Source organism: Pseudomonas sp. OF001, assembly GCF_904426495.1.
In the GTDB taxonomy this organism is placed as follows: Bacteria; Pseudomonadota; Gammaproteobacteria; order Pseudomonadales; family Pseudomonadaceae; genus Geopseudomonas.
The window spans coordinates 166,793-218,341 of sequence record NZ_CAJGBM010000012.1 but is presented as its reverse complement, the minus strand read 5'-3'; the positions used below and the strand labels follow the sequence as shown (position 1 = coordinate 218,341).

The 51,549-nt window shown below is 68.0% G+C and carries 69 protein-coding genes and 2 riboswitches (2 of these 71 only partly in view); of the genes, 52 read left to right on the top strand and 17 right to left on the bottom strand.

Annotated features, from left to right (window positions below; translation table 11 throughout):
• The 42 genes from RA210_RS09310 to RA210_RS09105 all read left to right on the top strand — a co-directional run.
• Positions 1-1,151, top strand: the 3' portion of a protein-coding gene (locus RA210_RS09310) for a hypothetical protein (RefSeq protein WP_201486221.1). Its footprint begins 82 nt before the window's first position; only the last 1,151 of its 1,233 coding nucleotides appear in the window; the start codon falls outside the window, past its left edge; its stop codon occupies positions 1,149-1,151.
• The gene (locus tag RA210_RS09305; RefSeq protein WP_201486220.1) at positions 1,148-1,573 is read left to right on the top strand and encodes a hypothetical protein; all 426 of its coding nucleotides are present in this window, start codon (positions 1,148-1,150) and stop codon (positions 1,571-1,573) included. Before RA210_RS09310 ends, RA210_RS09305 begins: the two co-directional genes overlap by 4 nt.
• A 128-nt stretch (positions 1,574-1,701) precedes the next feature.
• Complete coding sequence (locus RA210_RS09300) at positions 1,702-1,914, top strand: hypothetical protein (RefSeq protein WP_201486219.1); 213 nt, start codon at positions 1,702-1,704, stop codon at positions 1,912-1,914.
• Positions 1,914-2,423, top strand: a complete 510-nt coding sequence (locus tag RA210_RS09295; protein WP_201486218.1) for a hypothetical protein — start codon at positions 1,914-1,916, stop codon at positions 2,421-2,423. The genes RA210_RS09300 and RA210_RS09295 overlap by 1 nt, the downstream gene beginning before the upstream one ends.
• A 1-nt stretch (position 2,424) precedes the next feature.
• The gene (locus tag RA210_RS09290) at positions 2,425-2,913 is read left to right on the top strand and encodes a zinc-finger-containing protein (RefSeq protein ID WP_201486217.1); all 489 of its coding nucleotides are present in this window, start codon (positions 2,425-2,427) and stop codon (positions 2,911-2,913) included.
• 239 nt (positions 2,914-3,152) lie between these two features.
• Positions 3,153-3,827: a hypothetical protein gene (locus tag RA210_RS09285; protein WP_201486216.1), complete on the top strand. Its 675-nt coding sequence runs from the start codon at positions 3,153-3,155 to the stop codon at positions 3,825-3,827.
• A 3-nt stretch (positions 3,828-3,830) separates the two neighbouring features.
• Entirely contained in the window at positions 3,831-4,166 is a 336-nt protein-coding gene (locus RA210_RS09280; protein WP_201486215.1) for a hypothetical protein, read from the top strand.
• A gap of 3 nt (positions 4,167-4,169) precedes the next feature.
• A complete protein-coding gene (locus RA210_RS09275) occupies positions 4,170-4,583 on the top strand; it encodes a hypothetical protein (RefSeq protein ID WP_201486214.1) in 414 nt (137 codons plus the stop codon).
• Between the two features lie 11 nt (positions 4,584-4,594).
• Positions 4,595-5,113, top strand: a complete 519-nt coding sequence (locus RA210_RS09270) for a hypothetical protein (RefSeq protein ID WP_201486213.1) — start codon at positions 4,595-4,597, stop codon at positions 5,111-5,113.
• A 55-nt stretch (positions 5,114-5,168) separates the two neighbouring features.
• The gene (locus tag RA210_RS09265) at positions 5,169-5,357 is read left to right on the top strand and encodes a carbon storage regulator (RefSeq protein ID WP_201486212.1); all 189 of its coding nucleotides are present in this window, start codon (positions 5,169-5,171) and stop codon (positions 5,355-5,357) included.
• Entirely contained in the window at positions 5,357-5,650 is a 294-nt protein-coding gene (locus tag RA210_RS09260) for a hypothetical protein (RefSeq protein ID WP_201486211.1), read from the top strand. Before RA210_RS09265 ends, RA210_RS09260 begins: the two co-directional genes overlap by 1 nt.
• Positions 5,643-5,966: a DUF3768 domain-containing protein gene (locus RA210_RS09255; RefSeq protein ID WP_201486210.1), complete on the top strand. Its 324-nt coding sequence runs from the start codon at positions 5,643-5,645 to the stop codon at positions 5,964-5,966. The genes RA210_RS09260 and RA210_RS09255 overlap by 8 nt, the downstream gene beginning before the upstream one ends.
• The gene (locus RA210_RS09250; RefSeq protein WP_201486209.1) at positions 5,966-6,127 is read left to right on the top strand and encodes a hypothetical protein; all 162 of its coding nucleotides are present in this window, start codon (positions 5,966-5,968) and stop codon (positions 6,125-6,127) included. Before RA210_RS09255 ends, RA210_RS09250 begins: the two co-directional genes overlap by 1 nt.
• Positions 6,124-6,387 carry a hypothetical protein gene (locus RA210_RS09245; protein WP_201486208.1) on the top strand — a complete coding sequence of 88 codons (264 nt, stop codon included), beginning with the start codon at positions 6,124-6,126 and terminating at the stop codon, positions 6,385-6,387. The genes RA210_RS09250 and RA210_RS09245 overlap by 4 nt, the downstream gene beginning before the upstream one ends.
• A 2-nt stretch (positions 6,388-6,389) precedes the next feature.
• The gene (locus RA210_RS09240) at positions 6,390-6,686 is read left to right on the top strand and encodes a DUF7736 domain-containing protein (RefSeq protein WP_201486207.1); all 297 of its coding nucleotides are present in this window, start codon (positions 6,390-6,392) and stop codon (positions 6,684-6,686) included.
• Positions 6,674-7,093 carry a phage protein NinX family protein gene (locus RA210_RS09235; protein WP_201486206.1) on the top strand — a complete coding sequence of 140 codons (420 nt, stop codon included), beginning with the start codon at positions 6,674-6,676 and terminating at the stop codon, positions 7,091-7,093. Before RA210_RS09240 ends, RA210_RS09235 begins: the two co-directional genes overlap by 13 nt.
• 25 nt (positions 7,094-7,118) lie before the next feature.
• On the top strand, positions 7,119-7,316 hold the full coding sequence (locus tag RA210_RS09230) for a hypothetical protein (RefSeq protein WP_201486205.1): 198 nt from the start codon (positions 7,119-7,121) through the stop codon (positions 7,314-7,316).
• The gene (locus RA210_RS09225) at positions 7,313-7,945 is read left to right on the top strand and encodes a hypothetical protein (protein ID WP_201486204.1); all 633 of its coding nucleotides are present in this window, start codon (positions 7,313-7,315) and stop codon (positions 7,943-7,945) included. The genes RA210_RS09230 and RA210_RS09225 overlap by 4 nt, the downstream gene beginning before the upstream one ends.
• A 14-nt stretch (positions 7,946-7,959) precedes the next feature.
• Positions 7,960-8,265, top strand: a complete 306-nt coding sequence (locus tag RA210_RS09220) for a hypothetical protein (protein WP_201486203.1) — start codon at positions 7,960-7,962, stop codon at positions 8,263-8,265.
• Between the two features lie 10 nt (positions 8,266-8,275).
• Positions 8,276-8,920 carry an antirestriction protein ArdA gene (locus RA210_RS09215; protein WP_201486202.1) on the top strand — a complete coding sequence of 215 codons (645 nt, stop codon included), beginning with the start codon at positions 8,276-8,278 and terminating at the stop codon, positions 8,918-8,920.
• A gap of 25 nt (positions 8,921-8,945) precedes the next feature.
• Positions 8,946-9,344: a hypothetical protein gene (locus RA210_RS09210; protein ID WP_201486201.1), complete on the top strand. Its 399-nt coding sequence runs from the start codon at positions 8,946-8,948 to the stop codon at positions 9,342-9,344.
• Positions 9,341-9,622, top strand: coding sequence for a DUF5983 family protein (locus tag RA210_RS09205; protein ID WP_201486200.1), 282 nt, complete (start codon positions 9,341-9,343; stop codon positions 9,620-9,622). Before RA210_RS09210 ends, RA210_RS09205 begins: the two co-directional genes overlap by 4 nt.
• 5 nt (positions 9,623-9,627) lie before the next feature.
• The gene (locus RA210_RS09200; RefSeq protein WP_201486199.1) at positions 9,628-9,936 is read left to right on the top strand and encodes a hypothetical protein; all 309 of its coding nucleotides are present in this window, start codon (positions 9,628-9,630) and stop codon (positions 9,934-9,936) included.
• Positions 9,937-10,099: 163 nt separating this feature from the next.
• A complete protein-coding gene (locus tag RA210_RS09195; RefSeq protein ID WP_201486198.1) occupies positions 10,100-10,414 on the top strand; it encodes a hypothetical protein in 315 nt (104 codons plus the stop codon).
• Between the two features lie 23 nt (positions 10,415-10,437).
• The gene (locus RA210_RS09190) at positions 10,438-11,043 is read left to right on the top strand and encodes a hypothetical protein (protein WP_201486197.1); all 606 of its coding nucleotides are present in this window, start codon (positions 10,438-10,440) and stop codon (positions 11,041-11,043) included.
• A gap of 71 nt (positions 11,044-11,114) precedes the next feature.
• Entirely contained in the window at positions 11,115-12,155 is a 1,041-nt protein-coding gene (locus tag RA210_RS09185; protein WP_201486196.1) for a hypothetical protein, read from the top strand.
• Entirely contained in the window at positions 12,152-12,424 is a 273-nt protein-coding gene (locus RA210_RS09180; protein WP_201486195.1) for a hypothetical protein, read from the top strand. Before RA210_RS09185 ends, RA210_RS09180 begins: the two co-directional genes overlap by 4 nt.
• Position 12,425: 1 nt before the next feature.
• Positions 12,426-12,869: a hypothetical protein gene (locus RA210_RS09175; protein ID WP_201486194.1), complete on the top strand. Its 444-nt coding sequence runs from the start codon at positions 12,426-12,428 to the stop codon at positions 12,867-12,869.
• Positions 12,866-13,291, top strand: coding sequence for a hypothetical protein (locus tag RA210_RS09170; RefSeq protein ID WP_201486193.1), 426 nt, complete (start codon positions 12,866-12,868; stop codon positions 13,289-13,291). The genes RA210_RS09175 and RA210_RS09170 overlap by 4 nt, the downstream gene beginning before the upstream one ends.
• Positions 13,288-13,506 (top strand): hypothetical protein, encoded by a 219-nt coding sequence (locus RA210_RS09165; protein WP_201486192.1) that lies wholly within the window; start codon positions 13,288-13,290, stop codon positions 13,504-13,506. Before RA210_RS09170 ends, RA210_RS09165 begins: the two co-directional genes overlap by 4 nt.
• Positions 13,503-13,778 (top strand): hypothetical protein, encoded by a 276-nt coding sequence (locus tag RA210_RS09160; protein WP_201486191.1) that lies wholly within the window; start codon positions 13,503-13,505, stop codon positions 13,776-13,778. Before RA210_RS09165 ends, RA210_RS09160 begins: the two co-directional genes overlap by 4 nt.
• Complete coding sequence (locus RA210_RS09155; protein ID WP_201486190.1) at positions 13,775-14,083, top strand: hypothetical protein; 309 nt, start codon at positions 13,775-13,777, stop codon at positions 14,081-14,083. The genes RA210_RS09160 and RA210_RS09155 overlap by 4 nt, the downstream gene beginning before the upstream one ends.
• Positions 14,084-14,144: 61 nt before the next feature.
• Positions 14,145-15,167 (top strand): ribonucleotide-diphosphate reductase subunit beta, encoded by a 1,023-nt coding sequence (locus tag RA210_RS09150; RefSeq protein ID WP_201486189.1) that lies wholly within the window; start codon positions 14,145-14,147, stop codon positions 15,165-15,167.
• The gene (locus RA210_RS09145) at positions 15,157-16,905 is read left to right on the top strand and encodes a ribonucleotide reductase N-terminal alpha domain-containing protein (RefSeq protein WP_201486188.1); all 1,749 of its coding nucleotides are present in this window, start codon (positions 15,157-15,159) and stop codon (positions 16,903-16,905) included. The genes RA210_RS09150 and RA210_RS09145 overlap by 11 nt, the downstream gene beginning before the upstream one ends.
• 66 nt (positions 16,906-16,971) lie before the next feature.
• Positions 16,972-17,352 (top strand): dihydrofolate reductase, encoded by a 381-nt coding sequence (locus RA210_RS09140; RefSeq protein ID WP_201486187.1) that lies wholly within the window; start codon positions 16,972-16,974, stop codon positions 17,350-17,352.
• Positions 17,349-17,864, top strand: a complete 516-nt coding sequence (locus tag RA210_RS09135; RefSeq protein ID WP_201486186.1) for a hypothetical protein — start codon at positions 17,349-17,351, stop codon at positions 17,862-17,864. Before RA210_RS09140 ends, RA210_RS09135 begins: the two co-directional genes overlap by 4 nt.
• 206 nt (positions 17,865-18,070) lie before the next feature.
• On the top strand, positions 18,071-18,397 hold the full coding sequence (locus tag RA210_RS09130) for a hypothetical protein (protein ID WP_201486185.1): 327 nt from the start codon (positions 18,071-18,073) through the stop codon (positions 18,395-18,397).
• A gap of 1 nt (position 18,398) precedes the next feature.
• On the top strand, positions 18,399-19,091 hold the full coding sequence (locus RA210_RS09125) for a hypothetical protein (RefSeq protein ID WP_201486184.1): 693 nt from the start codon (positions 18,399-18,401) through the stop codon (positions 19,089-19,091).
• A gap of 145 nt (positions 19,092-19,236) precedes the next feature.
• Positions 19,237-19,512, top strand: coding sequence for a hypothetical protein (locus tag RA210_RS09120; RefSeq protein ID WP_201486183.1), 276 nt, complete (start codon positions 19,237-19,239; stop codon positions 19,510-19,512).
• On the top strand, positions 19,509-19,703 hold the full coding sequence (locus tag RA210_RS09115) for a hypothetical protein (RefSeq protein ID WP_201486182.1): 195 nt from the start codon (positions 19,509-19,511) through the stop codon (positions 19,701-19,703). Before RA210_RS09120 ends, RA210_RS09115 begins: the two co-directional genes overlap by 4 nt.
• Positions 19,700-19,948, top strand: a complete 249-nt coding sequence (locus RA210_RS09110; RefSeq protein ID WP_201486181.1) for a hypothetical protein — start codon at positions 19,700-19,702, stop codon at positions 19,946-19,948. Before RA210_RS09115 ends, RA210_RS09110 begins: the two co-directional genes overlap by 4 nt.
• A gap of 66 nt (positions 19,949-20,014) precedes the next feature.
• Complete coding sequence (locus RA210_RS09105) at positions 20,015-20,236, top strand: helix-turn-helix transcriptional regulator (RefSeq protein WP_201486180.1); 222 nt, start codon at positions 20,015-20,017, stop codon at positions 20,234-20,236.
• On the opposite strand, the gene RA210_RS09100 is transcribed toward RA210_RS09105, so the two are convergent.
• The 4 genes from RA210_RS09100 to recC form a co-directional block, all read right to left on the bottom strand.
• Entirely contained in the window at positions 20,214-21,434 is a 1,221-nt protein-coding gene (locus RA210_RS09100) for a tyrosine-type recombinase/integrase (protein ID WP_201486179.1), read from the bottom strand. The genes RA210_RS09105 and RA210_RS09100 overlap by 23 nt on opposite strands.
• Before the next feature lie 432 nt (positions 21,435-21,866).
• Positions 21,867-23,948 carry an exodeoxyribonuclease V subunit alpha gene (gene recD / locus RA210_RS09095; RefSeq protein WP_201486178.1) on the bottom strand — a complete coding sequence of 694 codons (2,082 nt, stop codon included), beginning with the start codon at positions 23,946-23,948 and terminating at the stop codon, positions 21,867-21,869.
• Complete coding sequence (gene recB, locus RA210_RS09090) at positions 23,945-27,646, bottom strand: exodeoxyribonuclease V subunit beta (RefSeq protein WP_201486177.1); 3,702 nt, start codon at positions 27,644-27,646, stop codon at positions 23,945-23,947. Before recB ends, recD begins: the two co-directional genes overlap by 4 nt.
• The gene (gene recC / locus RA210_RS09085) at positions 27,643-31,095 is read right to left on the bottom strand and encodes an exodeoxyribonuclease V subunit gamma (protein WP_201486176.1); all 3,453 of its coding nucleotides are present in this window, start codon (positions 31,093-31,095) and stop codon (positions 27,643-27,645) included. Before recC ends, recB begins: the two co-directional genes overlap by 4 nt.
• Positions 31,096-31,187: 92 nt before the next feature.
• On the opposite strand from recC, the gene RA210_RS09080 reads away from it, so the two are divergent.
• Positions 31,188-31,391: a DUF3565 domain-containing protein gene (locus tag RA210_RS09080; protein WP_201486175.1), complete on the top strand. Its 204-nt coding sequence runs from the start codon at positions 31,188-31,190 to the stop codon at positions 31,389-31,391.
• A gap of 91 nt (positions 31,392-31,482) precedes the next feature.
• Here RA210_RS09080 and RA210_RS09075 read toward each other — a convergent pair whose 3' ends face one another.
• Positions 31,483-32,202, bottom strand: coding sequence for a murein L,D-transpeptidase catalytic domain family protein (locus RA210_RS09075; protein ID WP_201486174.1), 720 nt, complete (start codon positions 32,200-32,202; stop codon positions 31,483-31,485).
• A gap of 234 nt (positions 32,203-32,436) precedes the next feature.
• Between RA210_RS09075 and RA210_RS09070 the strand changes: the two genes are divergently transcribed.
• From RA210_RS09070 to RA210_RS09055, 4 genes are all read left to right on the top strand, one after another.
• Positions 32,437-34,044, top strand: coding sequence for a L,D-transpeptidase family protein (locus RA210_RS09070; protein ID WP_236574689.1), 1,608 nt, complete (start codon positions 32,437-32,439; stop codon positions 34,042-34,044).
• Positions 34,045-34,104: 60 nt separating this feature from the next.
• Entirely contained in the window at positions 34,105-35,109 is a 1,005-nt protein-coding gene (locus tag RA210_RS09065) for an adenosine deaminase (protein WP_201486172.1), read from the top strand.
• A gap of 36 nt (positions 35,110-35,145) precedes the next feature.
• The gene (locus RA210_RS09060; protein WP_201486171.1) at positions 35,146-35,709 is read left to right on the top strand and encodes a phosphoribosyltransferase family protein; all 564 of its coding nucleotides are present in this window, start codon (positions 35,146-35,148) and stop codon (positions 35,707-35,709) included.
• 82 nt (positions 35,710-35,791) lie between these two features.
• Positions 35,792-35,890, top strand: a riboswitch (glycine riboswitch).
• Positions 35,891-35,992: riboswitch (glycine riboswitch) on the top strand.
• Between the two features lie 24 nt (positions 35,993-36,016).
• Positions 36,017-36,637 carry a trimeric intracellular cation channel family protein gene (locus RA210_RS09055; protein WP_201486170.1) on the top strand — a complete coding sequence of 207 codons (621 nt, stop codon included), beginning with the start codon at positions 36,017-36,019 and terminating at the stop codon, positions 36,635-36,637.
• A 12-nt stretch (positions 36,638-36,649) separates the two neighbouring features.
• On the opposite strand, the gene RA210_RS09050 is transcribed toward RA210_RS09055, so the two are convergent.
• Positions 36,650-37,321 (bottom strand): phosphoribosyltransferase, encoded by a 672-nt coding sequence (locus tag RA210_RS09050; protein WP_201486169.1) that lies wholly within the window; start codon positions 37,319-37,321, stop codon positions 36,650-36,652.
• A gap of 259 nt (positions 37,322-37,580) precedes the next feature.
• On the opposite strand from RA210_RS09050, the gene RA210_RS09045 reads away from it, so the two are divergent.
• Positions 37,581-38,069 carry a BCAM0308 family protein gene (locus RA210_RS09045; RefSeq protein WP_136488452.1) on the top strand — a complete coding sequence of 163 codons (489 nt, stop codon included), beginning with the start codon at positions 37,581-37,583 and terminating at the stop codon, positions 38,067-38,069.
• Between the two features lie 35 nt (positions 38,070-38,104).
• Here the strand turns inward: RA210_RS09045 and RA210_RS09040 are convergent, their stop codons facing one another.
• The 4 genes from RA210_RS09040 to ttcA form a co-directional block, all read right to left on the bottom strand.
• Positions 38,105-38,623, bottom strand: coding sequence for a C40 family peptidase (locus RA210_RS09040; protein ID WP_201486168.1), 519 nt, complete (start codon positions 38,621-38,623; stop codon positions 38,105-38,107).
• 100 nt (positions 38,624-38,723) lie between these two features.
• Positions 38,724-39,302, bottom strand: coding sequence for a C40 family peptidase (locus RA210_RS09035; protein ID WP_201486167.1), 579 nt, complete (start codon positions 39,300-39,302; stop codon positions 38,724-38,726).
• 154 nt (positions 39,303-39,456) lie between these two features.
• A complete protein-coding gene (locus tag RA210_RS09030) occupies positions 39,457-40,128 on the bottom strand; it encodes a DNA-3-methyladenine glycosylase I (RefSeq protein WP_201486166.1) in 672 nt (223 codons plus the stop codon).
• 16 nt (positions 40,129-40,144) lie between these two features.
• The gene (gene ttcA, locus RA210_RS09025) at positions 40,145-40,969 is read right to left on the bottom strand and encodes a tRNA 2-thiocytidine(32) synthetase TtcA (RefSeq protein ID WP_136488456.1); all 825 of its coding nucleotides are present in this window, start codon (positions 40,967-40,969) and stop codon (positions 40,145-40,147) included.
• 191 nt (positions 40,970-41,160) lie between these two features.
• On the opposite strand from ttcA, the gene RA210_RS09020 reads away from it, so the two are divergent.
• From RA210_RS09020 to RA210_RS09010, 3 genes are all read left to right on the top strand, one after another.
• A complete protein-coding gene (locus RA210_RS09020; RefSeq protein ID WP_201486165.1) occupies positions 41,161-41,754 on the top strand; it encodes a DNA-J related domain-containing protein in 594 nt (197 codons plus the stop codon).
• 161 nt (positions 41,755-41,915) lie between these two features.
• On the top strand, positions 41,916-42,515 hold the full coding sequence (locus RA210_RS09015) for a Yip1 family protein (protein ID WP_136488458.1): 600 nt from the start codon (positions 41,916-41,918) through the stop codon (positions 42,513-42,515).
• Positions 42,516-42,668: 153 nt separating this feature from the next.
• A complete protein-coding gene (locus RA210_RS09010) occupies positions 42,669-43,163 on the top strand; it encodes a SprT family zinc-dependent metalloprotease (RefSeq protein ID WP_201486164.1) in 495 nt (164 codons plus the stop codon).
• Here the strand turns inward: RA210_RS09010 and RA210_RS09005 are convergent.
• On the bottom strand, positions 43,154-44,182 hold the full coding sequence (locus RA210_RS09005; protein WP_201486163.1) for a glycosyltransferase family 4 protein: 1,029 nt from the start codon (positions 44,180-44,182) through the stop codon (positions 43,154-43,156). The genes RA210_RS09010 and RA210_RS09005 overlap by 10 nt on opposite strands.
• Positions 44,179-44,991: a UDP-2,3-diacylglucosamine diphosphatase gene (locus RA210_RS09000; protein WP_201486162.1), complete on the bottom strand. Its 813-nt coding sequence runs from the start codon at positions 44,989-44,991 to the stop codon at positions 44,179-44,181. The genes RA210_RS09005 and RA210_RS09000 overlap by 4 nt, the downstream gene beginning before the upstream one ends.
• A gap of 172 nt (positions 44,992-45,163) precedes the next feature.
• On the opposite strand from RA210_RS09000, the gene RA210_RS08995 reads away from it, so the two are divergent.
• Entirely contained in the window at positions 45,164-46,015 is an 852-nt protein-coding gene (locus tag RA210_RS08995) for a DMT family transporter (RefSeq protein ID WP_201486161.1), read from the top strand.
• Positions 46,016-46,019: 4 nt separating this feature from the next.
• Here the strand turns inward: RA210_RS08995 and RA210_RS08990 are convergent, their stop codons facing one another.
• The 5 genes from RA210_RS08990 to recQ all read right to left on the bottom strand — a co-directional run.
• Positions 46,020-47,063, bottom strand: coding sequence for a glycosyltransferase family 4 protein (locus tag RA210_RS08990; RefSeq protein WP_201486160.1), 1,044 nt, complete (start codon positions 47,061-47,063; stop codon positions 46,020-46,022).
• Between the two features lie 232 nt (positions 47,064-47,295).
• Complete coding sequence (locus tag RA210_RS08985) at positions 47,296-47,589, bottom strand: SelT/SelW/SelH family protein (protein WP_201486159.1); 294 nt, start codon at positions 47,587-47,589, stop codon at positions 47,296-47,298.
• A 57-nt stretch (positions 47,590-47,646) separates the two neighbouring features.
• Complete coding sequence (locus RA210_RS08980) at positions 47,647-49,047, bottom strand: DHA2 family efflux MFS transporter permease subunit (protein WP_201486158.1); 1,401 nt, start codon at positions 49,045-49,047, stop codon at positions 47,647-47,649.
• Positions 49,047-49,478: a MarR family transcriptional regulator gene (locus tag RA210_RS08975; protein WP_136488466.1), complete on the bottom strand. Its 432-nt coding sequence runs from the start codon at positions 49,476-49,478 to the stop codon at positions 49,047-49,049. Before RA210_RS08975 ends, RA210_RS08980 begins: the two co-directional genes overlap by 1 nt.
• Before the next feature lie 100 nt (positions 49,479-49,578).
• A protein-coding gene (gene recQ, locus RA210_RS08970; protein WP_201486157.1) for a DNA helicase RecQ crosses the window boundary here: on the bottom strand, positions 49,579-51,549 show its 3' portion. It continues 171 nt past the right edge of the window; only the last 1,971 of its 2,142 coding nucleotides appear in the window; its start codon lies beyond the right edge, outside the window — the gene reads right to left on this strand; it ends in the stop codon at positions 49,579-49,581.

The window sequence follows — 51,549 nt, the reverse complement described above, 5'->3', positions numbered from 1 at the left end:
CGTCCCCCAAGTTCCTCGCCGCCCGCTACCCGGTCGAGGAGCGCGCCGAGGTCCGCCAGTTCATGGCGTGGTCGCTGGCCAGCGGCCTGTCCTACATCGCCAACCGCCCTATGGCGGCCGGTTTACCGGCTGCCATGTCGCAGTTCGCCAAGGGGGCTGGGCGTTGCCTGTGGAGCTGGGACGACGTGCTGGAGGACGGAGCTGTGCCGGTCGAGGTCGAGCCCTTCCTGATCCACCTCAAGGAGCAGGCCCTACGCCCCACCAGCATGTTCCCGGCGGACATGCGGTCGCTTTCCCCTCGCCTCTGCATCGACCTGCTGGGCGGCAACTACGCCCGAGCCCGTCGTGAGGTCGAGCTGGTGGCCGGCGCCGTCCTGCCAAAGTTCTACCCCCTGGACCGGATCTTCGGGCTGATGAACTACGGCGACGTGCAGGACCACGCCCTGCCCCTGTTGTCCCGGGTGCGCCGCGAGTTCCCCTGCCGCCCTGGCTTCAGCGCCCACGCCACCTACGTGGCCGAGACCATCAACGACAGCCTGTCCCCCTTCGCCGTGGGCATCCTCAAGAGCACGCTGTTCGAGGAGGACCAGGCCCAGCGCCTGCTCAACGCCCGGCCGTGGGTCGAGGAGAAATGCCGCGAGGTGTTCGCCGGCCTGGGCGCCTACCTGGAGGACGACTTCAGCGCGAACTACACCGGCGTGGTGGACCGCCTGCTCCGCGAGGAGTGGCACGTCGACGAGTTCGACCCCGAGGACCCGGAGCCGGACGCCGAACAGGTGATCGAGCGGCTGATCCTCTGGAAGTTCCACGACAACCGCACCCTGCTGCCCGGCCTGCTGCTGGGCCTGTCAGTACTGACCGGCGTCAGCCCGGCGTCGCTCACCGCCTACGCTGTGAGTGATGCCCGGCGCCGCGGCTACAGCTACATCTCGCACACCGACATGGAGGCGCTGGCCACCCTGGTGGAGAACGCCAGCATGAACCAGAACGCCGCCCGCTGTGCCAAGGAGATCCGCGGCCAGGTGGTGGAGCTGGTGGATGCCCAGGCCGGCAAGCAGGACGTGCTCGAGAAGCTGGCCCGGATCAACCGCGCCCGGTCGCTGGGTCAGGTGTTCTGGGAGTGGGAGAGCAGGCTGGGAGGTGCGGCATGAGCGGGTTGCACGAGCTCGGCGACGCTATCGCCGCACTACGCAGCGAGCGAGACGCCCTCACACAGCGGTGCCTGGAGCTGGAACATGCGCTAGGAGTGAAAGAGGAGTTCTACCAAGACGCCCTGCATTCGCATATCGCCCTAGCTTCCCAGCGAGACGCCCTGCGCGCCGAGGTCGATCGCCTGACGGCTGAGAACGAGGACCTCGCCGCCCACCTTGCAGACGCTGAGCACCGCGCCGAGAACGCCGGCCGCAACGCCTCTGCCTTCGAGGGCCGCATGGGCGACCTGCAGGTGGAGAACGGCAAGCTGCGGGACGAGATCGCCCGCCTGCACAGTGTGCTGGAAGACGACACCCGGGTCCGGTACTACAAGGAGTACCTGGACCGCAAGCGCGGCGGTGTAGAGGGCGGCGACCTCTAGCGCCCCCTCCCCCAGCCCCACCAACAGAACCCCGGCAAGTCCGGGGTTTTTCATGCCCGCAAGGCATCGACCGCAAACCCACATTTGTGGGAAACTATAAACACATAAAACTATAGAAGGATAAGCACATGGACATCCTGATCACCAACCCAGCCGGCGCCTCCGCTGTGGTGCCGCTCAACGACGACCGCATGCACCACACGCTGCTCCGAATCTACGGCTGCGCCTTTGAGTCGCAGACCCGCGCCGCCATCGAGGCCAGGCACCGGCTGGACATGGGCATGACCGTCGAGGTCAAGGGCTGGAAGTTCGAGCCGATCACCGATGCGGAGGTGGCGTGATGGCCATCCCGGACTACGCCGACGAGCGCTCCTACAAGTTCTTCAGCCGCAGCCTTGTGGGCACCAAGCACGGCGAGGGCGGCACCGGTTACTGCGTCAGCTGGAACACCTCCGCTGAAGGCCTGGAGCCCACCGCCGTGTACCCCAACTGCACCTGCATCTACTGCGGCAACAGGGCGAACCCAATCCAGGCCGGGCTTCGCCGGCCGCGCAGCACCTACATCGGCGAAGATGACCGCGACTACAACGTGACCGGCTACGCCTGCTGTTGCAAGGGCGCCATGGACGAGGGCGAGCACAAGCTCAAGGTCGCCGAGCTGAAGGAGCGCCACGCCCAAGAGCTGGAAGCGCTCGAGAAGCAAAGGCCGACCCCCGACCCGGAGGTGTTCAAGGCGTTCGCCGAAGACATGGCCCGCCAGATGGCCAGAAAGGCCCTCGACAGGTTCAAGTGGGGTAAGGACCCAGTGAAGGTGGCCCGGCGGCTGGCCGAGCAGGCGAGAGGAGACTGACATGGCCCTCGACCCTCGCCACCTCTCCCTTGAAAAGCTGGTGCCGCCGGCGCCCCTTCCCCATGTCAGCCGCAAATCGCTGGCCAGGGTGACCGACCCCCTGCCGGTGCCGACCACCTGCCACTGCTGCGGCAACCCGGTGCGTCTGATCAACAACAAGCTGATCTACGGCACCGAGTACGGCGAGTGGCCCTATGCCTACCGCTGCACCGGCTGTGCGGCCTACGTCGGCCTTCACCCCAACACCGACATCCCGCTCGGAACCTTGGCGGATGCCCCTCTCCGGGCCGCCCGTAAGCGCAGCAAGGAGGCGTTCGTGAAGGCCACCCGCCTGCTCCACATCAAGGAGCGCAAGCGGTCGTACCAGTGGCTGGCAAACGCCATGAACATCCCCAAGAGCGAGTGCCACTTCGCCTGGTTTGACCTGGACCTGTGCCGACGCGCCGAGCGGGTTTGCACCGAGGTCGTGAAGCAAAAAGGACCCCTGTGATGAACGAAATGAACCTCGGCGCCCTGGACGCCTATTTCGCCCACCTCCCGGCAGACGACCTCCGCACGGTCTCCCGGGCAGTCCTCCAGACCTTGGACAGTTTCCTGGCCGGAGGCCCCATCCCAGACCGCAAGTTCGGCCTGTGCTTCAACGTGGACACGGGCGTCGTCAACCGCCTGCCCCGGGAGTACGAGTACCGGAGGTGGGCCGGGCAGTGCGCCCGGAACCTCGTATGTCACATGGCCCAGAGTTGGCCCAAGTACAGCGGCGACTGGAGCTACCCGGTGCCTGGAGCCAACGGCGAGTCCGCGGCCGTGGCGTTCTATGGGGAGACCGACTGCTGGGCCGGCGAGTACGGACGACTGCGGAGAGAGCTGACCCAGCACGTCAGGGACCGCCTGGCCGAGCTGATCGGCATCTCGCACTGGGAGATCACCGCCTACGGCTTCGACGGCGGCACCGACGAGACCGACGACAGGATCATCTGGGTAACCGCCGAGTCTGAGGCGCAGGTGCAGGACGCCATTGCCGGCACCGATGCCGACTACACCCCGCTCACCCCCTGCCGCCGGCTGATGCCGTCGACTTTCACCTGCCGGAAGACGCCGGTGCCCTCCGCGGCCGGCTACTGCAGTTCCAACTGGAGACCTGACATGGCCAAGCACCGCGCCACCAATGAAGAACTCATCAACCACCTGATGAACTGGGCCAAGTCCGGCCCGCTGATGCAGGCCTACATCCTCGAGGCCATCCGGGCATACAGCGAAGGCGTGGCCGCCGCCCCACAGGGCTTCATGGACGGCCACATGGTAAGCGAGGACGCCTGGAGGGCCTGCGGCCGTGAGTACCTGGAGGCGCTGGCCAACCGCGACCAGCTGATGATCGAAGACTGGGACCAAGAAGGGGAGTTCTGAGCCATGAACCTGATAGCTCGCCTCGTCGTCCGTGACGAAGGCAAAGACAATGCGCCGCGCCTGATCCTCGGCACCCTCACCCAGCAGCAGGAGTTCTTCAAGAAGGGCACCGTCTACGAGGTGGTCGAGATGCTGGGCGAGATCGTAATCCGCGAGGTGGGACCAACCTGCCTAGCCGGCGAGGGGGAGACCTACCGGGACTCCCCTATCGGTCTCCACTGGATAGGGCACTCGGTGGATGAAGTGCTTTCCCGCGGCGGGAAGATGCTGTTCCTGACCCGCCCAGAAGCTCAGCAGGTCGTCGACCAGCAGCGCGCCGCCCGCGCCTTGGAGGACTGAGCCATGCCCAAGCATAAGCTCGAGGTCGAACTGACCCTCCGCTACAGCTACCACGTCGGCTGGCGGCACCTCAACGACACCCTGTACCTGTTCGACGGCCGCATGACCACGCCGCGCCGGGTCGAGGTGGACGAGGACCGCGACGGCTGGCTGGACCGCTGCGTCGTCACCCTGTCGCCGGCCGAGCTGGCCCGTGCCAAACGGGCCTACAAGGTGTACCGAGCCTGGGCCAAGGCAGACCGCGCCGAGTGGATTCCCACCTTCACCCAGGTGCTCGAGCGGGCCACCGGCGACTACTTCGACCGAGGCTGCCGCTGCGAACACGACTGCTGTGGGCACGTCAGTGCCTACGGCGTGGCCAAGCGCATCGGACCCCGCACCTTGTCGGTGCGGGTTCGCAACATCATCAACGTATAGGAGAACGAGCAGTGAACGAACTCAACATCCAATGGGCCGACGCCCCGGAAGGCTATGACATCTGGATCGTAGACGATAACGGCAGCCAGCCGTCCGCCTGGCACCGCGAAAGCGGCGACCGCTATCAAGACCAACTGGGCCTGTACTGGTCGAAAGGCGGCGACGGCTTCACCGCCTACCACCGCCCCGTCTGGAGCGGCCACGGCCTGCCGCCGGTGGGCAGCAAGGTGTTGTTCGTCCCGGATGCCTGCGACAACGCCGACGCCGAGTGGCACAGGCTTCTGTCCACGGACGGCTCCGAGGTCGTCGAGATCCTGGCCCACTACTCCCCGTGCAAGGACAGCGGCACCGTGGCCGTCTTCTGCTTCGACAGCAAGGACAACGGCCGGGAGGTCGAGCAGGCAGTAGCAGGCTGCTTCAAGCCGCTGCCGCCGGCAGTCTCCGAGGAGGAGCTGGACGAGATCGAACGGCTCTACGAGGAAGGCGGCCCGGCCGCGCTCTGGGACGCCGGCTACCGCAAGACCAACTGATCACCAAGCCCGGCGGCCAACTGGCCGCCAATCCCACAAATACAGGAATAAGCAAATGTCACTGGTACTCACTAGAAATGTCGGCCAGACCATCATCATCGGCGAAGGCGCCGACGAGGTCCGTGTCACCGTCGCCCACGTCAAAGGCGGCCAGGTCAAGCTGCTCGTCGACGCCCCGAAGCACATCGAGGTCGATCGTGAGGAAATCCGCGAGCGCAAGATCCGCAACCCGAGGGCCGCGTGATGAGCGACGTCAAGTTCAAAAACGGCGACAAAGTCGTCGTCACCGGCTTCAAGGTCGGCAACCCGACCTGGCCCGGCGACCACTTCTTCGGCACCACCCCGGTCATCGAGCACCTGGTTGATAGCAAGCAAGTGGTGACGGTCGTCGACGATGCCGCGATGGTCACCCTCCGAGGCGTAGGCCACACCTGCATACAGATTCAGACGCGAGCCGGATGGGACTACTGGTTCCTGCCGGCTGAGCTCCGCCTGGCCACCGAGGACGAGATCGCCAACGAGGTGGACCATGGCTGACCGCACCCAGCGCATCGCCGAGCTCAACGACCAGTTCCGCACCACCGGCCTGGGCGGCCAGATCGTGATGACCCAGGGCGTCAGCCGGCACCAGTTCAAGGAGCAGGTCCTCGCCGCCGTCCGGGAGTTCGGCGACTTCACCGAGGCCAACGACCCGCATGGTGAGCACGACTTCGGCGCCGTGACCGTCGACGGTGAGACCTTCTTCTGGAAGGTCGACTACTGCGACCTGTCGATGCAGTACCTCTCCGAGGACCCCAGCGACCCCGCCAAGACGTGCAGGGTGCTCACCATCATGCTGGCGGAGGAGTACTGATGCAGCGGCTCATAGACCACCTATGCGCCTTCCTGGCCGGCGTGACCGAGTTCCGCCAGTCGTTCACCAAGGCATACCCGCACGACGACGACCTGAGCGTGCGGTACGACCAAGGCCGCGAGCTGGCCCACCGACTGACCTTTCGGAGGTACGAGGCATGACCAAGCTCACCGCAGAGAACCTGCACACCCAGATGCTGGCGGCTCGCAGCCGGCACGACCTCGTGAAGATGTACCTGGGTAGCGCAGAGCCGGACGCAGAGCTCTACCTCACCTCCAAGGGCAGCGGGTTGCCGCCATTGAAGGTGAGCACTGACGTGCTCATCAACCTGCTGGAGACCGAGGCAGCAAGGGCAGGGCACGAGTACAGCGAGTTGGTCCGCAAGGTCCATGCCGTCAACCAGCTGTTGAGCGAGGAGTAACCATGGAAATCCAACGACTGCGGAACCTGACAACCGGAATCCTGCATACCCGGATGCAGGACATCTACGAGGACATTGAGCACCTGACCGGCTCGAAAGGGGTGATGACCCACCAGCTGGGAATGGCCAGCAAAGCCCTCGAACCTTACCTGAGAAACGTCGCCACAGACCCGCGCCTGTGGGACGGCCGGCATGACCCCTCGCACACCGGAGAGATCGAGGTTCCTCCGTTGCAGGGCGCTGACCTCGCGGAGTTCTGGGCGCGATACGACGATGAGGTGGAAAAATGGCTGAGCTGAAGACAGCCAACCTCGAGGGCCTGGCCCTCGACTGGGCGGTGGCCAAGTCCATTGGCTGGGTCAACTACCCAGAGGATTCCGTAGAACACGGAAAAATCTGGCACATAGAGCCGACCAAGGCGCCGTTCGGGCGGATCATGTCCGCAGAGTCATGGAAGCCATCGACAACCTGGGCACAAGGGGGACCTCTACTGGTCGAGCACGACATCATCTTCCGCAAGTACCACCGACCAGACTCCCCGGACCACGGCAAGTACTACGCCATGGTCCACAGAGACTCGGGGCAGATCGTCCACTGGAGCAGGAGGACCAGTCTCACCGGACCCACCCCACTGATCGCCGCCATGCGCTGCCTGGTGGCCTACGGCCTCGGCGACACCATCGACATCCCGGAAGAACTGCTCTAACACCCACAAATACAGGAAGTAGCATATGCAGAAACCAAACACCCGACCGACCTGCGGCTTCCAGCCGGTCTACCACGGACGCCGTAAGTTCGCCTGGGACGGCAACCCGCCCCGGGCCATCAAGAAGGGCGAGTTCTACATGTCCGGGGCGATCCCCGGCGCCTACGAGGCCCTCAGCGACAGCGAGGCCTTGCACTTCATCCTGGTGGAGGTGCCGCGATGATCACCACCGTACCCTTCGCTGGCTTCTACGGCAGCCTCCACGAGAGTGAGCTGGACAGCGCCCTGGAGCAGATGTTCACCGACCGTGACACCGGCTGCCACCTCAACGCTGGCCTCTACGACCGGGCCTACTGGTCGATCGACTGGCAGATGGTGCACACCAAGTACGCCGCGGCCTACGTCGATGCCTTCGCCCACAAGTTCGGCATCAAGATGACCTTCGAGAGCCTGAGCTCTCCACGGGAGTACAACTTCACCACCGACCGGATCTTCGCCGAGATCAGTCTCGACGAGGTGAAGCGCCTCCGCGCCGAGACCAGTGAGTGGACGCTCCGAAACAAGGTCCGAGAGCAGTTCACGTCCTGTGACGGGTTCATCAGCTCCTACCCGAACGACCTGGACGAGTGGGACAGCATCGAGACCTGGGACCACAACGAGGTGGGCACCCTCCTCTTGGCCTACGTCGAGGACGCTGACCCCGACTTCGACCAGTACGCCGAGATCTACCTGATGGGGCACGTCCGGGACAACGGCCGGTACGACGAGTGGTTCTACGACTGCGGGCCGAAAGTGCACCGCCTGCTGAACGTCCACGACTACCTGGAGGCCCGCAGTCGGCGGGCAACCTGACCAAGGAGACCGCCGTGAGTTACGCCGTCATCTGCGATGCCCGTGCCGGCGAGAGCCTGGGCATCCAGTTCCTCGCCTTGGTCGATCGCAGCAGGTCTCGCAAGCAGTGGTGGACCAGCGACGACCCGAGCATCGCCATCAACTACCGCAGCCTGTCCGCCGCCCGGTATGCGGCCCGACGCCTGCACCACAACAACGCCCGCGTGGTGCCCTTCCAGAGCGCCGTGAAGTGGCTCAGGGAGCAGGCCAAGGAAATCCTGCACAACGAAGCTCTCAGCGCCTGCGAGGCAGGCTGGGACGCCCACAAAGACTCTTTCTGAGGAGAAGCACATGAGCGACATGAAAATCTGGGTCGGCGTACTCGCCGACTACAACGCCGGCCGCCTGCATGGCCAGTGGTACGACCTCGATGACTACACCGACGCCGAGGACCTGGAGGCCGCCGTCCGTAAGGACCTGCTGGTCACCTCCCACTACCCGAACGTGGAGATCGAGTGCCCGTTCTGCGGCGGTGACGGTATCGACACCAACCAGCACGACAGCGTCTGCACCCACTGCCACGGCACCGGCGTGATGGCCGCCGCCGAGGAGGTCGGGATCTTCGACCACGAGGGGTTCCCGAACGGCACCGTCGGTGAGTACACCCAGTTCTCCACGTTGTTCGAGTTCAAGGAGCAGATGGAGGAGGCCGAGGACGAGTTCGGCAGTGACGGCCCGGAGATCGTCGAGGCCTTCCACCACTGCTTCGGGGTGGGCGCCGGCGATGTGACGATCCGCCAGATCCGCGATGCCTATCGCGGCGAGTACGGGTCCGGCGCCGACTTCGCCGAGGAGTTCTACCGGGAGACCTCGGAGCCTGGGTTCATGGACCAGCAGCTCATCAACTACGTCGACTGGAACCGGGTGTGGGAAGGCGAGTTCGAGCAGGGGGTCAGTGAGCACAACGGCCACTACTTCTGGTCCAACTGGGCGTAATACCCATAAATATAGGAGTAATGAGATGAACCTTTCCCAACGACTGATGTACATCGACACCGACGTCAAGCAGCTGCTCAAGGACGCAGAGGAGGCCGCAGGGGTCCTCAACCGAATCCATGCCGTGCTCGACGGCCAGGAATGGGACAGCGGTACACCGGCGGCTATCGCCGAGATCCTGATCGAGGCCGGCTTCGAGATCCGCGCAGTCGAGGTTGAGCAGTGCTTGACCCCCCTATCCAAGTACGGCGACCACATGACGATTCAGGAGTTTCTTGAGTCAGTGGAGTGCGGCGCGTTCATCCCTGACGACGGTGACGGCTCCTGGGCTACGGAAGCTAGCTACGAGAGTGGTTCCAGCGTCTGGACCGACCTGAACAACCCGCCGGCCTGGGCTACCCACGTCGTCTGGTTCAACAAATGAGCCGCCCCATCCCCATGCAGGTCCCGGTGATCAGCACCGGGCACCTGGACCAAGCCACCGCCGAGCGGCTCACCGAGCAAGGGGACTCCAACGACTGGTGCCCTTGCGCCCCGTGGCACTACGGCTACTTCCTGTACTTGGATGCCCCTGACGAAGGCGCCCCGCAATGCCTGCTGGACATCACCGACTGGCTGCAGAAGCACGGCTTTCACGACTGCTGGGTCCGGCTCGACTGTGATACCGACCCGGTAGAAGACCTTCCCCATTACGACTGGTGAACACAATGAGCATCCAGCAAGAAAAAGCAGCCCTGGCCCGCATCATCACTGCCCTCCTCCCGCTGGGCTGGGAGCCTTGCAAGCTCGACGACGGCGGGGACGACCTGATCGACCTGTCGCACATGGACACCGAGGACGTTGTCGAGAACTGTGCAGCAGTGGATATGTGCCACCTGCACTTTCGTGACGAGGCGTGCAGGGTGGCAACGGTCGTGATCATCTGGGGCAACAGCCCGGAGGAGCTGATCGCCGACGCCACGATGAGCCACGGCTTCGACGAGGCGCTGGAACAGGCCGGGGCGTGGCAGGAATGACCAGCCGTCTCTACGAGGTCAGCTTCTACCACCACGACGACCAGCAGATGGACTACCCGCAGCGGTTTATCTGCTGGGCCGAGGACGAAGACGACGCGGACGAGCAGTGCAGGGAGCAATACCCCCCACTGCACCACCACCCACATCGGAGAGGTTGACGACGATGAGTGAACTGAGCAAAGGCCCCTACCTCACCCCGGACGAGATCGCCGAACGCATCGAGGAGCTTCGCGCTGAGCTGGAGAATCTCGAGAGCGTGGTCAGCGTCGCCGAGAGCTGCGCCGGCTGGCAAGGCGGGCCGCTGATCCGCGAGGATGAGTTCGTTAACTACTGCCGGGAGCTGGCCTCAGAGGTCGGCCAGATCGACGCCAGCAGCCCGCTGGAGAGTTTCGTCCGCTGGGACGACTGGGCCGAAGCAGTCCGGCAGGACTACCTTGTCGTCGACATCGACGGCGAAGACTTTCTGATCCGCAAGTAACCCACAACTACAGGAATAAAGACATGAGCATCAAGCACGAAACCTTCACCGTAAACCGCAACAACGCCTACAGCATCTCGGCCATCTTCGACTCGTTCATCCGACTCGAGCGCGCCAACTCCCTCGCCGCCAAGGCCCTCTCCGTCACCTCCTTCCATGCTGAACTGGACGCAGGGCACAGCCACTGGCTGGCCGGCACCCTGTTCATCAGCGCCCAGATCGCAGCCCTGGTGGATGATCTGGTCGACTTCGACGCATGGAATGATCGGATCGGCGGGGTGTTCACCTACGAGCACCTCGAGTTCCAAGAGGGTCAGACCGCTACTGGCTGCCGCAGCCTGCCGGCGTTCCTCTGGGTCCGTCTGAGCCGGGACGCCTGGTATCAGGCGGTGTGCAACTACGTCGAGATCGACAAGGACGCCCTCGAGATTTTCTTCCGCCAGTGGGCACTGGATAACAACGTCCCGCTCAAGGACGGAGGGGTCCTTGACCCGGAGGAACTGGAGGCGAAGTACGGCCGTGAGCATCCGAGCTTCACCCGGGCCATGTGGCAGGTAGCGGTCCAGCGAGGTGCCACCGATGCCGGCTACTGGGACTGGGTCGCCGGCTCGATCGAGGAGGTTGTGTGAGCCTCCGGGCTCCTCTCACCGTTATCGCCGTCGCCCTTTCTGGGGTGACGGCAGCTTCGGTGGGAAGCGCTGTGTTCAAGCTCATCAGCGACCCGGTGCCGGCCTGGATGTTCGCCGGCGCCGCGGTGCTGCTCGACGCCTACAAGTACATGGCCTGGCCCAGGGCAGACGCCCTGATCAAGGAGCAGCGGCCCGCGCTGGCCAGCCTGATGATCGGGTTCTCCCTGCTGTTGGCCGGGGTGTCCGGCTGGGCGGTCTACGACCGCCTGGACAACGCCATGGCCAAACGCAGTGCAGAGTCCAAGGCCGTGGCAGAGCAGCGCATCCGCGACCTGGAGGCGGCAAGGGAGGTAGACCATGCCCGTCTCCGGGCACTGGCAGCCGATGCGGACCTGGTGCGCCGGCAGGCCGCCGCGCTCACCGATCTCACTCGCATCAGCAAGGCCGCTGAGCTGGCTGCCGCCGGCAAGGCCCAGGTCGACAAGGAGCGGGGCGAGATCCTGGCTCGGCTCGATGCGTCGTCGCTTGAACTGACCCGGCTGAGGTCGATGCCGGAGCCTGCGAAGCTGCCTCCGCTGGCGACCCTGCTGCTTTGCCTTGGGTTCGCCTTCTCGCTCGAGCTGGTTCCCGTCCTGATCTTCATGGACGTGCACAAGCGCCGACGAGAGTCCGCGGCAGAGGCGCAGGTTCCAGCTTCGGAACCGCCGCCGGAACCGCTCTACGACGCGGCTCCCGTGCACATCCCTGTCGAGCCTGAAGTGCCACAACTTCCGCCGAAACCCGACCCGGAACCGGCCCCGGCCGCGGATATTTCTGCGGATTTACCGGAGCCGAAGGAGCAAATACCGGAACCCACATTCCCACAAATGCGGGAACCAGTCCTGGAGCTGGAGCCGCAGCCGGAGCCTTCACCTGAAGACCGAACCCTGCTCCAGAACCTGCTCGACAGCCTGGCCGGAGTTGAACCCGGAACCTCCATGCCGATCAAGAAATTCGCCCGCGCTGTGGGGATCGGCAACACCAAGGCCGGGGCCGTCTTCCAAGCCGCCGAGGAGCTTGGAGCCCTGACCAAAACCAACCGCGGCTACGTCGTCGCCGAGAGGAGTGCATGACCCTGACCGAACTGCTCGCCGCCGACGTGCGGCACGACAACCTGCCGAGAGGCTCCTACCACCACGGCTATCTGGCAGCGTTATTCAGCCACGTTGAGGTAGAGCTGAGGCCGGCTAAGCCAGCCTTCACCTCTGTCGACCTAGACACGCTCAAGGAGCTGACTCAAGAGGTGCAGGCCGTAGGCAACAGCCGTATGACCCACCGCCCCGGCCGGGAAGCCTGCAGGGTGGTGGCCTTCTGCCTACTCAGAAAATGGAATGAGGTGTGACATGCGAAGAACAAACCTGGACATGCAGGCCATCGCCAGCAGAGTCAGCACTGCCTTCTCGACCCTCCGCTTCAGCAAGGGCGATCTGAAGATGATGGGCCACCTGCTAGAGCCGCTCCGCGAGGAGCTGAGCACCAGAACCGCTTACGGCCGCCGCCGTTACCCCATGTACCTGGTCGGCTACGCTCAGGGTCTCACCGACGCTGAATACCGCCGGATCATGCAGTACGAGGTGGAGTTCGTGTACCGCCACCCCGAGACGAAGGTCATCTACTCCACGCACTACGGCAGCAGCCACCGCAGCACCGAGGAGTTCTACGACCGCCAGGCCGGCAGCGAGCTGAACGACTACGAGGCGGCTCACGTCTGGAAGGGAACTGACAAGGCGTTCAACGGCTGGGAGCCAGTGTGGAGAAAGCGCGAGACCCTGGAGGACGCGGCATGAAAAAGCCCCTGTACCTGGCCCTGGCCGAGCTGATCGGCCGCAAGCACCGGCTGAGCCAGCCCGGCAGCAACGCCACCATGCTCCGCCACGTCGAAGACACCCTCGAGCACCTGTGCAAGGAGTACCTGCCGTCCGGCAGCGGGTTCGACGCCGGCACCGAGCTGGCCGAGGACGAGTGCATCCAAGGCGGCCTTGTCACCAAGCTGGTGTTCATCACCCATTTCCACCACATGGACGATCACGGTGTGTACGACGGCTGGACCAGTCACACCGTCAAGGTGACACCGGACTGGCGTGGGTTCCACCTGGCCGTCACCGGCAGGGACCGGGACGGCATCAAGGACTTCATCAGCGACACCTTCCACCATCGCCTGATGCTGGAAGTCGAGTACGAGCAGGTTCCGCAAGGAGGTACGGAATGACCCATCGCATCGAGATCCGACAGTTCGGCAACGAACTGGCCAGCTTCCCCACTACCAGCAACGTCGAGCACGAGATCGACGAGCACGAATTCATGGCTGCCTGCGCCGTAGCCGACTCCCTGCACATGCACGGCCGGCTGGAAACCGGCTACTACGAGGTGGTGCTGGTCAATTCGCAGGGCGGCGACTTGGACAGCATGGAGGCCGTGGCATGACCCTCTCCCTCAAGATCCAACGAGCAGTCCTGGTCGGCCCCCGCGGGGGCCGCATCAACGGCCTGGTCGCCCTCTACCCCAGCGGCGAAGTCGCCGGCCTGGCAAACGACCGACAGCCTATGCCGCTGGCCCAGTCCATAAGCAAGGCCAACAACGTCAGGGTGCTCTGGTCGATGAAGTCAGGCATCTACCCGTTCGACCTGAGCATCCGCCGGTATGAAGCCGGCCTGGACCCGGTTGACCCACTCGACAAGATCAGAGGTAGAACATGAGCCTATTTGATCCGATCGCCGGCCAGATTGCCGTAGCCGACCCACAAGGAGACCTGTGGGTTGTTAGCGGGCGCATTCCCGGTGATGACGACGACACCACGTGCATGATCCAGGCGTCTACCGAGCAACAGGCCAAGACGCTGTTTGAGCGGCTGCTGTACGAGATATTCGGATCGGCAGACGAGATCGGCATGGAGAAGGACCACGCCGTCAGCGTGTACGGAACGAGTCGCTACATCATCACCTGTGACCGGGTTGCAGTGCTTGTACCCAAGGAGCTTGGCACGACCGCCGGCCAGGGATAACATTTGTGGAAATGTGGGTCTGCGTTTGCGGACCCTTTCTTTCTCCCAAAAGAAAAGCAGAATGACAGAGCCCACCTACAAGAGTCAGATCGAGACCCCGACTGACTCCTACGTCACACGGTATCCCTGGGCCGTGGAGATGGCGATCGAGCAACAGGACATCTTCTGGCCGGCGCACGAGCTTGGCGTCGAGGAGGACGAGGCGGACTTCCGGGTCAACCTCAACGAGGCTGAGCGTCACGGGGTCCTGACTGCCCAGTCGATCCTCACCAAGTACGAGCAACTGATCGGCGGCGACGACTTCTGGGGCGGCAAGATTGCCCGCCTGTTCCCCCGGCCGGACATCCAGCGCATGTGCGCCTGTTTCTCCAACGTCGAGTACAACAGTCACGCGCCGTTCTACGCCATCGGCAACAAGGTCATGGGCCTGGACACCGACGAGTTCTACTCGCAGTGGCGGCATGACCCGGTGCTGGCCGAGCGCATCGCTTTCATGGAGCGGTACGCCGCCAGTGACGACGCCCTGGTGGTGACCGCAGCCCTCGCCTTCTTCGAGGGCGCTGTGCTGTTCTCCAACCTGGGGTTCTTCAAGGGCTTCAACAGCCGGGGCTTCAACTTCATCCCGCACTTCGTCAGCGGGATCGACGGCAGCACCAAGGACGAGAACTACCACAGCCTGGGCAGCAGCTACCTGTTCCAGACCTGCAAAGCTGAGCGAATTGCCGCCGGCAACCACAGCGAGGAAGACGAGACCCGCCTCAACGCCATCATCGACGACATGGCGCACCACGTCACCCTGCACGAGGCTCGCATCACCGAACGGCTGTTCGAGATCCCTGGCAATCGTGTGGTGACCCACGAGGAAGTCACCCACTTCTTCCAGGATCGCGTCAACATCGTTCTGGAGCGCCTCAGCCGCCCACCGAAGTTCCTGCAGGAGAAGGGTGTAATCAGCGGCTGGTTCTACCAGCAGCTCAGCACCGTCAAGGTGCCTGACTTCTTCGCTGCCACCCAGCTGCAGTACCGCCGCAACTGGGCCAAGCACAAGCTGGTATTCGACGTGGAGCTCGCCAATGGCCTTTAAACCTGTTGGCGTCACCGCCGAAAACCTGCAGATGTTCGAGCAGCTCAGCGCCGAGCGCAAAGCCGGCCAGGCTGCCGGTATCCTACCGACCTGGTACACCACCCAAGGCTACCAGATGTTCAAGGAGGGCTACGCCGCCCCGGAGGAGACACCGGCCAGCGGCGTCGCCAGTGTCCATGCCCGTCACACGGTGATCGCCATCACCCTGGCCCGCCACATGAAGGGCCGGGTCTCAGAGTGGGAAAAGAAGTTCTTCGACCTGCAGTGGTCCGGGCGCCTGTCGCCGGCCAGCCCGGCACTGGGCAACACTGGCACTAGCCGCGGCCAGTCGGTCAGCTGCTCGGGGCAGGAGGTCGACGACTCGGTGGCGTCCTACTACGGCAACCTGAAACGCATGGCACTGCTGAGCCAGAACGGGTTTGGAACCTCCGGGGACTTCTCCAAAATTCGCCCCCGTGGATCGAAGATCAGCCGCGGCGGCAAGGCCAACGGCCCGGTGCCTGTGATCGACCAGTTCTTCGACACCGCCGGCAAGATCCGCCAGGGTCGCCGCCGCGGCGCATTCGCAGCCTACCTGGACATCGAGCACGCCGACTGGGACGAGGCCGCTGACAGCCTGCTCAACAGCCCGAACGGCAAGAACTACGGCTGGACCATCCGCGACAGCTTCGTGGCCCGCCTGAAGGCCGGCGAGGCGGATGCCCACCGCCGTTTCACCAAGGCGCTGTACATCAAGCTGGTCACCGGCAAGGGCTACTTCTTCTGCGTGGACAAGGCCAACCGCCACCGCCCGCAGATGTACAAGGACTGGGGCCTCGACATCGTGGCCACCAACCTGTGCACCGAGATCATGCTGCACAGCTCCAAGGAGTTCGACTACTCCTGCATCCTGGCCAGTCTGAACCTGGTCCACCTCGACCAGATCATGGACCCGAACGACGAGACCATCTTCGAGGCCATGGTGTTCCTCGACTGCCTGTGCAGCGAGTTCATCGAGCGCAGCAAGGGCGTCAAAGGCCTCAAGAAGGTCCGCAAGTTCACCCAGTACGGTCGTGCGGTCGGCCTGGGCGTCATGGGCCTTCACACCTACCTCCAGATGAAGCGCATCCCGTACATCAGCCTGGAGGCGCAATTCCTCGACAACGCCCTGTTCAAGCGCATCCACGACGAGACCCTGCGGGCCTCCCAGTGGCTGGCCAAGGAATACGGCGAGCCGAAGTGGTGCAAAGGCTACGGCGTGCGCAACACCCACCGCACCGCCCTGGCCCCCACCAAGTCCACCGCCCTGCTGATGGGCGGCGTGTCCGAGTCCTGGCTGCCGGACCCAGCGATGATCTTCGACGCCGGCAGCGCAGTGGGCGAGCTGCGCCGGATCACTCCGGTGATCTACGAGCTGATGAAGGAGCGCGGCGTCTACAGCGAGGCCACTATCAACGACATCATCGAGCACATGGGCTCGGTGCAGCACGTTGACTGGCTGGACGAGCACGAGAAGCTGGTGTTCCTGACCGCGTTCGAGATGGACCAGGAGATCCTCCTGCGCCGTGCAAGCCTGCGCCAGAAGTGGCTGTGCCAGGGCCAGAGCCTCAACTTCTTCGTGCCGGAAGACGGCTGCGAGGAGAAGGTGGCCCGGCTGATGACCAAGGTGCTGTGCGACGAGAACATCTTCAGCCAGTACTACATCTACAGCCGCAGCGGGGTCGTCGTGAAGGACGAATGCGTCGCCTGCGCCGCGTAGCCTGAACCCACAACTACAGCAACAAGGGTCTGCACATGCAGACCCTTTTCTATGAGGAGCGAAAACATGATCCACCTGATCTCCGCAGTAGGCCGAAGCGGGCAGCTCGGCCTGGACAACAAGCTGCCTTGGCACTGCCCCGAGGACCTGAAGTGGTTCAAGGAGATGACCATGGGCCAGGTCGTCGTGGTCGGCCACAACACCGCGCAGACCCTGCCGCCGTTGCCGGGGCGATGGATACACGTCATGGGCCGGGACCAGACCTGCCAGGAGGTGATCGAGGCATTTCCCGACCTGGACATCTGGATCATCGGCGGCGCCAAGACCTATGCCAAGTGGCTGCCCTACGTCGACCGATTCCACATCAACGTCATCGACTACGACGGCCCGGCTGACACCTGGATGCCTGCACTGTTCGCTGACCGCACCAAGGAGGCTGTGAGGTGACAGCTGAAGAACAGATCATCGCGTACTCCAAGCAGGGGTTATCGAAGGCCGCGGCGGCGGCGCTGATGGGCATGACGGAGTACAGCTTCGCCCAGGCACTGGGGGTGATGGGCTTCAAGTGGCCGCCAAGCCGCGTAGGAAGGCTTGTGATCGACGGGGTGGAGGGCACCATTGCCGACCACGCAAAGCGCCTTGGAGTGACCCGCTACGCCCTCCGGGGCCGCCTGCGCCGCACCGGCGACCACCCGGTGACTGAGCAGGTCTACACACCTGTCTCCGACGAGGAAGTGGACAAGTTCATCCAACTCCGCCTTGACGGCGTACCCGCTTGGCAGGCCGCACAGATGATCGGCCGCCCCTACAACAGCCTGCGAAAGCACGCCGCCAAGCGCCCCGGCTACAACAAGGCGCTCTCCAAGGTGAAGCGTAAGCGCCGCAGCCCAGAAGAACTCGCCAACCGCAACCAAGGGTTCCTCCCTCCCAAAGAGGAACCCGGAGATGAAGCAGCCTAAGAGTCGCGCAAACGAAACCGTCCGCCGCCTGCTCGAGTATGCGGCGGAGACCGGGTGGACCGCCTCGCACACAAGGGGTGGCCACCTGAAATTCTCACGGCCTGGTAGCAAGCCGGTCTTCTGCAGCAGCACCTGCAGCGACCACAGGGCGTTCTTGAACGCCAGGGCGGACCTGCGCCGGGCCTGACCACACAGAGGATTCAGCAATGGCACTTCGCAAAGACCGGATGTCTCCGGAGGAGATGTTGCACGAGGAGGTCGACACCCTGCTGCACGGCGAGGACGTGCCTGGCGTGCCGTTTGCCACTCACGTCAACCAGTGGGGCAGCTACGTGGAGGGCTTCGACCAGCCGGCCAACGCCCTGGTCATCGACCTGGACTCGGACGGCGGCTGTGCCCTCCTCCGGGTCATCCTGGCCCTCCGCAGTAACGACCTGGTCACAGCCAAGGCGCTGGCCAGCAAGTTTTTCGGGCCGCTCGAGGAGCTGGCCGAGAACGCCATCAAGACCCGCAGCATCGACGAGGACTTCTGACATGCCCATCCAAGTCACCCACACCTACGACCTTTACCAGTTCGACGAGCTGAGTGATCGAGCGAAGGAGGCCGCCCGGGAGTGGTATCGCCAGGCCTCGTGTCACGACGAGTGGTGGGACAGCGTCTACGAGGACGCCATCCGGATGGCCGAGATCCTCGGCATCGAGGTCGACTACCGCTACCACGACGGCCGGCAAGGACGCCCAGGCTGGAAAGAGCCGAAAATCTGGTTCAGCGGGTTCTCCTGCCAAGGTGACGGCGCCTGCTGGGAGGGTCGCTACCGCTACGCCGCCGGCGCCCTGAAGAAGCTCCAGGACGAGGCGCCGGCCTTCTACAAGGACGAGGCTGGGGTCAAGCAACCGATCCCCGGCAACGTCGAGCTGCACCGCATAGCCAAGGCCTTGCAGGACGTACAGGGGCGCTACTTCTACAAGCTCGAGGCCCGCTCGACGCACCGCGGCCACTACAACCACAGCGGCTGCATGAGCATCGAGGTAGAGCACACGGAGGACCGGTACCGCGACCTGGGGGATGCCGAAGACGAGGTCAAGGAAGCCCTGCGAGACTTCGCAGACTGGATCTACCGCCGCCTAGAGGAGGAGTACGACTGGCTCAACAGCGACGAGCAGGTTGACGAGTCGATTCGCTGCAATGAGTACACGTTCGACGAGGATGGCAACCGTGCCGACTGAGTGGAAGCCGCCACCCCTGGCCATCCGAAGTGTGCCGCACACCTTGAAGAACACCTGCGACGTCTGCGGCCGGCGCCGCGGCGGCGGGAACAAGATCAACCACAGCAAGTGCTCTGCCATCCGCAAAGCACGGGAGAATTAAGAAATGGATCTGCACAAACTGGCTGCCGCCCTCACCTTCGACACGCCGTACTCCACGGTGACCGACGAGCAGCGTCGAAAGGCCAAGGCGATCAACTACACGGCAGCTTACACCACGGGGTTCAGCCTTCACGTGACCGGTGAGCAGCTGGAGCGAGTACTCAGCCGCTATGAGATCGAGCAGTGGCTCCAGGAGGTAGGCCTGCCCCACGCCGACACCGAGTCGAAAGCGGCACTGGCAGGCCGTCTGGCGGCGTCCATCTGCCGGGGGTTCGCATGATCGAAGAAGTCACCATGTACAGGGCAAGCGACAACACTGTGCACGAGACCAGGGAGGCAGCCGAGGAGAAGGAGGCGCTCCTGACGCTGGTCTCTGAACTCGACAACTCCCTTATCTACTGGCGGGAAACCTCCCCAGAGGAGGTCGCCCACTGGCTCCTGGAAAACTACGAGATCAGGAGAAAGGTGTGAACGTCGTCTTCGACTCCAACAACCCGACCAAGCGCCCCAGGATCATCGGAGAGGGCAACGGGATGCCGCGTGTCTGGACAGTGCAGCTGAGGATCGAAGGAATCGAAGGGCTGATCACGTTCAAGTCGAAGGGCAAGGTCTATATCCGGGACCTGGCTGAGATGGTCGACGAGTACATCCTTGCCCACGTCAAGGTGCTTGGAGTCACGATCGGACGCATCCGCTGGACCGCAACAGCCAGGTGACCACTTGACACCCACACACCAACATTTATACCTTTATACAAATCCCCTTACGCCGAGACATGTGCCATGACCGAGACCACCGAGAAGTACCTGAGCACCGCCGAGCTGGCCACTCGCTACCGCCGAACCAAGCGCACCATCGAACGCTGGGTTGAAGCCAGAGGGTTCCCGAAGCCCGCGCTCGCCGGCCGCGGCTACGGCAGCCTCTGGCTCCGCACCGACGTCGAGCGGTGGGAGGCAGAGGAGATGGAGAAGATGTCAGGGGCTAGCGAAGTTCCCGACTTCTGAGATCCTCGAGCCGCTGCCACCAAGCCCGGTAGGCAGCGGCCTGCTCCTCCAGATAGAGGTGGCGGTCGTACACACCCTGCATCCCCTTCAAGCTGTGCCCCAGCATCATCTCTGCCACATGAGGCTCGGTGAGCGTCGAGAAGTTGGTCCGGGCCGTCTTTCTCAGGTCGTGCATCGACCAGTGAGCCATTTCGATGCCCATCTGCTTCTTCGCCGTCAGCATCACAGTGCCCGGCAGTCGTAGGGTGGTGCCGCGGTGCATCGCCTTGGGGGCGTCGAACTGCGTGAACAGCAGTCTGGGCGACTTCGACATGCTCATCGCCTCCTTTATTAAAGGAAGGACTTCTGGGATCAGCGGCCTAACGACACCCTTCCTCACTCGCTTTCTGGTCTTGTTCTTTTCCGCCGGGATCGTCCAGGTCATCGCCTCGAAGTCCAGGTCGGTGGTCGGGTCCATCAACCGCAGCTCCCCATTCCGACACCCGAAGAACAGGCAGAGCTTCAAGAATATCTTGAACTCAGGGGACATCCTGGAGCGGTCCACCGCCTTCCAGAACACGGTGATCTCCTCGTCACTGAGGGACCGACCTGCTTCCTCCCGCAGCGTTTGCAGGTCGACTCTGGCCGACACGTTGCCCAGAGGTTCGGTGACCATCAGCCCGCGGCGGTTCGCCCATTTGTGCAGCTGCTTCGTCTCGTAGAGCAGGCGCTCTGCGATCGCCGGCGAGCGATCCGCTACGTCCTCGATCAAAGACAGCCAGGAGTGCGTGCTGGTCTTGTCAGCAGGGAGCGAGCCCAGCACAGGGAAGACGTGGAGCTCGAAGGATCGCAGGAGCGCCTTGTGGTTTGTCTTGTTGGTGACGCAGTAGTTCTCGTACCAGTCTCTGTACAAGCTCTCGTTGGTGGCTGCCGTCGAGATTTGTACACGCTCAACCCTCCGGACAACCCGAGGGTCATGCCCCTGCTCCAGCTCCGCCTTCAGGCGCTGGTGCTCGGTGCGAGCCTCCTTGAGGGACATCCTGGGGTAGACGCCAAGGTCCAGCCTCGCCGGCGTGCCCCCGTACCGGTACCGCATCTGGAAGACGATCTTGCCTGCCGGCGACACACGGGCACTGAGCCCCTCGCCATCCGCCTTCTCGGTGGTCTTTTCGTGGGGCTTCTTGTAGTGAGCCTTCAGCCACGAATCTGTGATTGCCATGGAAATTCCTCTGTGTACAAGGGCGTCCCCGACAGCGTGCCACAGATGTGGATTTTGTACATCTGTATGTACACGGTTTTGTTGGCTGCCGACGGCAGGCTATGGACCCAGTCGTCGTCACTCTGTAACGATGCAGCCCAGTATTCATCTATGCAGGAGGGAGTTTATGTCTTTGGTCGTCGGCGCTTGTCAGAACGGTAGATCGTTCATGTACTCGACGATGCGCCGGTGCTGGTTGTCGATGACCTCGATGCCGAGCTCGAGATCGCTGGTCCACTTCATGTAGCTCATGGGGTCGTCCTTGGAGGCGGGAAATGTCCGGCATTCTGACACCCGAACCAGCTCCGAAACACAACCGGGGTCAAAAAGCCGGAAAACCGCCCATCCGACCCAGACGCTGCGCCCCGCCAGGCGGCGCAGCGTCGGCAGCGCTCAGCCGCCCAGCGCCTCCAGCAACCCGCTGCGCCGCTGCACCCGGCGCCTGACCGCCTCGTCGAACACCCCGGCGCGGCTCTCGATCAGGCTGAACCAGTGCCGGGCGCGGGTGATGCCGGTGTAGACCAGTTCCTTGGTCAGCACCGGGTTGAGAGTGTCGGGGAGGATCAGCGCGGTGTGGGCGAACTCCGAGCCCTGCGACTTGTGCACGGTCATGGCGAACACCGTCTCCACCGCGTTCAGCCGGCTGGGCAGGATGTAGCGCAGCTCGCCCGAGCCGTCGTTGCGCGGGAACACCACGCGCAGCACGTTGTGCGGCGCCTCGCCCGGGCGCTCGGCCGGCTCGGGCAGGCGCAGGGCGATGCCGATGTCGCCGTTCATCAGGCCCAGGCTGTAGTCGTTGCGGGTGACCAGCACCGGGCGGCCTTCGTACCAGCCCTGGTCGCTCTCCAGCAGGCCGCGCCGCTGCAGCGCGGCGGCGATGCGCGGATTGAGCCCCTCGACGCCCCAGGCGCCCTTGCGCACCGCACAGAGCAGCTGGAAGTCGTCGAAGGCCGCGAGCACCCGCCCGGCCCATTGCGTCCACGCCGCGGCATCGGCCGGAGTGTCGGCCGGCGGGCGGCTGCCGTGCAGCACGTTCAGGTAGTGGGCGTAGCCCTGCGGCCGGCCCTCCCCCTGGGCCGCCAGGCCGTCGAGCAGCAGGCGCTCCAGATGCGCGTCCTGCTCGCCGCGCAGGCGCAGCAGGTGCAGGTCGGGATTGCCCGCGGCGAGGATCTCCCGCGCCGCCGCCGGCTCGCGGGCGTTGACCGCGCGGGCCAGGCGGCCGATGCCCGAGCCGCCGGCGAAGCGCCGCGAGTGGCGCAGCATCACGGTGCGCTGGGCCAGCGGCCGGCGGACGGCGTCGCCCTCCTGCAGCGCCGCATCGACCAGCCGCTCGCCGCCGACCTGCTCCAGCCAGGCGCGGGTCACGGGCGCGTAGAAGCCGCCCTCGGCGTCGCGACACAGGTCGCCGAGCAGCGCGCCGGCCTCCACCGAGGCGAGCTGGTCCTTGTCGCCGAGCAGGATCAGCCGGGCGTGGCGCGGCAGCGCGTCGAGCAGGCAGGCCATCATCTCCAGGTCGATCATCGATGCCTCGTCGACCACCAGCACGTCCAGCGGCAGCGGGTTGCCGGCGTGGTGGCGGAAGTGGCGGCTGTCCGGCCGGCTGCCGAGCAGGCGGTGCAGGGTGGTGACCTCGCTGGGGATTTGCGCGCGCACGCGCTCCTCGACCGGCAGCGAGGCGACCTGCGCGCCGATGGATTCGGTGAGCCGCGCGGCGGCCTTGCCGGTGGGCGCCGCCAGGCGGATGCGCAGCGGCTGGCCGGCAGCCAGCGCCGGCTCCTGCAGCAGCGCCAGCAGGCGCACCACGGTGGTGGTCTTGCCGGTGCCGGGGCCGCCGGTGATCAGGCCGAAGCTGCCGCGCGCGGCCAGCGCGCAGGCGAGCTTCTGCCAGTCGGTCTGGCGCACGCCGTCGACCAGCAGCGGCTCGGGGAACAGCCGCGCCAGGCGCGCGGCGAGATCGTCCGGCAGCTCCGCCGTGTCGCCCAGGCGCGCAGCGAGGGCGGCAGCCACCGCCCGCTCGTAGTTCCAGTAGCGGCGCAGGTACAGGCGCTCGCCGTGCAGCACCAGCGGCGCGGCCTCGTCCGCGCCGTCGACCGCCACCAGGGCGCTGGCGCGCAGCGCCGCCTGCCAGTCGGCCAGGGTGGTGCCGGCGAGCACCTGCGACGGCAGCAGGGTCGCCCGCTCGGCGTCCTCGCCCTCGGGCGGCAGCGACAGGGCGAAATCCGGGCTGGCCAGGGTGGCGGCGAGGTCCAGGCAGACATGGCCGTGGCCGAGCTGGTGGCTGGCCAGCGCGGCGGCGAGCAGCGCCAGCGGCGGGCTGCCGCCATCCAGTTCGACAAGGAAGGCGACCAGCGCGCGGTCCAGCTCGCGCAGCCAGCCGCGCGCGCCCCATTCGTCCAGCAGCTGCAGCAGATCGGCACTGCTGCGCAGCTCCACGGCCGGCGCCACGTCCATGCCCAGGGACAGTTGTTCGTTCATGCCATCGCCTCCGTCTGCTCGGCCTTTTCACCCTTGAACAGCGCGTCCAGCGCCTCGATCAGCACCCGCGGCGGGCGGGCGTGGTGGATGCCCTGCCCCGGTGCGCGGCTGCCGCGCAGGAACAGGTAGAGCGCTCCGCCGATGTGGCGGTCGTAGTCGTAATCCGGCAGGCGCAGTTGCAGTTGCCGGTGCAGCGCCAGCAGGTAGAGCACGTACTGCAGGTCGTAGCGGTGGCCGGCCACCGCGGCCGCCATCGCCTCGGCCGTGTAGGCCGCATCGCCCTCGCCCAGCCAGTTGGACTTGTAGTCGACCACGTAGTAGCGGCCGTCGTGCTCGAAGGTCAGGTCGATGAAGCCCTTGAACATGCCGTTGAGGGTGTCGCGGGCCAGCGCCGGGCGCGCCAGGCCGGGCAGCACATGCTGCTGCACCAGGCGGTCGAGCCGCCGCACGTCCACGTTGCGCGCCTCGAACCAGAACTCCAGCTCCGGCTGGTAGCTGGCGAGCTGCGCCAGCGCCACCGCGCGCCCTTCGCCCAGGACCAGCGGGGTGTCCAGCAGGTGCCGCAGCCAGGCGGCGAGCGGCTCGATCCATTCGGGCATGCCACGCAGCTGGCAGCGCCGGGCGATCTGCTCGCGCAGTTCCGCGGGCTCGGCGGCCAGCTCGGCGAAGCCCTCGCGCCCGGCCATCTCCAGCAGGCCGTGGAGGAAGGTGCCGGGATTGGGGCCGCGCGGGAAGCGGTGCAGGCTCGGCGCGTCGCCCGTGCGCAGCGGCACGACCAGGCTCTCGCGCTCGTCGTCGGCGGCCTTCTGCGCCGCCGGGCTGTCCGGCGCGGCGTCGTCGAAGCGGCTGGTGGGCGGCGCCTCGATCTCGCCGGTGCGCAGGGCGCTGTAGGAGGCGATCCACCAGTGCTCGGCGGCCTTGCGCGCCGGCTCGCGCCAGCTCAGCCCGGCCTGCCTGGCGACCTCCGCGACGAAGCGTGCGTCGTCGGCCTCGGGCGCCGGCAGCACGGCGCTCTCCCCGGCCACCGCCAGCGGCGCCAGCCACTGCGCCAGCGCCGCACTGCCCGCCAGCGCCGCGCCGCCGCCGAGCAGGTAGCCGAGCGCCGAGCGATGCAGCCCGGAGGCCTTGCCGCGGCCGTCCTTCAGGTCGGCGACACCCAGCCAGCAGGCGTGGCGGGCACGGGTCAGCGCCACGTAGAGCAGGCGCAGCTCCTCGCCGAGGCGCTCGCGGTCGGCGCGCTCGACGGTCTCGTCATCGGGATCGAGCACCAGGCTACGCCGCTCGCCGTCGTGGACCGCCAGCGGCTTGCCGCCTTCCGCCGGGCGGAAGGCGCAGATGAACGGCAGGAACACCAGCGGATACTCGAGCCCCTTGGACTTGTGGATGGTCACCACGCGCACCAGCGCGGCGTCGCTCTCCAGGCGCAGCACCTGCTCCTCGGCGGCCTGGATCTCGCCGACCAGCAGCTCGGACAGGTGGCGGATCAGCGCCTGCTCGCCGTCCAGCTCGGCGGCGGCCTGCTGCAGCAGCTCGGCCAGGTGCAGCAGGTTGGTCAGCGCGCGCTCGCCGTCGGCGCGGGCCATCAGTCGCTGCGGCAGGGCGAAGTCGTGGAGCAGCTGGCGCAGCATGGGCAGCACGCCCTGGCGCTGCCAGCGCTGGCGGTAGCCGCGGAACTGCATGACCCGCCGCTCCCAGATGCGCTCGTCCTGGTTGAGCTGCTCCAGCTCGCCCAGCGCGAGGCCCAGGGTGCGGCTGGCCAGCGCGGCGCGCAGCGGGCGGTCGACGTCCGGCTCGGCGCAGGCGCGCAGCCACAGCAGCAGGTCGCGGGCCTCCTGGCTGGCGAACACCGAGTCCTTGTCGGACAGGTAGACGCTGCGCACGCCGCGCCGGTACAACTGGTCGCGGATCGCCTCGGCCTCCTTGCGGTCGCGCACCAGCACGGCGATGTCGCTGGGCGCGAGGGCGTCGAAACCGTCCGCCTTGGCGAAGCCGGCCTGGCCCTGCTGGCCGAGGCTCAGCAGGCGGACGATCTCGCTGGCTGCGCGCGCGGCCATCTCGGCGCGATAGGTGGTGGCGGACAGCGGCTCGTCGCCGGCCAACTGCCAGAGGGTCAGCGCCGGCGGCGTCTGCCCCGCCACCTGCCAGACTTCCTTGCGGCCGCTGGCGCGCACCGCATGGAAGGGCAGCGGATTGCCGTCCGTGCCGCCAGCCTCGCGGAACAGGAAGGCGCCGCGGCCCTCCGCGCGCCGCTCGGCCAGCGCGAACACCCGGTTGACCGCGGCCACCATCGCCTGGCTGGAACGGAAGTTGGTGTCCAGGTCGGCGTGGCGCCCGGCGGTCGCGGAGCGCGCGCGCAGGTAGGTGTGGATGTCGGCGCCGCGGAAGGCGTAGATCGCCTGCTTGGGATCGCCGATCAGGAACAGTCCGGTGGCCTGATCGTCGCTCTCGACGCGGTAGATGGCATCGAAGATGCGGTACTGCAGCGGGTCGGTGTCCTGGAATTCGTCGATCAGCGCCACCGGAAACTGCTTGCGGATCACCCCGGCCAGCCGCACACCGTTGTCGCCCTGCAGGGCGGCGTCGAGGCGGGCGAGCATGTCGTCGAAGCCCATCTCGGCGCGGCGGCGCTTCTCCTGGTCGAAGCGCCGGCCGATCCAGGCGGCGGCGTGGCGCAGCGCCGGCTCGGCCGGATCGGCGAGCGCCTGCAGGCGCTGCTCGAGGGTCTCCATGTCCTGCAGGGCCTCGCGCACCGCCGCGCTCAGCGTGAGTTCGACACCCTTCTTGCAGGCATCGCGCAGGCCGTCGAGCTTGAAGCGCTTGAAGTGGTCGTCCTTGAACGACAGCTCGCCATCCCCCTCGCACCAGGCGCGGAGCATCGCCAGGCGCGGCTCGAAAGTCTTGGCGCCGAGCTTGGTGCCGTTGAACTGACCGGCCGCACTGGCCTCGCGATAGAACGTCTCAAGCTCGCAGATCCAGCCCTGCCACGGCTGCCTGATGCGCTCCAGCCCGGCCTGCCGGGCAGCCAGCGCTGCCTCGAGCAGCGCGCCCAGCGTCTCCGCCGGCGCGGCGGCCGCCTCGCCCAGCAGCGGGCGCAGCCTGCCGAGCAGCGTATCCGGATGCTGCCAGTGGTTCATCACCCAGCCCAGCGCCGCGCCGTCCAGCGGGTAGCACTGCTGGCGCCAGTAGTCGCGCACCACCTCGGCCATCAGCTCGCCGTGGTCGGTCTCCAGGGTCTGGGTGAACAGGCTGCCGCTGTCGAAGGCGTGCTCGCGCAGCATGCGCTGGCACCAGCCGTGGATGGTGGAGACCGCGGCCTCGTCCATCCACTGTGCGGCGATGTCCAGCCGGCGGGCGCAGGCCGGCCACTGCCCGGGCGGAAAATCGCCGCGCAGCTGCTGCAGCAGGTCGTCGCCCGCCTCCTCCGCGCGGAACACCCGGGCGGCCTGCACCAGCCGGGCGCGGATGCGCTCGCGCAGCTCGCGGGTGGCGGCGTCGGTGAAGGTCACCACGAGGATTTCCGGCGGCAGCAGTTCGCGGCCGAAGCCGGTTTCGCCCTCGCCGTGGCCGAGCACCAGGCGCAGGTACAGGGCGGAGATGGTGAAGGTCTTGCCGGTGCCGGCACTGGCCTCGATCAGCCGGCTGCCGCGCAACGGGAAACGCAGCGCCAGCGGGCGCTGGTCGTGGGTGATCGGGCTCATGCGTCGGCCCCCTCCTTGAGTTCTTCGATTTCCGCCTGCAGCAGCGCCTGGTAGAGGTCCTGGCTCCAGGCCTGGAAGTCGCCGTCGGCGGTGAGCGCGGCGAAGTCCGGGTACTGGCGCGCCAGGCTGGCGCTCTTCTCGACCTCGCCGGTGCGCTGGTAGCCACCCTCGTAGGTTTCGCAGGCCGCCCTGGCCGCCTTCTCCTCGTCCCCGGCCGACAGCCAGGCGATGGCGGTATCCAGCGCCACCGGCAGCGGCGCATTCAGGCCGGCCGCGTAGCCTTCCAGCCAGCCGCGCAGGATGCCCCGGGCCCGCTCGGGCTCGACGGGGGCCAGCCGCAGGCTGAGATCCTCGCCGACCAGCAGGCTGGTCAGGCGCAGCCCGCAGGCCGCCGCGGCGACGTGCGCGACCCAGGCGCCGAGCAGACGCCGCCACTTCAGCGCCTTGCCCTTCTTGTCCTTCAGCGCCCCCGGCTGCTGCTCGATGCGCGCCAGCTCGCCGTCCGCGCCGCGCGTGCGCAGGCCGCCGAGCCAGCCGTCCAGCTCGACGCCGGCATGCTCGAACTGCAGCGCCCTGGGCGACTGCAGCCGCTCGGGCCACAGGGCGCACAGCGCCCGATAGCGCTGCACCTGCGCCGGCAGCGGCGCCAGCACCTGCTCGCGCAGGCGCTCGCCGAAGCCGGCCAGCGGCAGCTGGCCGCTGCGCTGCAGGCGCAGGGCGGTGGCCTGCAGCGCCGGCTCGACCTGCCCGGCGCCCTCCTCCAGCGCCAGGCTGGCGGCGCCGAGCAACGTCTGGCGCAGCTGGTACAGCTGCAGGCCGTCGAGGCCGAAGGGTTCCTCGTCGAGCTGCGCCCTGGCCTCCTCGTCGAGATGCACCTTGAGGCGCTGGGTGAAGAAGTGCCTGACCGGGTCGCGCAGGAAGCCCTGCAGGGTTTCCAGGCCGAGCGGCGCGTCGGCCTGGAACGGCGGCAGCGCCTGCCCCGCCGCCTCCGTGCCGGCCGGGCGATGCAGCGCGGCCCACTCGCGGGCGTAGCTGAACAGCGCCGGGTCGGCCTCGGCGAAGTAGTCGCGGCTGAACGGCTGCAGCGGATGCACGGTGGTCAGCGCGCCCAGCAGGTCGCCGTCGCCGGCCAGCGTCCAGCCGCTGGCCAGATGGTCGCGCAGCTGGCCGACCAGCACCGAGGCCGGGCGCTCGCTGTTGTCGCGGATGCTGCGCCCCACCCAGCTGACGTACAGCTGCTCGCGGGCGGCGAGCAGCGCCTCCAGCAGCAGGTAGCGGTCGTCCTCGCGGCGCGAGCGATCGCCGGGGCGGTAGTCGCCGGCCATCAGGTCGAAGTCCAGCGGCGTGGCGCTGCGCGGGTAGTCGCCGTCCTGCATGCCGAGCAGGCAGACCAGGCGGAACGGGATGGCGCGCATCGGCATCAGGGTGCAGAAGTTCACCGCGCCGGCCAGGAAGCGCTGGCTGAGGCGGCCCTGGTCCAGCGCGCCGAGCCAGGCCTCGCGCGCCACGCCGAGCGGCAGCGGCTCTATCAGCCCGACGCCGGCGCACAGCGCCAGCCAGTCGTCCAGCGCCTCGCCCAGTTGGCCGAGCAGGGTCTCGTCGCGCTCGCTCTGCGCGCAGAAGAAGTCCGCGAGCAGGCCGCGCAGGGTCTCGCCCCACTGCTGCGCCGCGGCCGGCTTGGCCAGCCGCCGATGCAGGGCGTCGATGGCGTCGAGCAGGGCGACCAGCGGGCCGATCAGCGCGGCGTCCAGGCCGCCGATCTCGTCATAGGGCTCGATGCCGGCATAGGCCGCACCGCGCCCCACGGCGTAGCCGAGCAGCATGCGGCGCAGGCCGAAGCGCCAGGTGTTCTGCTCCAGGCCTTCCGGCAGGCCGAGCGCGGCGCGGCGCTCGGCGTCCAGCCCCCAGCGGATGCCGGCGCCCTCGATCCAGCGGTGCAGGGTCGGCAGCTCGCCCTCGTCGATGCCGAAACGCGCGCGCAGCGCCGGCACGTCGAGCAGGTCGAGCACCTCGCTGACGGTCAGTCGCCCCTCCGGCAGTTTCAGCAGGTGTTCGACGGCGATCAGCAGCGGCTCGCAGCCGCGCTGGCCCTGGTCGGCCAGGGTGAAGGGAATCCAGCGCGGATCGTCCTGGGCGTACTGGCCGAACACCGCCTGGATGTGCGGCGCGTAGGCGTTGACGTCGGGGACCATGACGATGATCTCGCGCGGGCGCAGGGTCGGGTCGGCGGAGAAGCGCGCCAGCAACTGGTCGTGGAGGATCTCCACCTCGCGCTGCGCGCTGTGGGCGATGTGGAAACGCAGCGAGCGGTCCCGGGCCGGATCGAGCGGCGGCCAGGCGGCGCGGGTTTCGCCAAGGGTGCGCAGCTCGAGGATGTCGTCCTGCAACTGGCCGAGCAGGTGGCCGGTGTCGCCCGGCGCGAACAGGTCGACCCGCTGCCCCAGCGCGGCGAAGCGCTCGCGGTAGTGCTCGGGGTCGTCGTGCATGTCGAGCAGGTTGATGTAGTCGCGGCCCTGCTTGCCCCAGGCGGCCAGCAGCGGGTGGGCGTGCTGGTGCAGCTCGTCGGCGGACAGCCCCGCCGCCATGCCGGCCTTACGCGCATGGCGGCGGTACTGGTGGCGCAGCAGGTCCTGGTCGGGAACGATGTCGCCCCAGTGGTGCCGGCAGGGGTTGTGCACGCAGAGCAGCACCTGGCTGAAGCGCGCCAGCGCTGCCAGCGCCTCGAGGGTCTGCGCCGGCAGCGAGGAGATGCCGAACACGACCACCCGCCGCGGCAGGCCGCGCGGCCGCCGCTCGACGCTGCGCAGGCGCTCGACGAAGCGCGGATGCACCCCGGCGCGGCTTTCCGCCAGTTGCTCGTCACCGACGTCGGCGAGCAGCGCGCGCCACAGCGCCGGCTGCCAGAGCGCCGCCTCGTCCAGCCCCTTCATGCCGCCGCGCGAGGTGCGCAACCGGTCGCGGCCGGCGGCCCAGTCGGCCAGCCAGTCGGCGCGGTACACCTGGTACTGGTCGAACAGGTCGGCCAGGCGCTCGGCCAGTTGGTAGCGCTTGCGCAGGTCGCCGTCGTCCTCGAGGAAGCGGCGCAGCGGGGCGAAGACCTCGCCATCCAGCAGGCCGGGCAGCAGACGCATCAGCCGCCAGGTCATCGGCGCCTTGTCCAGCGGCGACTCGCGCGGAATGGCGTCGCCGCCGAGCACCGCGCGGTAGCTCTGCCAGAGGAAGCGCGCCGGCAGCTCGACCTGCACGGCGGCGGCGATGCCGCAGCCCTGCTGCTCGGCCAGCGCCAGCTTCAGCCACTGGGCGATGCCGTTGCTCTGCACCAGCACCACCTCGTTCTCCAGCGGCGCCAGCGGATAACGCTGCATCCACGCCACCGCCAGCTCGCGCAGCTCCTCCAGGCGGTTGCCGTGCACCACCATCAGCCCCGGCGTCAGCTCGTTGTCCTGCATGTCCTGCTCCCTCGACCGACAGAACGCGCATTGTGCCACCGGGGTGCGACAAAGGGTGTCGCGGGGGAATGGCCGGCTGCTAACCTGCCGCGATGAAACAGCCCATCACCGGTTATCACCGCGACGAAGAAGGCCACTGGGTCGCCGAACTGGCCTGCGGCCACAACCAGCACGTGCGCCACGACCCGCCATGGGTCAACCGGCCGTGGGTGACCACGCCCGAGGGGCGGGCGCGGATGCTGGGTCACGAGCTGCAGTGCAGGAAATGCGCCGAGGGGGCAGCGGCGGACCGCTGACCGCCGGAAATGATGACGGGTCGCTGAGGATCCCCCCGACGCCAAGGCTGCGTGCGGGCTGGCTGCAGCGGGAGGCCCGCCCGCAGCCCGATCAGCTCTCCGAATCCTTGCCGGCGGCGAGGATGGCCGCCACCCGCTGCGGTTTGCAGTTGAGGTAGGCGGAGGAGCGCAGCCACTGGCGGTCGGGGTACCAGGAAAACATGAACTGGCCGCCCTTGAGGCTGTCTACCACCATGCGCGCCACTTCCGGGCGCACCGCCGGGCAGCCGTGGCTGCGGCCGATGCGGCCGTGGCGGCTGATCCAGCGCGGGTCGACGTAGTCGGCCGGATGGATGACGATGGCGCGCTCGCGGGCGCGGTCGTTGATGCCGGGTTCCAGGCCGTCCATGCGCAGCGAGTAGCCGTGCTGGCCGTGGTAGGTTTCCGCGGTGCGGAACAGGCCGATGCTCGACTGGTGGCTGCCCTCGGTGTTGGAGAAGCGGGTGGCGAAGTTCTCGCCGGAGCCCTGACCATGGGCGACCAGCTCGCGCAGCAGAAGGGTCTTGCGCTTGAGATCGAATACCCACAGGCGCCGCTCCGTCGAGGGCCGCGAGAAGTCGATGACGGCCAGGCGGTCGGCCGGTTCGGAGCCGTTGTTGATCGCGCACTGCATGGCTGCCAGGGCATGGCGCAGAACTTTCTTGTTCAGGGTAGGCGCCGCCTTCGCCAGGCTCTGCTCCAGCGACGGAGCGCTGGCGGTGCTGGCCATCAGTGGCGTCGAGAAAGCCGCAACCGCTGCGGCCAGCCAGAGCGAACGAATCAGCCTGGTCATGGAAAAGGTGTCCTCTGTCTGCATGGCACGCCGCAACGACGCCGGCCAGCCCACGCTGCCTGCCGTCGTGACGGTCTGCCGATCCGTGACGCCCTGTCGTCGATTCTGCCGTCCTGCCTATGATCCGGCGCGCACAAACGGCGTTCTGCCATGCCGCTGCCCGGAAAGTCGGGCATTCTAGCAAGCAAACGTAGGTCTGGAGTCGAGCGCTTGTCTAAAAAACATACACCGTGGTTGGCAATCCTGCTGCTCGCCAGCCCATTTTCTTTTGCCGCCACTGCGCCGGAGCCGGCGGGCGGGACGCTGCGCCATGCCCTCGAGCAGCCGCAGCCGACGCTGGCCTGCGCCGCGCCGGCAGTCCACCTGACCGGGACGGAGCGCGCGGCCCTGCTCGAGTTCTATCGCCAGCACGCCTTCGCCCCCGTCTGGCAGGCCGGCGCCCGGCTGGCCAGCCTGCTGGAGCAGCTCGAACAGCTGAGCGACGACGGCCTGTCCCCCGACGACTACCAGGTGGCCACGCTGCGCCGCCTGGGGCAGCAGGCCAATGGCCAGGCGGCGCATGCCGACTGCGCCGACCTGCTGGCCAGCCATGCCTACCTGCAGGCGCTGCGGCACCTCGCCTGGGGCAAGCTCGACCGCGCCAGCGTGGAGCCGCTGTGGCACTCGCCGCAGGTCCAGCCCCCGCCGCGCCCGACGCTGCCGACGCCCCAGGCCGCCACGGGCCTCGACGACCTGCCGGCGACCTTCACCCAGGCCCGCCCGCAGCTGCCCGCCTACGCCAACCTGCGCCGCGCCTGGGCCGAGCTGCGCCGCCAGCCGCTGCCGGACTGGGAGACCGTTCCCGCCGGCCCGCTGCTGCGCCCCGGGCGCAGCGATCCGCGCGTGCCACTGCTGGAGCGCCGCCTTGCGACCGCGGGCTACCTGGGCGAAACGGCCGCCAGCACCCGCCGCGCCGACGCCAGCGGCGAGCGCTACGACCCGCTGCTGGTGGATGCGCTGGAGGCCTTCCAGCGCCGCCACCAGCTGCAGCCCGATGGCGTGCTCGGCCCGGCGACCCTGGCCGAACTGAACGTCAGCCCCGCCGCCCGCCGCGACCAGGTGCGGGTCAACCTCGAGCGCCTGCGCTGGCTGGCCCGCGAAATGGAGCCGACCATGGTGGTGGTGGATGTCGCTGGCGCGCGGATCGCCTTCCAGCGCAACGGCGAGGAGGTCTGGCAGGCGCGCACCCAGGTCGGTCGCCCCGAGCGCGCCACGCCGCTGCTCAAGTCGCGCATCAGCCACCTGACCCTCAACCCGACCTGGACGGTGCCGCCGACCATCATGCGCGAGGACAAGCTGCCGGAAATCCGCCGCGACATCGGCTTCCTCGATACCCACCAGCTGCGCGTGCTGGACTACCAGGGCAACACCCTCGACCCCCACCAGGTCGACTGGAACGATCCCCGCGGCATCCTGCTGCGCCAGGAGGCCGGCCCGAAGAATCCGCTGGGACGGGTCGCCATCCGTTTCCCCAACCCGTTTTCCGTGTACCTGCACGACACCCCCAGCCAGCACCTCTTCGACAAGCTGCCGCGGGTGTTCAGCTCCGGCTGCGTGCGGGTCGAGCAGGTCGTGCGCCTGCTCGACTACCTGCTGGAAGACGCCAGCCCGGCCCAGCGCGCGCGCTTCGAGGAACAGCTGGCCAGCGGGCGCACGCGCGACTTCGGACTGCCGCAGCCGGTGCCCATCCTGCTCGCCTACTGGACGGCCGAGGCCGACCGCGACGGCCGCCTGCGCTTCCGCCCGGACATGTACCAGCACGACGCACGCATCCTCGCGGCCCTGGACTCTGTCCGTCCGTGATTGGCAGGGCCGGGCGCCCCGGCTATGTTTCGATAAACCAACCGCTCTCCCGGAGCACTCATGGATCTCGAGACCTACCTGCGCGCCCTGCCCAAGGCCGAACTGCACCTGCACATCGAGGGCACCCTGGAGCCGGAGCTGATGTTCGCCCTGGCCGCACGCAACGGCGTCGCCCTGCCCTGGGCCAGCGTCGAGGAAACCCGCGCCGCCTACGCCTTCAGCGACCTGCAGAGCTTCCTCGACCTCTACTACGCCGGCGCCGCCGCGCTGCTCCACGAACAGGACTTCCACGACCTGGCGATGGCCTACTTCGAGCGCGCCGCCGCCGACGGCGTGGTGCACGCCGAACTGTTCTTCGACCCGCAGACCCACACCGCCCGCGGGGTGCCCTTCGCCACCGTGCTGGACGGCCTGGAACGCGCCTGCCGCGAGGCGCAGAGTCGCTACGAGATCAGTTCGCGACTGATCCTCTGCTTCCTGCGCCACCTCAGCGAGGAGGACGGCTTCGCCACCCTGGAGCAGGCGCTGCCGCACCTGTCGCGCATCCACGGCGTCGGCCTCGACTCCTCCGAGCGCGGCCATCCGCCGAGCAAGTTCGCCCGCCTGTTCGAGCGCTGCCGCGAGCTGGGCCTGCACGTCGTCGCCCACGCCGGCGAGGAAGGCCCGCCGGCCTACATCGTCGAGGCGCTGGATATTCTCCGGGTGGAGCGCATCGACCACGGCGTGCGCGCCGCCGAGGACCCGGCGCTGCTCGAGCGCCTGGCCCGCGACCAGGTGCCGCTGACCGTCTGCCCGCTGTCCAACGTCAGGCTGTGCGTGTTCCCGCGCCTGGCCGACCACAACCTGAAGGCGCTGCTCGACGCCGGTCTCAAGGTGACGATCAACTCCGACGATCCGGCCTACTTCGGCGGCTACGTGCTGGAGAACTACCGGCAGACCGCCGAGGCGCTCGGACTGAGCCGCGACCAACTCCGGCGCATCGCCCGCCACAGCCTGGAGGCCGCCTTCGTCGACGATGCCGAGCGCGCCCCCTGGCTGGCACGGCTGGAGGCGCTGGACGCCTGAGCTAGGCTGTAGCGAGTCAACTCCGGAGAGCCGACCATGGACAGCAAACCTGCCGGCGAACGCTTCCGCCTGTACTCGGCACCGCAGCTGGAAGCGGTGATCGACGCCATGGCGCGCCAGGCGGCAGCGCTGTTTCAGCCCAGCCAGGAGGTCGCGCTGGTCGGCATCCTGCGTCGCGGCGAGCCGCTGGCCGCGCGCCTGCAACAGGCGCTGGTGGCGCGCGGCCTGCCGCGCTGGCCGCTGTATCCGCTGCACCTGAAGCGCTACGCCGACGACCTCAGCCTGCTGCACCCGGAAACCGCGCTGACCGAGAACCCCGACCTGGCCGCCCTGGACCTGGCCCGCACCCGCCTGCTGCTGGTCGACGACGTGCTCTACGAGGGTCACTCGCTGCTGCGCGCCTGCGCCTGGCTGGCCCGGCTGGGCGCTGCGGAGGTGCGTTCGGCGGTGCTGGTGGACCGCTGCGTCAGCCGCCAGCCGGTGCGCGCCGACATCACCGGCCTGCGCCTGCAGGTGGCGCCGACCGACATCATCGAGTGCAACGTGCCGCCCTACGAGAAGGAGTTCTGCATCGAGGTGCTGCGCCGGGCGCTGAACTGACGCGTCGCCCGGCCCCACCGTCGGGCCGGCGCAGCGCATTCGCCCGTCCCGGCTGGCAAGTTGCCGGCCGCGCCGTATAATGCGGCGCTTCGCAGGAGAGTGAGCGTTGCGGTCACCCCGAACGCTCCGCCGAAGGCGCAAACTCCCATAATCGCTCAGGCCCAGGAACTGCGAAGATCCGATCACGCCAACTGGAGAGAGGTTGCTGCGGGCAACCCACCGAAGGGGCAAAGCGGCCGAACGGCCGCGAAAACTCTCAGGTACAGAGGACAGAGGGAGAGGCGATCCAGACTCGAGGAGTCCTCCCGTGATGCTCACCTATATCTACATCATCGCCATCACCGCCGAAGCGATGTCCGGCGCTCTGGCTGCCGGACGGCGCAACATGGACATGTTCGGCGTGGCGCTGATCGCCTTCATCACCGCCCTCGGCGGCGGCACCGTGCGCGACATGCTGCTGGGCAACTTCCCGGTCGGCTGGACCCAGCACCCGCCCTACATCTACCTGACCATCGGCGCCGGGCTGTTCACCATGCTGGTCGCCCGCTTCATGCACCATCTGCACAAGGTGTTCCTGGTCCTCGACGCCATGGGCCTGATCGCCTTCACCGTGATCGGCTGCAACGTGGCCCTGAAGCTGGAGTACTCGACCCCGGTGGTGATCATGGCCGGCATGATCACCGGCATCTTCGGCGGCATCCTGCGCGACATCCTCTGCCAGCGCGTGCCGGTGGTGCTGCGCCACGAGCTGTACGCCAGCGTGTCGATGCTGGTGGCCATGCTCTACCTGCTGCTGGAGCGGCTGGGCGTCAACCACGACCTGACCCTGCTGGCCTCCTTCGGCTTCGGCCTGGCCCTGCGCCTGGCCGCCATCCGCTGGTCGTGGTCGCTGCCGGTGTTCTCCTACCAGCCCGGCCGCTGGGAATAGGCCGGCGCGGCGCTACGGCGTCCGGCTCCAGGCCTGGCGCAGCAGCTCCTGCACCTCGCCATCGCTGGTCTGGCCGAAGTCGCGGTACCACTCGCCGATCGACGACAGCCAGTCCGGCACCAGCGCGCAGACCACCTCGTCGACCAGCGGCTCGAGCATGGCGAGGGCCTCGGTGGAGGCCACCGGCGCCACCAGCACGATGCGCGCCGGCGTCTGCTGGCGTACCGCCTGCACCGCCGCGCGCATGGTCGAGCCGGTGGCCAGGCCATCGTCGACCAGCAGCACCACCCTGCCCCCGAGTTTAGGCTGCGGACGCTCGCCGCGGTACAGGCGGTCGCGCCGCTCCAGCTCCCGGCGCTCGCGCGCCGTCACCGCCTCCAGGGCGTGCTCGTCGACCCGGCTGTAGCGCAGCGCCTCCGCGTTGAGCACGCGCACCCCGCCGCTGGCGATGGCGCCCATGGCGTACTCCTCGTGACCGGGCATGCCGAGCTTGCGCACCAGCAGCAGGTCGAGCGGCAACCCCAGCTCGCGGGCGATCTCCCAGGCCACCGGCACGCCGCCGCGCGGCAGGGCCAGGACGATGGCGTCCGGCTGGCCGCGGTAGCGCTCCAGCAGCCGGGCCAGGGCCCTGCCGGCCGCCACCCGGTCGGGGATGGGTACTTCGATCTGCGCCTTGTGCTTCATCGCCGTCTCCCGGCGGCGGCATGGAAGCGCCGCCTCGTCCTGCAAGCCTATACCGGGCGACGGCACCCGCAAGGCAGGCTCGTCTGAGGACGAATCGCTATCTCGAGCCACCTGCCAACAGCAAAAGCAACTAAGGCTGCCACCGACGGCTTGGCCATAATGGATCTGTCCGCCGGTGAGCCTTCCAGACTGGGACGGACACGCGTCCGGCGCAGGCAGGCTGCGGCCGGCAGAAGAATTCTTTCAGCGGGAGTCGGTGATGGACAAGCATCAGCAGGGCCACAAAGAAAAGCTGAACCAGCCTCAGCACCATGATCGCGACACGGCCCACCAGCATCCGGCCGGCGCCGCCCACTGCGCGGGCTGCGGCGCCTACTACAACGCCGGACGCTGGTCGTGGCAGCGCGAGGCCGGCAGCCAGCCGGAGAGCGTCACCTGCCCGGCCTGCCGACGCATCGCCGAGAACGATGCTGCCGGCAACGTCAACCTGTCGGGAGCCTTCCTGCGGGGACATCGCGAGGAAATCGTCAACCTGATCCGCAACACCGAGGAGATGGAGCGCAAGGAGCATGCCCTGGAGCGCCTGATCGGGATCAGCGAGGAAGGCGGCAAGCTGGTGGTCGGCACCACCGGTACGCACCTGGCCAACCGCATCGGCCATGCCCTGCAGGCCGCCTACGACGGCACGGTGAGCTACACCTACACGAACAACGAGACCCATCTGGACGTGAACTGGGAGCGCGACTGAGCCCCGGCAGCCGCGGCAGGGAGCGCCGCGGGCGCTCAGGGATTGCGCGCCAGGCGGGCCCCGCCCAGCACGCGGCGCGCATCGAGGTAGCTCTTCTGCCAGTAGCCGTTGCTCAGGCTGTCGAGGCGCACCGTGCCGCCCGTGCTGGGCGCATGCACGAAACGGCCCTCGCCCACGTAGATGCCGGCATGACTGACCCGGCCGCCACCGCTGGTGGCGAAGAACACCAGATCGCCGGAGCGCAGCTGCTGGCGAGGCACCCTCGGCACGCGCAGGGCGCTCATCTCGCGGGTCGTGCGCGGCAACTGCAACCCCGCCGCATCCCGATAGACATAGCCGATCAGGCCACTGCAGTCGAAACCGCCCTCGGGAGTGTTGCCGCCCCAGCGATAGGGGGTGCCGACCAGGCCGATGGCGCGGATCAGCACGTCCTCCGCCTCGGCGGAAACCGGGGGAAGCGACGAGCCGGCAGACGGGGGAAGCGGCGCCTGCGAGGAACAGGCCGCAAGCAGGAGGACAACGGCGAGACCGGCCAGACGGCTCGACACGGACATGATCGGCGGATCCTTGCGAAATTCCTTTTGACCCTAGACGGCTGGCCGCGGACTGCGCAAGCGGGAACGCAGTCCGGGTGCCGGCAACCTCAGCGCACGATCACTCGTCGATGACGCGCTTGGCCATCAGGTAACGGCTGTTCCAGTAGTCGCTGGACAGCTTGTCCACCCGCACGCCACCGCTGCGGGTGCTGGAGGAGTGGATGAACTCGCCGTCGCCGATGTAGATGCCGGCATGGTTCACCCGCCCGCGGTTGGCGAAGAAGATCAGGTCGCCGGGCTGCAAGTCGTGGCGAGCCACCTTGGGTGCCGGCATCTTGATCATCTCGCGGGTCGAGCGCGGCAGCTTGATGCCGGCTTCCTCGCGGAACAGGTAGCCGATGAAGCCGCTGCAGTCGAAACCAGTGGAAGTCGAGGTGCCGCCGAAACGGTACGGGGTACCGATCAGCGAGAAGCCACGCACCAGCAGGTTGCTGAGAGCCGGCAGTTCGTAGGGCTTGTCGTCGAGCAGCTGCTCTTCGATGCTGCTCTCTTGCGCCTTGGCGGCGGCTTCGGCATCCAGCTCGAAGGACAGGCTGTGCGAGCTGGCATCGAGGCTGTGCTGCTGCGAGGTGCTGGCACAGGCGGTCAGCAGGAGGGCCAGGGTGATTGGCACGAGGGGTGCGAAGCGCTTGAGCATGGGCACGACCGTGTCGCTGAAAATTGATGATGCGCGACTATGCCGTCTATCGACCCCATTTGCAAATTTTATCGAGCAGAATGTGACTTCCTCTGCTACTTGCGCCGTCTGCGCGACCCACTGCCGCACCCCTGCGACAAAAAACTGAAGCTTTTCAGTGATTTACCGTGAAAGCCAGCATCATCGACAGCTGGCACAACGGCCGCCCGCTCTGCGTCTGCCAGGCGTTGAAGGCGGCCTGCACGGCGGCCAGATCGCGCTGGCTGCTCGGCGCCCTGTCGACGATGCCCTGGGCCCTGAGCGCGGCGACCACGTCGTCGCTGGGGATGAAGGTGTCCTTGCCGGCCATGCGCAGGAAGCGCGGCGCGGACAGGCCGCCGAGCTGGCTGCCACGCTTGCCCAGCTGCCGCCACAGGCCGACGATGTCATCGACCGGCCAGTCGGCCAGCCAGGCGCCGAAGCTGCCGTGTTCGCGGGCGATGTCGAGGACGAACTGGGCGTTGCGCGGCACGCTGCCGAGCTTGGCCAGGTGGCGGATCAGCCGTTGGTCCTGCATCAGCCGCTCGAGGTGCTCGGCACCCATCAGCACTACCTTGTGCGGATCGAAGCCGAAGAACGCCTCCTCGAAGGCCGGCCACCTGGCGTCCACCACGCTGTGCTTGAGGCCGGCGCGGAACACCCGCAGGCTGAGCAGCGACAGGTAGCGGTCGTCGCCGAGGCCACGCAGCTCGTCCGCGCTTTTCGGCAGAGGCAGGCGCGCCTCCAGCTCGGCCGCCGAGCCGAAGCGGTTCAGGCAGTACTCGTGCAGCCACTGGTAGTCGCGCATGGCCGGCCGCTCCGGGTCAGAGGCTCATCACGTCGATGAAGCGCGGCGTGGCGTCGTCGTCGATCTTCAGGCTCTGGAAATCGAACAGGTTGCGATCGGCCAGCTGCGAGGGCACCACGTTCTGCAGGGCGCGGAACATGATCTCGGTGCGCCCCGGTGACTTGCGCTCCCACTCATGGAGCATCTCCTTGACCACCTGGCGCTGCAGGTTCTCCTGCGAGCCGCACAGGTTGCACGGGATGATCGGGAACTCCTTGAGCTGGGCGTAGGCCTCGATGTCCGCCTCGCTGCAGTAGGCCAGCGGGCGGATCACCACGTTGCGGCCGTCGTCGGAGAGCAGCTTGGGCGGCATGGCCTTGAGGGTGCCACCGTAGAACATGTTGAGGAAGAAGGTCTCGAGGATGTCGTCGCGGTGGTGGCCGAGGGCCATCTTGGTCGCGCCGATCTGGTCGGCGAAGGTGTACAGGGTGCCGCGACGCAGGCGCGAGCACAGCGAGCAGGTGGTCTTGCCCTCGGGGATCTTCTCCTTGACCACCGAGTAGGTGTCCTTCTCGATGATGTGGTACTCGACGCCGATCGACTTCAGGTACTCGGGCAGCACGTGCTCGGGGAAGCCCGGCTGCTTCTGGTCCATGTTCACCGCCACGATCTCGAACTTGATCGGCGCGACCTTCTGCAGATACAGCAGCACGTCGAGCATGGTGTAGCTGTCCTTGCCGCCGGACAGGCAGACCATGACCTTGTCGCCGTCCTCGATCATGTTGAAGTCGGTGACGGCTTCGCCGGCCAGGCGACGCAGGCGTTTCTGCAGCTTGTTCTGGTTGACCGAAAGGGTGCCCATGGTGGTGTGGAATCCGGTGTTCTACGAAAAGGGAGTGCGAAAGGGGAATGCGAAAACCAGCCATTTTACGCACAAACGCCCGCGCACCCCAGCCCCCTCGGCGCCGGCGGTCGCCGCCGCGGCCTGCGAGGCCGGTCACGTCCCGCGCAGGCGCGCCGTGGCGGCGCCCGGACGCATGCTAGGCTGCCCGCATGAACACTTCCTTCGATCCCGCCCTCGAGCTGATGGAGCAGCTGCTCGACCTGCTGCGCCAGGTGCCGGACGGCCTCAGCGAGCACCAGCTGATCCGCCGCCTGCGGGCGCAGCACTGCACCCACATCCCGCAGCTGCCGCTGGCCGACAAGCTGGTGCTGTACCGCACCCACTTCGTGCTGTTCAACGCCCTGTACCGCCTGCGCGACCGCCTGTGGCAGGAGCGCTGCGCGCATCTGGAGATCAGCCCGCTGCTGATCCGCCTGCTGCCCTGGCAGGAAGGCGTGCAGGGACTGACCGGGCACGACCCGCTGCGCAGCTACTACCTCGACGAGGCGCACCTGCGCGACACCACCGAGCGCGACGTCGAGCGCCTGCTGCAGAGTTTCTGGACCCGCATGCACGGCGGCGAGGAACGCCAGGCGGCACTGGAGCTGTTCGACCTCGACGCCCGCGCCGACTACGCCGCCATCCGCCTGCGCTACCGCCAACTGGTCAGTCAGCACCATCCCGACCGGGGCGGCAGCACCGCCCGCCTGCAGTCGATCAACCAGGCCATGGAAATTCTCGAGCGCTATTACAGCCCCCGCTGAGAGGCGAAATCGCTCTATCCTCCCCGGCCGCCGCCCGCGGATGCGCGCCTATACTGCGTCATAAGGTCGCAGAGGACGACCCGGCACCGGACGGCACTGGCCACGTGCCTCCGGCGCCTTGTCAGGGGCGATCCGCATATAAAACGAAGAGGTGTCCGATCATGATTCACCACGTCTGGGGGCTCTTCACCCATCCTGATCAAGAATGGCAAGAGATTCGTGGCGAGAAAGAAAGCATCAGCCATATGTATCTGAGCCATGTACTCATCCTGGCGGCGATCCCCGTTGTATCCGCCTACATCGGTACCACCCAGGTCGGCTGGTCGATCGCCGGCGGCGAGGCGGTGCGCCTGACCGAGTCGAGCGCGCTGCAGATGACCGTGCTGTCCTACCTGGCCATGCTGGCCGGCGTCGCCGTGATGGGCGCGTTCATCCACTGGATGTCGCGCACCTATGACGCCCAGCCCAGCCTGACCGACTCCATCGTGTTCGCCGCCTACTGCGCCACGCCCCTGTTCATCGGCGGCCTGGCGGCGCTCTACCCCAACCTGTGGCTGGCCATGGCGGTCGGCACGGCGGCGGTGTGCTACACGGCCTACCTGCTGTACGTCGGCATCCCCTCCTTCATGAACATTCCGAAGGACGAAGGCTTCATGTTCTCCAGCTCGGTGCTGGCCGTGGGCCTGGTGGTGCTGGTGGCGATAATGGCCATCTCGGTGGTGCTGTGGGGCTTCGGCGTCGGTCCGGTGTACGCCAGCTGAAGCCGGTCCAGCAAGACAACCTGGCGTAGGTCCGGTCAACACCGACAAGAACAATCACGGACCATCCCGACTGAGGCCGCCTGCGGGCGGCCTTGCTGTGTCCGCCGCCTGCGGCTGGCATAATCGACCGACCTGCCCCACCACGACCCGCCCATGCCCGAACAGCTGCTCGCCCGCGTCGAGGCCTGCTACCAGCAGGCCGAAGCCTTCTTCGCCCGCCGCTTCCCGCGCCCCGAGGTCAGCCTGCGCCTGCGCGGCCTCAAGGCCGGCGTCGCCCACCTCACCGAAAACCGCCTGCGCTTCAACGCCCAGCTGTACCGCGAGAATCGCGAACACTTCCTGCGCCAGACCGTGGCCCACGAGGTGGCGCACCTGGTCGCCCACCAGCTGTTCGGCGCCGGCATCCGCCCGCACGGCGGGGAGTGGCAGCGGATCATGACCGGCGTCTACGGCCTGCCGGCCGAGCGCTGCCATTCGTATGAAGTGCAACGCCGGCAGCGGCACTACCTGTACCGCTGCAGCTGCCCGGACGGCGAATTCCCCTTCACCGCGCAGCGCCATGCGCTGGTGCTGCGCGGGCGCCGCTACCTGTGCCGGCGCTGCCGGGAGACGCTGGTGTTCAGCGGCGAGCGCCTCGCTCAGCCCTGAACGGCTGCGGCTGCGCCGCCGGCCGTGCCGTCGCGGCGCGGCAGGTGGGCGAGGAACTCCGCCGCCGAGGCCTGCCACGACTGGCGCTGCGCCTCGGCCCGGCAGGCGTGGCGATCCAGCGCAAGGGCCTGCAGGCAGGCGCTGCGCAGATCCTCGTCCATCATCCCGCTGACGCCCTGGCGCAGCACGTCCAGCGGGCCGGCCACCGGAAACGCAGCCACCGGCGTGCCGCAGGCCAGCGCCTCGAGCATCACCAGCCCCAGGGTGTCGGTGCGCGAGGGGAACACCAGCACGCTGGCCGCCCGGTAGGCTTCGGCCAGCAGCGGCGCCGGCAGGTAGCCGTCGAAGCGCACCTGCGGATAGCGCCGCTCGAGCTCGCCGCGCAGCGGACCGTCGCCGACCACCCGCTTCGCGCCCGGCAGGTCGAGGCCGAGGAAAGCCTCGAGGTTCTTCTCCGGCGCCAGGCGCCCGGCGTAGAGGAACAGCGGCGCGCCCTCGCCCGCCTCCAGGCGCGGCTGGAACTGGCGTAGGTCGACGCCCTTGCGCCACAGCGCAAGGCGCTCGAAGCCGCGCGCGGCGAACTCGGCCTGCAGGCGCTCGGTGCTGACCAGCACCGCCCGGCTCGGCCGGTGGAAGGCGCGCAGCCAGGCGTAGCCCCAGTCCAGCGGCAGCCACGGCCAGCGGCCGCTCACGTATTCGGGAAAGCGCGTGTGGATCGCCGTGGAGAACGCCCAGCCGCGCCGCCGCAGCCAGCGCCGCGCCGCCCAGCCAAGCGGCCCCTCGGTGGCCAGGTGCACGGCATCCGGGGCGAAGGCTTCGATCTTCGCGCCGACCTTCCAGACATCCCAGGCCAGCGGGATGGCCGCGTAGCCCGGGCAGGGCAGCGTGCGGAACTCCTGCGGCGACAGCACGCCGACCTGGTGGCCTAGGCGCTCCAGCTCCCCGACCAGCGCGCACAGGCTGGTGACCACGCCGTTGACCTGCGGCGCCCAGGCATCGCTGACGATCAGCAGCCTCATGTCAGCGTCTCCGCCAGCGGCTCGGCCGCGACCGGCAGCCCGCCGCCGGCGGCCAGGCGATACAGCTCGATGCGCCCGTCCAGGTGTTCGATCAGCGCCGTGCACGACTCCACCCAGTCGCCGCAGTTGAGGTACTCGATGGCGCCGATGCGGCGGATCTCGGCGTGATGGATGTGGCCACAGACCACGCCGTGGAAGCCGCGGCGGGTGCACTCGTGGGCCAGCGCCTCCTCGAACTCGCTGATGTAGCTGACCGCGCCCTTGACCTTGTGCTTGAGCCAGGCCGACAGCGACCAGTAGCCGTAGCCCCAGCGCTGGCGCCAGTGGTTGAGCCAGCGGTTGAGGGTCAGGGTGACCTCGTAGGCGGAGTCGCCGAGGAAGGCCAACCAGCGGTGGTAGCGGGTGATCACGTCGAACTGGTCGCCGTGCAGCACCAGCAGGCGGCGGCCGTCGGCGGTCAGGTGCTCGGCCTCGTCGACCAGGCGGATGTTGCCCAGCACCAGGTCGGCATAGCGGCGCAGGCATTCGTCGTGGTTGCCGGTGACGTAGATCACCTCGGTGCCGCGCCGGCTCATGTTGATCAGCCGGCGGATCACGTTGGTGTGGCTCTGCGGCCAGAACACCGAGCTGCGCAGCTTCCAGCCGTCGATGATGTCGCCGACCAGGTAGACCCGCTCGGGCGCATAGCCCTTGAGGAAGGCCTCCAGGCGCTCGGCCTGGCAATCGCGGGTCCCCAGGTGCACGTCGGAGATCCACAGGGTGCGCACGTACTGCTTGCACTTGGGCAGGAGCGGCTGGGCTAGGGTCATCGACGGCCTCCGGCGGGTTTGCCCCGATGGTGCGGCGCCGCCGTGTACGCCGAATGACAGCCCGGCGGCAGGGCGATGACAGGCGCCGGCAGACGGGTAAACTGGGCACCTTTGCCCGGAACCACCGCATGCCCCCGCACCTGCCGTCGCCCGCCTCCGCGAGTCGCCGCCCATGACCCCGCGCAACGCCCTGCTCGCCGTGCACCTCGGCGCCCTGCTGTTCGGCCTCACCGGGGTGTTCGGCAAGCTGGCCGAAGCCGCGCCGCTGGCGATCACCGCCGGGCGCGCGGCGTTCGCCGTGCTCGCCCTCGGCCTGTTCCTCGCCCTCGCCCGCAATGCTTCCGCTGGCCGCCCCAGCCTGCGCCAGCTGGCCCTGCTGGTGCTCGGCGGACTGCTGCTCGGCGCCCACTGGCTGACCTTCTTCCACGCGGTCAAGGTATCCGGCGTGGCCATCGCCACCCTCGGCTTCGCCAGCTTCCCGGCCTTCACCCTGCTGCTCGAGGGCCTGCTGTTCCGCGAGCGGCTGCGCGCGGGCGAGTTCGCCGTGGTCGGCCTGGTCTGCCTGGGCCTGGTACTGGTGACGCCGCAGTTCGAGCTGGCCAGCCAGGCCAGTCAGGGCCTGCTGTGGGCGGTACTGTCCGGGCTGCTGTTCGCCCTGCTGTCTCTGACCAACCGGGTCAGCGCCCGCGGCATCGAGCCGGCGCAGGCGGCGCTGTGGCAGAACCTGACCATCGCCCTGTGCCTCTTGCCGCTGACCGCACCGCAGCTGCCGGCCATCGCGCCGCTGGACTGGCTGTGGCTGGCGCTGCTCGGCGTGCTGTGCACCGGTCTCGCCCACAGCCTGTTCGTCTCCAGCCTGCGCGTGCTCAAGGCGCGCACCGCCGCGGTGGTATTCGCCATGGAGCCGGTCTACGGGATCTTCTTCGCCTGGCTGCTGTTCGCCGAGATACCGAGCCTGCGCATCCTCGGCGGCGGCGCGCTGATCGTGCTGGCCACCTTCGTCAGCGCACGCCTGCCGCGCTGACCGCTCAGGGTGAGGCGCGTTCGGCGCTGAGCCGCTCGGCCGGCAGACAGGGCGCGCCGTCCAGGCGCGGCTGGCGGGCGAGGAACTCCAGTGCGGAGGCCTGCCAGGACTGGCGCCGCGCTTCCTCGGCGCAGGCGCGCCGGTCCAGCTCGAGCGCCTGCAGACAGGCGCGCTGCAGGTCCTCGTCCATCACCCCGCTGACGCCCTGGCGCAGCACGTCCAGCGGGCCGCTGACCGGGAAGGCGGCCACCGGCGTGCCGCAGGCCAGCGCCTCGAGCATCACCAGGCCGAGGGTGTCGGTGCGCGAGGGGAACACCAGCACGCTGGCGCTGCGGTAGGCCTCGGCCAGCGTCTCGCCGCGCAGGTAGCCGAGAAAGCGCACCTGCGGATAGCGTCGCTGCAGCTCGCCGCGCAGCGGGCCGTCGCCGACCACGCGCTTCTCGCCCGGCAGCTCGAGGTCGAGGAAGGCCTCCAGGGTCTTCTCCGGCGCCAGGCGGCCGACGTAGAGGAACACCGGCGCGCCCTCGTCCGGCTCGAGGCGCGGCTGGAACTGGCGGATATCGACGCCCTTGCGCCACAGGCCGAGATGGGCGAAGCCCTGGCGGGCGAACTCGGCCTGCATGCGCACGGTGCTGACCAGTACCGCATCGCTCGGCCGGTGGAAGGCGCGCATCCACGCATAGCCCAGGCTGAGCGGGATCACCGGCCAGCGGGCATGGACGAACTCGGGAAAGCGCGTGTGCATGGCGGTGGAGAAGGCCAGCCCGCGGCGCTGCAGCCAGTGCCGCGCCGCCCAGCCGAGCGGCCCTTCGGTGGCCAGGTGCACGGCGTCCGGGGCGAACGCCTCGATCCTCGCCGCCACCCGCCAGATGTCCCATGCCAGGGCGATCTCGGGGTATCCCGGGCAGGGCAGCGAGCGGAAATCCAGCGGCGACAGCACGCCCACCTCGCAGCCCAGCTCCTCCAGCTCCATCACCAGCGCGCGCAGGCAGGTGACCACGCCGCTGACCCGCGGCTCCCAGGTGTCGCTGACGATCAGCAACCGCATGGTCGCGCCCCGCGCAGGCGGTCACGGGAAACGGCAGGAGCCGGGGCAGTCCGCGGACGCGACGGACGACGTTCGCATTTCGACGGGCAAGGCTGGGCACAGTCCATCAGCCACCTCCGGCTGGAGCTGCAGGATCTTTGCTGGCGTCAGGAGGCGCCGCGCATGGGCGCGGGGCCTCGTTAACGCAGCATAGTCACAGCCGGGAAAGTGCGCCGCTCGTCGGCGCACTTCGTCACTCGCGGCGCGGGCGGTCGCTGTGGCCGAGGTCGCGCTGCGGGTCGATGCGATCGCGCACCCGCTGCTTGAGCACCTTGGCCTCGGGGAAGCCGCCATCGGCCTTGCGCTCCCAGATCTCCGCGCCGTCGCAGGTGATGCGGAACACCCCGCCGGTGCCCGGGACCAGGCTGACCTTGCCCAGATCGTCGCCGAAGGTGGACAGCAGTTCCTGAGCCAGCCAGGCGGCGCGCAGCAGCCATTGGCACTGGGTGCAGTAGGTGATCTCGACTTCGGGTCTGCCGATGCTCATCGCGGGGTCCTGAACGGAAAACGGGCGGGGCGCCATGATAGCGCCCCGCCCGCCGCCTCAGCGATTGCCGCGCAGGCGCCAGGCCGGCCAGATCGCCAGGGCGAACAGCGCGGCCAGCAGCCAGAAGCTCTGCTGGAAGGCCAGGGCGTTGCCCAGGGCATCGCCGCCTTCGGCCTCGTGACGCCATTCGAGGAAGAAGGTCAGCAGGTTGATGCCCAGCGCCCCACCAAGCTGGCGCATGAAGGTGGTGGCGCCGGTGGCGCTGGACAGCTCCTCGGCCGGCAGGTCCTGCACCGCCGCGGTGCTCACCCCGGGGAGGATACCGCCGAGGCCGAAGCGCCCCAGCGAAGCCCAGGCGCAGATCGCCCAGAAGCCGCCCTCGTCGCCCAGCAGCGCCTGGCCGGCGGCGGACAGCGCCAGCAGCACCAGACCGCCGACCAGCAGCCAGCGCGCCGCCAGGCGGTCGCTCAGCCAGCCGCCGACGAAGGCGGCGACGCCCAGCACCAGGCCGGTGGGCAGCAGCACCAGGCCGGCGTCGGCGGCGCTGTAGTGCTCCACCGTCTGCACGTACAGCGGGATCAGGTAGGTGACGCCGAACAGACCGACGCCGAGCACCATCGCCACCCAGCTGGTGCGCCGGAAGCTGGCGTTGCGCCACAGGCGCAGCGGCAGCAGCGGCGCCTCGTGGCGGCTGCAGCGCCAGAGGAAGGCCGCCAGGCAGGCCAGGCCGATGCCGCCGGGCACCAGGGTCACGCCGGCCAGCCAGCCGAAGCGCTGCGCCTCGGCCAGACCGCCGAGGATGCCGAACAGCGCCAGATTGAGCAGGACGAAGCCCGGCACGTCCAGGCGCGGCGGGGTCAGCGAGCGGAAGCTCGGCAGCAGGCGGGCGCCGCCGATCACACTGATCACGCAGATCGGCGCCGGCAGCCAGAAGATCGCGCTCCAGCCGAAGTGATCGACCACATAGCCGGCCAGGGTCGGCCCCAGCGCCGGCGCCATCATCGCGCCGAGGCCGAACAGCCCGAGCGCCAGGCCGCGGCCGCGGTCGGGGAAAGAGCGGAAGATCAGCACCATGGCCAGCGGCTGGACCAAGCCGGCGCACAGCCCCTGGACGATGCGCAGGCCGATCAGCGGCCAGATCGAGGTCACCAGCGGCGCCACCAGCGAGGTGGCCATGAACAGGCCGAAGGTGCCGAGCAGGGTGCGCCGGGCGCCGAAGCGCGCCTGCGCCCAGGACGACAGCAGCAGGCCCGAGGTCATCGCGGCGAGGAAGCCGGTGATCAGCCACTGCGCCAGCGGCCGGCCGATGGCGAACTCGGCCATGATCGCCGGCAGGGCGACGTTGACGCTGGTGGAGGCCAGCACCATGGTCATGGTGGAGAGGATCAGCAGGGCCAGCAGCCAGGCCGGGTAGCGGGCGCCGAAGCGCTCGCGCAAGGCATCGAGGTCGTGCCCCATCACAGCCGCTCCAGGTTGGCCTGCATCCGGCCGAGCACCCGCTGGCAGACCTCCAGCTCCTGCTGGTCGATGTCGGCGAGCACCTCGTTGCGCAGCTCGCCGGCGATCGCCTCGATCTGCGCGATGAGCGCGGCGGTCTGCGGCAGCAGCTCGATGCGCTTGGCGCGGCGGTCCTCGGCCACCGTCACCCGGCGCACCAGCTGCTGCGCCTCGAGGCCGTCGAGCAGGCGCGCCAGGGTCGCGCACTCGACGCCGACCAGCGCCGCCAGCTCGCTCTGGGTCGGCGCCTCCGCATGCCGGGCCAGGTGCAGCAGCACCAGCCAGCGCGCCTGCGACAGGCCGAGGTGGCTGAGGCGGCGGTCCAGCTCGGCCCGCCAGGTGCGCGCCAGCAGGGCGACCTCGGCGCCGAGGCGGTGATCGGAATGCGCCATTTCATACCCTCCTAAATATCAACAAGCTAAACATTAGCCTGCTAAGTATTTATCCGCAACTCTCCCCCGTCAGCAACCCGATGGGGGACAGTGCGCCGGCTCAGGCGCCCAGCTCGACCTCCAGCGCGGCGCGCACGCAGTGCAGCACGCCGAGCGGCACGCGGCCGTCGAATGCCTCGGCCAGCGCCGCCACCGGCGGCAGCTCGCCGTCGCCGTCGAGGAAGGCGTCGTGGATCTCGCCGAGCAGGTCCTCGGGCAGGTCCAGCGCCTGCTCCAGGCTCAGTTGCTGGCGACCGATGGCCTCGGCCAGCAGGCTGTAGACGTTCTTCTCCGAGCAGTCGAGCTGGCGGGCGATCTGCGCCGGGGTCATGCCCGAGCGGGCCAGGCTGACCAGCTCGTGGCGCAGGTCGGTGACCACCGCCGGTACGGCCGGCGCCGCGGGGCTGTCGGTGAGCACGTCGAGGAAGGCCTGGCCGTAGCGCTCCAGCTTGCGCGCACCGACGCCGCTGACCTGGGCCATTTCGGACAGCGACTGCGGCTGGCTGCGCAGCATCTCCAGCAGGGTAGCGTCGGGGAAGATCACGTAGGGCGGCACGCTGTGCTCCTCGGCCAGCTTGCGGCGCAGGGTGCGCAGCGCCTCCCACAGCGGCCGCTCGTCGCCGCGCACCAGCTGGCTGGCCTGGCTCGGCCCGCCGCTGGAACGCTGCGCGCGCTGCGGCTTGAGATCGCGGCGCAGCTCGAGGCTGACCTCGCCGCGCAGCAGCGGCCGGCAGGCGTCGGTCAGGCGCAGGCCGCCGAAGCCGTCGAGGTCGATGTCGGCCAGGCCGCGCGCCACCAGTTGGCGGAACAGCGTGCGCCAGTCGGCTTCGGCCAGGTCCTTGCCCTTGCCGAACACAGCCAGCTGCTGGTGGCCGAACGAGCGCACCTTGTCGCTCTCGCGACCGAGCAGGATGTCGACCAGGTGGCCGACGCCGTAGCGCTGGCCGCTGCGGTAGATGGCCGACAGCGCCAGGCGCGCCGCCTCGGTGGCGTCCCAGGTCTCCACGCCCTCCACGCAGTTGTCGCAGTGGCCGCAGGGCTGCGCCAGCTCCTCGTCGAAGTAGGCCAGGAGCGCCTGGCGACGGCAGCGCGACTCCTCGCACAGCGCCAGCATGGCCTCCAGCTTGTGGCGCTCGACGCGCTTGTGCTGCTCGTCGCCCTCGGAGTTCTGCAGCATCTGGCGCAGGAACAGCACGTCCTGCAGGCCGTAGGCCATCCACACTTCCGAGGGCAGGCCGTCGCGGCCGGCGCGGCCGGTTTCCTGGTAGTAGGCCTCCAGCGACTTGGGCAGGTCGAGGTGAGCGACGAAGCGCACGTTGGGCTTGTCGATGCCCATGCCGAAGGCGATGGTCGCCACCATGATCAGCCCTTCCTCGTTGATGAAGCGCTTCTGGTTGTGCGCGCGCAGCTCGCTGGCCAGCCCGGCGTGGTACGGCAGCGCCGGATAGCCCTGCTCGGAGAGGAAGGCGGCCACCTCCTCGACCTTCTTGCGCGACATGCAGTAGACGATGCCGGCGTCGCCGCGACGCCCGGCGAGGAAGGCCAGCAGCTGCTTGCGCGGCTGATCCTTGGGCACGATGCGGTAGAAGATGTTCGGCCGGTCGAAGCTGGAGAGGAAACGCTCGGCCTGCTCCAGGTGCAGGCGCTGGACGATCTCCTCGCGGGTGCGCTTGTCCGCGGTGGCGGTCAGGGCGATGCGCGGCACGTTGGGGAACAGCTCGGCGAGCTGGCCGAGCTGCAGGTACTCGGGGCGGAAGTCGTGGCCCCACTGCGACACGCAGTGCGCCTCGTCGATGGCGAACAGGGCGATCGGCAGGCGCTGCAGGAAGGCCAGCATGCGCGGCTGCACCAGGCGCTCGGGGGCCAGGTAGAGTAGTTTGATCTCGCCGCGGCGCAGGCGCTCGGCGATCTCGCGCTGCTCCTCGGGCGTCTGCGTGGAGTTCAGCGCCACCGCCGCCACGCCCAGCTCGTCGAGGGTGGCGACCTGGTCGTCCATCAGCGCGATCAAGGGCGACACCACCACCGCCACGCC

Excerpts from the sequence above, each read along its gene's own strand:
- RA210_RS09020 (WP_201486165.1), top strand. The coding sequence starts at position 41,161 with ATGAACACTTCCTTCGATCCCGCCCTCGAGCTGATGGAGCAGCTGCTC.
- RA210_RS09060 (WP_201486171.1), top strand. The coding sequence starts at position 35,146 with ATGGACAGCAAACCTGCCGGCGAACGCTTCCGCCTGTACTCGGCACCG.
- RA210_RS09015 (WP_136488458.1), top strand. The coding sequence starts at position 41,916 with ATGATTCACCACGTCTGGGGGCTCTTCACCCATCCTGATCAAGAATGG.
- RA210_RS09030 (WP_201486166.1), bottom strand. The coding sequence starts at position 40,128 with ATGCGCGACTACCAGTGGCTGCACGAGTACTGCCTGAACCGCTTCGGC.
- RA210_RS09255 (WP_201486210.1), top strand. The coding sequence starts at position 5,643 with ATGGCTGACCGCACCCAGCGCATCGCCGAGCTCAACGACCAGTTCCGC.
- RA210_RS09195 (WP_201486198.1), top strand. The coding sequence starts at position 10,100 with ATGAGTGAACTGAGCAAAGGCCCCTACCTCACCCCGGACGAGATCGCC.
- RA210_RS09230 (WP_201486205.1), top strand. The coding sequence starts at position 7,119 with ATGCAGAAACCAAACACCCGACCGACCTGCGGCTTCCAGCCGGTCTAC.
- RA210_RS09130 (WP_201486185.1), top strand. The coding sequence starts at position 18,071 with ATGGCACTTCGCAAAGACCGGATGTCTCCGGAGGAGATGTTGCACGAG.
- RA210_RS08985 (WP_201486159.1), bottom strand. The coding sequence starts at position 47,589 with ATGAGCATCGGCAGACCCGAAGTCGAGATCACCTACTGCACCCAGTGC.
- RA210_RS09265 (WP_201486212.1), top strand. The coding sequence starts at position 5,169 with ATGTCACTGGTACTCACTAGAAATGTCGGCCAGACCATCATCATCGGC.
- RA210_RS09040 (WP_201486168.1), bottom strand. The coding sequence starts at position 38,623 with ATGTCCGTGTCGAGCCGTCTGGCCGGTCTCGCCGTTGTCCTCCTGCTT.
- recC (WP_201486176.1), bottom strand. The coding sequence starts at position 31,095 with ATGCAGGACAACGAGCTGACGCCGGGGCTGATGGTGGTGCACGGCAAC.
- RA210_RS09115 (WP_201486182.1), top strand. The coding sequence starts at position 19,509 with ATGATCGAAGAAGTCACCATGTACAGGGCAAGCGACAACACTGTGCAC.
- RA210_RS09190 (WP_201486197.1), top strand. The coding sequence starts at position 10,438 with ATGAGCATCAAGCACGAAACCTTCACCGTAAACCGCAACAACGCCTAC.
- RA210_RS09205 (WP_201486200.1), top strand. The coding sequence starts at position 9,341 with ATGAGCCGCCCCATCCCCATGCAGGTCCCGGTGATCAGCACCGGGCAC.
- recD (WP_201486178.1), bottom strand. The coding sequence starts at position 23,948 with ATGAACGAACAACTGTCCCTGGGCATGGACGTGGCGCCGGCCGTGGAG.
- RA210_RS09245 (WP_201486208.1), top strand. The coding sequence starts at position 6,124 with ATGACCAAGCTCACCGCAGAGAACCTGCACACCCAGATGCTGGCGGCT.
- RA210_RS09210 (WP_201486201.1), top strand. The coding sequence starts at position 8,946 with ATGAACCTTTCCCAACGACTGATGTACATCGACACCGACGTCAAGCAG.
- RA210_RS09000 (WP_201486162.1), bottom strand. The coding sequence starts at position 44,991 with ATGACCCTAGCCCAGCCGCTCCTGCCCAAGTGCAAGCAGTACGTGCGC.
- RA210_RS09275 (WP_201486214.1), top strand. The coding sequence starts at position 4,170 with ATGCCCAAGCATAAGCTCGAGGTCGAACTGACCCTCCGCTACAGCTAC.
- recB (WP_201486177.1), bottom strand. The coding sequence starts at position 27,646 with ATGAGCCCGATCACCCACGACCAGCGCCCGCTGGCGCTGCGTTTCCCG.
- RA210_RS09295 (WP_201486218.1), top strand. The coding sequence starts at position 1,914 with ATGGCCATCCCGGACTACGCCGACGAGCGCTCCTACAAGTTCTTCAGC.
- RA210_RS09250 (WP_201486209.1), top strand. The coding sequence starts at position 5,966 with ATGCAGCGGCTCATAGACCACCTATGCGCCTTCCTGGCCGGCGTGACC.
- RA210_RS09165 (WP_201486192.1), top strand. The coding sequence starts at position 13,288 with ATGACCCATCGCATCGAGATCCGACAGTTCGGCAACGAACTGGCCAGC.
- RA210_RS09150 (WP_201486189.1), top strand. The coding sequence starts at position 14,145 with ATGACAGAGCCCACCTACAAGAGTCAGATCGAGACCCCGACTGACTCC.
- RA210_RS09300 (WP_201486219.1), top strand. The coding sequence starts at position 1,702 with ATGGACATCCTGATCACCAACCCAGCCGGCGCCTCCGCTGTGGTGCCG.
- RA210_RS09050 (WP_201486169.1), bottom strand. The coding sequence starts at position 37,321 with ATGAAGCACAAGGCGCAGATCGAAGTACCCATCCCCGACCGGGTGGCG.
- RA210_RS09235 (WP_201486206.1), top strand. The coding sequence starts at position 6,674 with ATGGCTGAGCTGAAGACAGCCAACCTCGAGGGCCTGGCCCTCGACTGG.
- RA210_RS09125 (WP_201486184.1), top strand. The coding sequence starts at position 18,399 with ATGCCCATCCAAGTCACCCACACCTACGACCTTTACCAGTTCGACGAG.
- RA210_RS09035 (WP_201486167.1), bottom strand. The coding sequence starts at position 39,302 with ATGCTCAAGCGCTTCGCACCCCTCGTGCCAATCACCCTGGCCCTCCTG.
- RA210_RS09075 (WP_201486174.1), bottom strand. The coding sequence starts at position 32,202 with ATGACCAGGCTGATTCGTTCGCTCTGGCTGGCCGCAGCGGTTGCGGCT.
- ttcA (WP_136488456.1), bottom strand. The coding sequence starts at position 40,969 with ATGGGCACCCTTTCGGTCAACCAGAACAAGCTGCAGAAACGCCTGCGT.
- RA210_RS09260 (WP_201486211.1), top strand. The coding sequence starts at position 5,357 with ATGAGCGACGTCAAGTTCAAAAACGGCGACAAAGTCGTCGTCACCGGC.
- RA210_RS08995 (WP_201486161.1), top strand. The coding sequence starts at position 45,164 with ATGACCCCGCGCAACGCCCTGCTCGCCGTGCACCTCGGCGCCCTGCTG.
- RA210_RS09145 (WP_201486188.1), top strand. The coding sequence starts at position 15,157 with ATGGCCTTTAAACCTGTTGGCGTCACCGCCGAAAACCTGCAGATGTTC.
- RA210_RS09080 (WP_201486175.1), top strand. The coding sequence starts at position 31,188 with ATGAAACAGCCCATCACCGGTTATCACCGCGACGAAGAAGGCCACTGG.
- RA210_RS08980 (WP_201486158.1), bottom strand. The coding sequence starts at position 49,047 with ATGGGGCACGACCTCGATGCCTTGCGCGAGCGCTTCGGCGCCCGCTAC.
- RA210_RS09005 (WP_201486163.1), bottom strand. The coding sequence starts at position 44,182 with ATGAGGCTGCTGATCGTCAGCGATGCCTGGGCGCCGCAGGTCAACGGC.
- RA210_RS09010 (WP_201486164.1), top strand. The coding sequence starts at position 42,669 with ATGCCCGAACAGCTGCTCGCCCGCGTCGAGGCCTGCTACCAGCAGGCC.
- RA210_RS08975 (WP_136488466.1), bottom strand. The coding sequence starts at position 49,478 with ATGGCGCATTCCGATCACCGCCTCGGCGCCGAGGTCGCCCTGCTGGCG.
- RA210_RS09100 (WP_201486179.1), bottom strand. The coding sequence starts at position 21,434 with ATGGCAATCACAGATTCGTGGCTGAAGGCTCACTACAAGAAGCCCCAC.
- RA210_RS09180 (WP_201486195.1), top strand. The coding sequence starts at position 12,152 with ATGACCCTGACCGAACTGCTCGCCGCCGACGTGCGGCACGACAACCTG.
- RA210_RS09065 (WP_201486172.1), top strand. The coding sequence starts at position 34,105 with ATGGATCTCGAGACCTACCTGCGCGCCCTGCCCAAGGCCGAACTGCAC.
- RA210_RS09290 (WP_201486217.1), top strand. The coding sequence starts at position 2,425 with ATGGCCCTCGACCCTCGCCACCTCTCCCTTGAAAAGCTGGTGCCGCCG.
- RA210_RS09280 (WP_201486215.1), top strand. The coding sequence starts at position 3,831 with ATGAACCTGATAGCTCGCCTCGTCGTCCGTGACGAAGGCAAAGACAAT.
- RA210_RS08990 (WP_201486160.1), bottom strand. The coding sequence starts at position 47,063 with ATGCGGTTGCTGATCGTCAGCGACACCTGGGAGCCGCGGGTCAGCGGC.
- RA210_RS09170 (WP_201486193.1), top strand. The coding sequence starts at position 12,866 with ATGAAAAAGCCCCTGTACCTGGCCCTGGCCGAGCTGATCGGCCGCAAG.
- RA210_RS09160 (WP_201486191.1), top strand. The coding sequence starts at position 13,503 with ATGACCCTCTCCCTCAAGATCCAACGAGCAGTCCTGGTCGGCCCCCGC.
- RA210_RS09155 (WP_201486190.1), top strand. The coding sequence starts at position 13,775 with ATGAGCCTATTTGATCCGATCGCCGGCCAGATTGCCGTAGCCGACCCA.
- RA210_RS09240 (WP_201486207.1), top strand. The coding sequence starts at position 6,390 with ATGGAAATCCAACGACTGCGGAACCTGACAACCGGAATCCTGCATACC.
- RA210_RS09285 (WP_201486216.1), top strand. The coding sequence starts at position 3,153 with ATGGCCCAGAGTTGGCCCAAGTACAGCGGCGACTGGAGCTACCCGGTG.
- RA210_RS09120 (WP_201486183.1), top strand. The coding sequence starts at position 19,237 with ATGGATCTGCACAAACTGGCTGCCGCCCTCACCTTCGACACGCCGTAC.
- RA210_RS09215 (WP_201486202.1), top strand. The coding sequence starts at position 8,276 with ATGAGCGACATGAAAATCTGGGTCGGCGTACTCGCCGACTACAACGCC.
- RA210_RS09175 (WP_201486194.1), top strand. The coding sequence starts at position 12,426 with ATGCGAAGAACAAACCTGGACATGCAGGCCATCGCCAGCAGAGTCAGC.
- RA210_RS09140 (WP_201486187.1), top strand. The coding sequence starts at position 16,972 with ATGATCCACCTGATCTCCGCAGTAGGCCGAAGCGGGCAGCTCGGCCTG.
- RA210_RS09045 (WP_136488452.1), top strand. The coding sequence starts at position 37,581 with ATGGACAAGCATCAGCAGGGCCACAAAGAAAAGCTGAACCAGCCTCAG.
- RA210_RS09105 (WP_201486180.1), top strand. The coding sequence starts at position 20,015 with ATGACCGAGACCACCGAGAAGTACCTGAGCACCGCCGAGCTGGCCACT.
- RA210_RS09200 (WP_201486199.1), top strand. The coding sequence starts at position 9,628 with ATGAGCATCCAGCAAGAAAAAGCAGCCCTGGCCCGCATCATCACTGCC.
- RA210_RS09225 (WP_201486204.1), top strand. The coding sequence starts at position 7,313 with ATGATCACCACCGTACCCTTCGCTGGCTTCTACGGCAGCCTCCACGAG.
- RA210_RS09305 (WP_201486220.1), top strand. The coding sequence starts at position 1,148 with ATGAGCGGGTTGCACGAGCTCGGCGACGCTATCGCCGCACTACGCAGC.